The sequence below is a fragment of the Stenotrophomonas sp. YJH_SMC_131 genome, from assembly GCF_059367975.1.
In genome coordinates this window covers 1-57,671 of sequence record NZ_JCAFRJ010000002.1, presented here as the reverse complement: position 1 = coordinate 57,671, position 57,671 = coordinate 1, and the positions used below count along the sequence as shown (strand labels likewise).

The following is a 57,671-nucleotide window of genomic DNA, read 5'->3' as shown; positions in this document are numbered from 1 at the left end:
CGAGCCCACGCTCGGCTGATCTGCGAAAGGCAGCCGAGCATGGGCTCGGCTCTACAGAAGCAGGCGAAAGCCCCGCTCCGGCGGGGCTTTCGCTTTGCTGCATCTGGCGGAAAACAGCATCCGCGCCAGCCATGACCTCCCGCCCATGCGCCGGGCTGAACGACTGTTAAGCTCCAAGGCTTAGGTCCCTTCCCGGAGTTGTCCATGCGTCGCCGCGTCCTTGCCATCGCATCCTCCCTCGCCCTGTTGGCCGCCCCGGCCTTCGCGGCACCGCGCACCACCACCCTGCCCCCCGCCTCGCTGGCGACCGCCGCGCAGCTGCGCGACCAGGCGCTGGCCGATGACACCGGCTGGAAGGTGGTCGAGTCGCTCACCACCGAGATTGGTCCGCGCATCGCCGGCAGCGAAGCCGATGCCCGCGCCGTTGCCTGGGCCGAAGCCAAGTTCAAGGCCCTGGGCTTCGACAAGGTCTGGAAGGAGCCGGTGACGTTCCCGAAATGGGAGCGTCGCAGCGAACACGCCGCCGTGACCGGCAGGAACCCGCAGCCGCTGCAGATCACCGCACTTGGCGGCAGCCCGGGTGGCACCGTGGAAGCCGAGGTGGTGCGCTTCGCCGATCTGGCCGCGCTGCAGGCCGCACCGGCAGGTTCGCTGAAGGGCAAGATCGCCTTCGTCGATTACCAGATGCTGCCCTTCCGCGATGGCCGCGATTACGGCCGCGGCGGTGCGATCCGCAGCAAGGGCCCATCCGAAGCCATCCGCAAGGGCGCGGTCGGCTTCCTGATGCGCTCGGCCGGTACCGACTCGCACCGCGTGCCGCACACCGGCATCACCCGTTTCGATGACGGCCTGACCCCGGTGCCGTCGGCCGCGCTGTCGGTGCCTGATGCCGACCAGCTGGCCCGCCTGCTGGCGCGTGGCAGCACCACGGTGAAGGTGGCACTGGATTGCGGCTGGGACGGCACCGCCACCTCGTACAACGTGATCGGCGAGATCACCGGCCGCAGCCTGCCGAAGGAAGTGGTGGTGATCGGTGGTCACCTGGATTCGTGGGACCTGGGCACCGGCGCCGTGGATGACGGCGCGGGCGTGGGCATCACGATGGCCGCCGGCCACCTGATCGGCCAGCTCAAGCAGGCACCGAAGCGCACCATCCGCGTGATCGCCTTCGCCAACGAGGAACAGGGCCTCTACGGCGGCAAGGCCTATGCCGAGGCACACGCCAAGGACGTGGCCCTGCACCAGCTGGCCGCCGAGAGCGACTTCGGCGCAGGCCGCATCTATGCCTTCAATACTGGTTCACCGAATCCGGAAGGCTCACGTGAAGCGACGAAGCAGATTGCCGAAGTAATGAAGCCGCTGGGCATCGAGTACCAGGCCGACAAGGGTGGCCCGGGCCCGGACGTCGGCCCGCTGGCCGCCAAGGGCGGTGCGTGGGCGTGGCTGGCGCAGGACGGCTCGGACTACTTCCACCTGCACCACACCGCCGACGACACGCTGGACAAGATCGACCCGAAGGCACTGGCGCAGAACGTGGCCGCGTATACCGTGTTCGCCTACCTAGCGGCGGAAGCCGACGGCAGCTTCGGCAGCGAGGCCAAGGCGACCACGCCGCCGAACGAGTGATGCGCTGGCGCCGGGCCATGCCCGGCGAGTGCAGCGGGAAGAGCGGTGCGAACCGAGGTTCGCACCCACCGGGCAATGGCGTGGGTCAGAGCCCTCGCCCTGGCGAGGGATCTGACCCCGATCCTGTCAGCCTTCCCACACGCTGGCGTTGCGCACGCCCAGCAGTTTCGGGTTGAACGGCGGATCCTTGCCGGCCTGGCGATGCTGCTCGTAGTCGCGCAGTGCGGCCAGGGCAGGCCTTTGCAACAGCAGGATGGCGATGATGTTCAGCCAGCTCATCAGGCCGACGCCGATGTCGCCCAGCGACCAGGCCACTGTGGCACTGTTCACCGCCGAGTAGCCGGTCGCTGCCAGGAACAGCAACTGGAAGACGCCCATCAGCCACGCCGCCGGCCGATCGCGGCACAGATAGCTGACGTTGGTCTCGGCCATGTAGTACAGCGCGAGGATGGTGGTGAACGCAAACGGCAGGATCGCCAGCGCCACGAACGAACGGCCGAAGCCCGGCAGCGTCGATTCCACCGCGTGCTGCACGAAGCGTGGCCCGGCTTCGACACCCGGCAGATTGCCCAGCAGCAGGCGCGCCTCATCCGGAATACCGTTCACCGCCGGGTCGTAGACGTTGTACAGGCCGGTGGACAGGATCAGGAAGGCGGTCGCACTGCACACCACCATTGTGTCGATGTAGACCGAGAACGACTGCACCAGGCCCTGCTTGACCGGATGCGAGACTTCCGCGGCGGCGGCCGGATGCGCACCACTGCCCATGCCGGCCTCGTTGGACAGCACGCCACGGCGCACGCCCCACTGGATGGCGGTGCCGATCATCGCGCCGAACGCCGCATCCACGCCGAATGCACTGCGCAGCACCAGCATGATCACCTCCGGCACCCTGTCCGCGTTGAGCACCATCACCAGCGCCGCGACCAGCAGGTAGGCCACGGCCATCAGCGGCACCACCCATTCGGCCACGCGCGCAATGCGCCGCACACCGCCGATGAGGATGGCACCCAGCACCACCAGCAGAACCGCCGTGGTGGTCATCACCGGCACGTCCCAGGCTTCGTTCACCGCACTGGTGATCGCATTGGACTGCGTGCCGGCCAGCATCGCGCCCGCCAGCACCGTCACCAATGCGAACAGCACTGCATACCAACGTTGGCCGAGGCCTTTTTCGATGTAGTACGCCGGGCCGCCCCGGTACTGCCCCTTGCCGTCGCGCTCCTTGTAGATCTGTGCGAGCGTGGATTCGATGAAGGCACTGGATGCGCCGAGGAAGGCGACGATCCACATCCAGAAGATCGCGCCGGGCCCGCCGAAGGCGATGGCCATGGCGACGCCGGCGATGTTGCCCACGCCCACGCGGCTGGACAGCGAAAGGGACAACGCCTGGAACGGCGACACGCCGGCATCGGAGCGCTCATGGCGGAACATCAGGCGCAGCATGTCCGGCAATGCACGCAGCTGGATGAAGCGCGTGCGGACGCTGAAGTACAGGCCGGTGAGCAGGCACAGCACCACCAGGTAGGGGCTCCAGACGACGCCAAGGATCGCGTTGACGATGGATTCGATGTTCATCGGCGGCCCCTCAGAAGAACATGCCCAGGGCGACCTGGGGGCTGATGATGCGGCCGGTGTTGCGGCCGGCCACGCTGAACTCGACGCCGGCGATCAGGCCCAGTGACGGGCTGAAGTGGTACTCCACGGCCGGCGCCAGGGTGACGCTGCGGCTGGCCGGGCGATGCTCGTCGATGCGTTCGAAACCACCGCTGGGGTTGCGCGCGAAACCCCTCAGGCGCTGGCCGGTCTCGCGGCTGGCGGCCACTTCCATCACGCCCACCCAGCGCGGATTGAAGCTGTACTCGGCGCCGACCGACAGGCCCAGCACCGACCCCCGGGAGATGTGCCCCTGGAAGCTGTCGTCGGTGCCGTAGACGCTGGCCCCGGAGATCGCCGTCCGCGACGGCGCAGGCCCGGCGCTGAGCTGGGCACGCCAGCGCAGCGGGCGGTCGTTACCCAGCCAGACCACCTGCTGCACGCCCAATGCGGCAGTGGTGCGCTGCACACCGTCGCCCTGCGCATCGAGCGGATTGCCGGTGATGCGGTCATGGCTGCCGGTGCTGAAGCGCTGCACCAGCGCAACCGAGACGGCCGGACGCGTGCCATCGGCATTGGGCGCCTGCAACAGGTACTGCAGGCGCGCGGTGGTGTCACCGGCACGGAAACCACTGCTGCGCGCGCCGCCCTGTTCGGCACGCGATGCACTGAGATTGACCTGCCCCATCACCCGGTCGCTGAAGCCGTAGATGATCGGTACCACCGTTGCCCATGCGCCGCTGCGTTGCCCACTGCGGCGGCGATGGCCGCCATCGTCGTAATGATCGCGGCTGTCGAGCCGCACCAGATAGGGTTCGATGTACCAGTTGCCCTGCGGCAGGCCAGCCGGGTTGGGGGTGATCAGCGGCCCGGTGAAGTTGACGCCGTCCAGGCTGCGTTCGCTGGCTGCGGCACGGCCGTTGGCAAGGACGCTGGTCAGGACCAGCAATGCGATGAGGATACAGCGTGGGTGATGCATGGCAGCCTCTTCTGGACAACGTGGGATGGAGTTCCACCCTGCGTTGCCGGAAGCGGCTGACCAATAAGGAAACTTTCAAAACATCATGCGCGCTTGACGCAATTACGGACCCTGGAAGGGGTCAGAGCCCTCGCCTGCGGCGAGGGATCCGACCCGGGATACCGGATCAGCCGCGGCGGCTCGCCCACTGCGCCAGCAGTACCGCCGTGGCCGAGGCCACGTTCAGGCTCTCCACCGCGCCGCTGCCGGGAATCGAGACCTGCTGGTCGCACGCTCCCGCCAGGCTGCGGTCCATGCCCTCGCCTTCGGCGCCCATCACATACACCAGGCGGGCCGGCAGCGAGGTGCGGAACACGTCGTCACCGCCCTCCACCAGGGTCGCCGCCAGGCCGAAGCCGGCCGCACGCAGCTGCGTCATCGCCTGGGCGGTCTCCGGCAGCTGCACCAGCGGCACCGCTTCTGCACCGCCCTCGGCCACGCGCGCGGCGGCACCGGACAGCGCCAGCGTGCTGCCGGCCGGCAGCAGCAGCGCCTTGGCGCCGAAGTGTGCGGCCGAGCGCAGGATCGCACCGAGGTTGTGCGGGTTGCCCACGCCATCAAGCCACAGCGCCAGCGCCGGGCCGTCGCCGACCTGCTCCAGCCACTGCGCCAGCGGCAGCGCCGGTGCGCGCAGCACATCGGCCACCACGCCTTCGTGGTGGGTGGTGCCGGCAAGCTTGTTCAGATCGCCGTCTTCAACCACGCGATACCCCACGCGGTTGGCCACGCACCACTTCAGCAGCGGCTGCAGGCGCGGAATGCGCGCCTCCAGCAGGTACAGCTTGCGCAGCGCCTGTGGCCGCGCTTCGAACGCGGCCAGCACGGCATTCAGGCCGTACAGGCGCAGCTCGTCGCTGCCACCGCGCCCACCACCGCCCGTGGCCGGCACCTCCGGGCGCGGCAACGGCGTTGCGCGCGGCGGACGGGCGGACGGGCGGCGGTTGTTCCAGGGGTTGTTCACTTACACACTCTCCTGCTTGCGCTGGCGCCAGAAATCGGCGTTCTTGATGCCCAGGGCATCAGGGTCGAACACCGGATCCAGGCCCAGCTTCTTCTGTCGTTCGTAGTCACGCAGGGCCAGCATCGCCGGCTTCTGGATGATGAGGATGGCAATGATGTTCAGCCAGGCCATCAGGCCGACGCCGATGTCACCCAGCGCCCAGGCCAGGGTCGCATTATGGAACGCGCCGAACACCACCATGCCGATGATGCCCAGGCGCAGCACCAGCACGGTCAGCGGGCGCTTCCTGTTGTGGTTCACATAGCTGAGGTTGGTCTCGGCCATGTAGTAGTACGCCATGATGGTGGTGAAGGCGAAGAAGAAGATGGCCACCGACACGAACGCCGAACCCCAGCCCGGCAGCACCGCTTCCACGCCGGCCTGGGCGTAGCCCGCACCTTCGGGAATACCGGCCAGGCCCTGGAAGATCGGCGCGGCGCCCTCCACCGGCGAGTACACGTTGTAGGTACCACTGGCCAGGATCAGGAACGCGGTGGCGGTGCACACCATCATGGTGTCGAAGTAGATCGCGAAGGCCTGCACGTAGCCCTGCTTGGCCGGATGCGAGACTTCCGAGGCGGCCGCTGCATGCGGGCCCGAGCCCTGGCCGGCTTCGTTGGCATAGATGCCACGCTTGATGCCCCACTCCACCGCCAGGCCCATCATCGCGCCGAACGCGGCGTGGGTACCGAAGGCGCTGCTGAAGATGATGTTGAACATCTCCGGCACGCGGTCGTAGTTGATGATCATGATGACGATGGCCATCAGGATGAAACCGGCGGCCATGAACGGCACCACCACTTCGGCGAAGTTGGCGATGCGCTTGACGCCACCGAAGATCACCACGCCCAGCAGCAGCGCCACCACGATGCCGATGCCCAGCTTCAGCGCCTGCACCGATTCCATGCCGAAGGCCTGGCCATCGAGCGGACCGCACAGCGCGGTGCCACGGCAGGCGTTGATGATGCTGTCGGCAATGGCGTTGGCCTGTACGCCCGGCATCAGGAAGCCGGCGGCGATGATCGTGGCGATGGCGAAGGCCAGCGCGTACCACTTCAGGCCCATGGCCTTTTCGATGTAGTACGCCGGGCCACCGCGGTAGCGGCCTTCGGCGTCCTTGGTCTTGTAGATCTGCGCCAGGGTGCATTCCACATAAGACGTGGACGCGCCGAGGAAGCCCATCACCCACATCCAGAAGATCGCACCGGGGCCGCCGAAGGCGATGGCCGTAGCCACGCCGGCGATGTTGCCGATGCCCATGCGGCCGGCCATCGACATGGCCAGGGCCTGGAACGAGGACACGCCGGCGTCGGATTTCTCACCCTTGACGGTGAGGCGGCACATCTCGAAGAAGCCGCGGATCTGCATGAAGCGCGTGCGCAGGCTGAAGAACAGGCCGGCGCCCAGGCACACGAAGATCAGTGCCTTGCTCCAGATGATGCTGTTGATGAAGTGTACGGTTGCTTCCACGCGCGCTCTCTCCAGTCGGCGGGTTGTAAGGACGTCCCGTCGGCTGGAAGGGACCGGTCGATTCTCCCTGATCGCAGGCCGCTGCGGTAGCGCTGTTTTGTAGAGCCGAGCCCATGCTCGGCTTGGCCCCCCGAGGGCAGCCGAGCATGGGCTCGGCTCTACAGCGGCCAGCCCGCGTGTTCACGGCAGCTGGGTGCGTACCCGGGCGAAACGGCGAAGGTCGTGCAGCACGCCGCGCTTGTAGACCGCGCAGCGCTCCACGCCCTCCTCCTGGAAGCCGTTCTTCTCCAGCACCCGCGCCGAGCCGAGGTTGAAGTCGACGACCGTGGCCTGCAGCCTGAACAGGCGCAGCTCGTCCATCACCCACGGTGCGAACAGCCCGACCACACGGGTCATCACGCCGTGCCCCCAATAGGCCTGGCCCAGCCAGTAGCCCAGTTCGGCGGTGTGCCCACGCTCGGCCATGCCCTGCTGGGCAGCGACGCTGCCGCAGGCCTGGCCGTCGATCTCGATGGCCAGATTCAGGGTTCCGGGGGCCAGGACGCGGCCGGCGAGAAAGGCCTCGCCATCGGTGCGCGTGTACGGGTACGGGAAACGGTCGCGCAGGCCGCGCGACACCTCGGGATCGTTGGCGTGGCGCAGCAGCGATTCCAGATCATCCGGGCGCCAGGGGCGCAGCTGGAAGCCGTCGCCTCGAAGTGGGGTCAGAGCCCTTTCCCTTTGGGAAAGGGGTCCGACCCCGTCAGCAAGGGACCCGACCCCGTCGGCGTGCCGGTCAGGCATGGCCGCCCACCGACGGCGATTCCGCTTCCTGCTTCTCCAGCTCGCGCTTCACCGCTTCCGGCGAACGGGTGTACGGGGCAAGCCGCGCGTAGAACGCCGGCACCACGAACAGCGACAGGAAGGTCGAGAGGGTCACGCCGAAGATGATCACGATGCCGATCGTGCCACGGCTGGCCGAACCGGGACCACCGGCCACCACCAGCGGAATGGCGCCGACCACGGTGGCGATCGAGGTCATCAGGATCGGGCGCAGGCGCACCATCGCCGATTCAATGATCGCCTCGCGCACGCTGCGCCCATCGTCGCGCAGCTGGTTGGCGAATTCGACGATGAGGATGCCGTTCTTCGCGGCCAGGCCAACCAGCATCACGATGCCGATCTGGCTGAACAGGTTCACCGTACCGCCACTCACCCACAACCCGACCAGCGCGCCGAGCACGCCCAGCGGCACGGTCAGCATGATGGTGAGCGGGTGGATGAAGCTCTCGAACTGCGCGGCCAGCACCAGGTAGACCACCAGCAGGGCCATGGCGAAAGTGAGCAGCACGGCGCCACCGGCGCTCTGGTACTCGCGCGATTCACCCTTCCAGTTCACCTGCGCGTACTGCGGCAGCTCTTCCTGGGCCACGTTCTGCGCCCAGGCAATGGCCTCGCCCAGCGGATAGCCCGGCGCCAGGCCGGCACTGATGGTGATCGAGCGCAGGCGGTTGAAGCGGTTCAGGGTGCCGGCCTCGGCCACTTCGCTCAACGTGACCAGGTTGGACAGCGGCACCAGTTCGCCAGAGGTGGCGCGCACGCGGATCGCGGCCAGGTCGGCCGGGCTGGCGCGACCGTCACGTCCGGCCTGCACCAGCACGTCGTACTCCTCGCCGTTGTCGACGAAGGTGGTGACGCGGCGCGAGCCCATCATGGTTTCCAGCGCCGAACCGATCGCGGTGACCGGCACGCCGAGATCGGCCGCACGCTGGCGGTCGATGTTGACCCGCATCTGCGGCCGGGTTTCCTTGTAGTCCGAGTCGGGGCCGACCAGGCCGGGGTTGTCGGCCATGCGCAGCAGGATGCGGTCGCGCCACTGCGCGATCTCCGCGTATTCCGGCCCACCCAGCACGATCTGGAACGGCTGCCCGCCGCTGCGCACCAGGCCGCCACCGACCTGGGTACGCACACGCACGCCACGGATGGTGTCCAGTTCCTTCTGCAGTTCGTTGGCCACGTCCGGCGTGGCCTCGCTGCGCTGGCGCCACGGCTGCAGGAAGATGCTGACGCGGCCGGTGTGCATTTCCTCGCTGGCACCGAAGCCACCGGGCACGCGCGGGTTGGCACGCACGATCGGCTTGTCCGGGCCGACATGCGGGGCCAGCAGCGCCTCCACCTGCTGCACCTGCTGCACGGTGTAGTCGTAGCCGGCACCTTCCGGGCCGTCGATCATGATCTGGAACGAACCGCGGTCTTCGGCCGGCGCCAGTTCCGAGGGCAGCAGCTTGAGCAGGCCCCAGCTGGCGACCAGCGCGGCCACCATCACCAGCAGGTAGATCCAGGTGCGGTCGACATGGTGATCGAGCACCCGCCCATAGGCACCCGCGAGGCGTTCCAGGTTGCGGTTGATGAAGCCGTGCAGGCCACGTGGCGCCTGCCCGGTGTGCGGCTTGAGCAGCTTGGAGGCCATCATCGGCGTCAGTGTGAGCGCCACGAACGCGGACAACGCCACGGCGGCGGCCAGCGCCACTGCCAGCTCGCGGAACAGGCGCCCGGTGTTGCCTTCCAGGAAGCCGACCGGCAGGAACACTGCCACCAGCACGGCGGTGGTGGCGATCACCGCGAAGGCGACCTGCGCGGTGCCGCGCTTGGAGGCCACCAGCGGGGGTTCGCCCAGGTCGATGCGGCGCTGCACGTTCTCCACCACCACGATCGCATCGTCCACCACCAGGCCGATGCACAGCACCAGCGCCAGCAGGGTCAGCAGGTTGATCGAGAAATCGAACGCATACAGTGCGATGAACGCCGCGACCAGGCAGACCGGTACCGTCACCGCCGGGATCAACGCGGCGCGGAAACTGCCGAGGAACAGCCAGATCACCACCAGCACCAGGATCATCGCCTCCACCAGCGTGGCGTAGACGCGGTCCACCGCCGCTTCGATGAAGGTGGTGTTGTCGAAGGCGACGAAGATCTGCGTGCCCTTGGGCAGGGTCAGCGCCACCCGCTCGGCTTCAGCGCGCGCGGTACGCGCCACGTCCAGCGAGTTGGCGGTGGAGGTCTTGACGATGCCCAGCCCGATGCCGGGCTCGCCATTGCTGCGGTAGTACGCGCGGCGTTCGGCCGAGGCCAGCTCGATCTTCGCCACGTCGCCCATGCGCACCACGTAACCGTCGCGGCCCTTGCCCAGCGGGATGGTCGCGAAGTCTTCGGGCTTGATGTAGTTGCGCTCCACGCGCAGGGTGAAATCACGGTCGGTCGACTCGATGCGGCCGGCCGGCAGCTCCACGTTCTCGTTGCGCAGCGCGGTTTCCACGTCGCCGGTGGTCAGCCCGCGTGCGGCCAGCTGGTCCCGGTCCAGCCAGATCCGCATCGCATAGCGCTGGCGGCCGCCGATGCGGACCTGGGCCACGCCATCGAGGCTGGAAAAGCGATCGACCACGTAACGGTCGGCGTAGTCGCTCAGCTCCAGCGTGTCCATGGTCGAGGAGACCATGTTGAACCAGATGATGGGGTCGGCATCGCTTTCGACCTTGGCGATCTCCGGTGGCCGCGCCTCTTCCGGCATGCGGTCGGCCACGCGGCTGACCGCATCGCGCACGTCGTTGGCCGCCGCTTCGATATCGCGGTTGGAGGTGAACTCGATGCTGACCTGCGAGCGGCCGTTGGTGCTGCGCGCGTTGATCGTATCGATGCCTTCGATGCCGGCCAGCGCATCTTCCAGCACCTGGGTGATGCGGCTTTCAATGACCGCCGCCGAGGCGCCGGTGTAGTCCACCGAGACCGAGACGATCGGCGGGTCGATGGCCGGCAGTTCGCGCAGGGTCAGGCGGGTGAAGGACATCACGCCCAGCACCAGCAGCAACAGGCTCATCACCACGGCGAACACCGGCCGCTGGATGGAGATGTCGGACAGCTTCATCCGCCGTGGCCCTCGGCCGCGGCCGGCGCAGCGTCTTCAGCGGGCTTTGCACCACTGGCGGGCGCTGCGTCCTTGGCGGCAACCTTCAGGCCCGGACGCAGCTTGCCGGTGCCATCGACCACGATGCGCTGGCCCGCTTCCAGACCCTGCCTGATCTCGACCACGCCGGCACGGCGCGCGCCGGTCACCACGTCCACACGCTCGACGCTGTCGTCAGCCTTGATGCGGTACACGAAGGTATCGCGACCGACCTGCACCACGGCGATTTCCGGAATCACCAGCGCCGGGCGCTCGGGGCGGAACAGGCGCACGTCCAGCAGCATGCCAGGACGCAGCGCATGGTCGCCGTTGGCAAAGTCGGCGCGCACGGTCACGGCACGGGTGGCCGGGTCGATGCGCGCATCGATGGTGCTGACCACGCCCTCGAAGGTGCGGCCCGGCCAGGCCACGCTGGTGGCGCTGACCTTGTCACCGACGCCCAGCGCAGCCAGTTCCACTTCAGGCACCTGGAAATCGATGTGCATGTGCTCGATGTCATCGAGCGTGGCGATGACCGTGGTCGGGGTCACCAGCGAGCCAGGGCTGACCTGGCGGATGCCGAGCACGCCGGCGAACGGCGCGCGCACGCGGCGATCACCGATGTCTGCCTGCATCTGCATCACGCGCGCTTCGGCGGCATCGCGGATCGACTTCTGCGTATCCAGCGTGGCGCTGGACACCAGCCGCTGGGCGGCCAGCTCGCGCTGGCGCTTGTACAGCTGATCGGCTTCATGGAAGGTCGCCTGCGCCTGCACCAGCGCGGCCTCCTGGGCCTGCCCACGCAGGGTCACGATCGGCGCACCGGCCGCAATGTGCTGGCCGCTTTCGAAATGCACTTTCTCGACGATCTCACTGACCTTGGCGGTCACGCTGATCGATTCGCGCGCCTTGGCCGTGCCAAGCGCCTGCAGGGTGTCGCTCCACTGACGGGACTGCACGACCTGCGCAGTGACCGGCACCGCTTCTCCCTGCCGACGCGCGGCGGCCTCCTGTTTGCCTGCGCACCCGGCCAGCATGGCCAGGCTGAGGCCAAGGGCCAGGGTCGAAGCGATACGAGCCAACATGAACGGTCCAAATTGATCCACGGCCGCCGAGTGTAGGCAAGTGCCCCTGAAAGCGGTATGTGCCAAGCGTTTACCAGCGTGGAACCAGGGCTGCGATAGCGCCTTGAACCCATTCCGTGCAAGGCTGCCATGGGCAGTGTCGGCGTGTATCGGGGTGTATCCCGTCGTGCACCACCGGGTCAGTCATCGTAGAGTCGAAGCTGCCCGACGGAGGGCGTCGGGCGGGGACGGATCCTGGCGGGGATCCGGCCCCGTTTTTTTACATCCGGCGGATCAATACCGGTAGTTCAGCTTCATCCACACGCTGCGCCCCGGCTCGTTGATGCGCACCGGGTCGGCCGGGAAGCCGAAGTCGGCGCTGCCGGCCAGGTTCAGGTGCTCGCTGTAGGCGCGGTCGAACAGGTTGTCGACGCCTGCGCTGAGCTGCAGCTGCGAACCGAAACGGTACGCCGCGTTGAGCGCGAAGGTGGCAAAGCCCGCGCTCGGCCCAAGATCCTGTGCGACCACGTTGCCCTGGCCATCTGCGACACGGTGCTGGTGGGTCACCGCGCGCAGCAGCGCACCGGCGCTCCAGCGCTGGCCTTCCCAGTTCGCACTCAGGCGCGCTTCCAGCGGCGGCATCTGCGGCAGCGGACGCTGCTGGTCGCGGTTCTCGCCCCAGGCATAGGCCAGCGTGCCACCCAGCTTCCACTGTTCGGCCACGCTCACTTCCAGCCCCGCCTCGGAACCGGCGATGCGCGCATCGACGTTGCTGGCCTGGCTCATCCCCATCGCGCCGCTGCGGTGGTAGGTGAACAGGATGTAGTCCTGGATCTGCCCGGCGTACGCCGAGACCCAGGCCTGCACGCGCGGTCCCTTGTACTGCAGGCCAGCGTCGAGCTGGGTGGTGCGCTCGGGCTGGATGCCGGCAAACGCGTTCACCGCACCGGCCGGGCCGTGGTCGGGCGAGAACAGCTCCCAGTAGTCGGGCATGCGTTCACTGTGGCCGAGGCCGGCGTACCAGGTCAGGCCGTCGGCCAGGTCCTGCTCGTAGCGCAGGAAGCCACTGCCGAGCCATTCCTTGCGACGCTGGCCCGCAGTCGGATTGGGCATGTTGCCCATCATTCCGCGGAGCGACTGCCGCTCGTCGCGCACGCTGGCGCGATCGATGCGCAGGCCGCTGATCCAACGCTGATCGGTGCCGGCGCCGAGGGTCAACTCGGTGAACACGCCATAGCGGCGGAAGTGGGCATCGGTCTCCCACGCCACCTGGCGATAGGTGCCGCGGCCCATGCCCATGCGCCCACGATGGCGGCTGTCTTCGCCGTCCACGCCCGCCACCAGCTGCACGTCCTGCCAGCGCCACTCGGAACTGACCCGGCCGCCCTGGGTACGGCGATCCACGTTCGAGGCCATCGGCATCGGCATCATGCTGTTCGGGTTCGGCGCACGCAGCGTGTAGTTGTCCATCACGTGATCGGCCTCGTTGTAGTACACGTTGGCCTGCACCGTGTCCCACGCACCCGGCAGGTTACGCTTCTCGAAACGCGCGGCATAGCTGGTGCGTTCGAACGCGGCCCCGTCCATGCCCCGTCCCGCATAGCGTGCGATCGCATCTCCGGCACCGGCAGAAATTTCCAGCAGCGTGTCGGCATCCGGCGTCCAGCCGATCGCCACGTCACCGTTCCACTTGCGCCACTTCGATGGCACCACATCGCCGTGGCCGTCCTTGTAGTCATCGGCTTCGGAACGGTTGCCACTGGCGCGCACATAGCCGGTCGGGTTGCCCAGGGTCAGGTCGAGCACCTGGTCGTTGCGGTTGCGCGAACCGACCAGCGCACTGGCATCGGCACGCAGGCCCGGCTCTTCGAAGCGCGGTGTATCGCGCTCGAAGCGTACGGTGCCAGCCGAGGCACCTGCGCCCCAGCGCACGCTCTGCGGGCCCTTGATGATGGTCAGCCGGTCGAAGCTCTCCGGCGCGATGTAGGACAGCGGATTGTCCATGCGCGACGGGCAGGCACCGATCAGGTTGCCGTCATTGCTGAGGATGTTCAGGCGCGAACCGAACATGCCGCGCAGCACCGGGTCACCGTTGGTGCCGCCGTTGCGGATGGCGGAGAAACCGGGAACGGTCTTCAGGTAATCGGCGCCATCACTGGCGGGTACCGGCTGCCGCGGCAGGCGTGGGTCGGTCACCCAGTGCAGTGGCGAGGACGGTGCGGCAGCGGTGACCACCAGGGTGTCGAGGGTACGCGCCTCTTCGGCGGGCGCGGCATGGGCGAGCGTTGCAGCTGCGGCCAGGCCAAGGGCAACCGGCAGGCGCGCACAGGCGCCCGCGGGGCGGGAAGTCATTTTCATCGGAACAGCTCCAAGGTACGCACGCGCGCACGGCGCCCGGTCAGGCGTCGTGCGGCAGATTCGACAGGGACATCAGCGAACGATGGAGAAAGGCGGCGGCCCACGCGCGGCATGCGCCGGCCAGCACAGCGCGGGCAGCACCTGCCGCGACCAGGGGAACACCAGCCGCGGCCGCCACAACAGCGGCAACAGCAGCACCAGCACGGCCAGCCACGGCAGCAGGCGCATCGCCAGCACGCAGTATTCGCAGGCTTCGCCGTGCATGGCGTGGGGATCGGCCGGTGGGGCCGGATCCCTCTGCCCATGCAGAGGGCTCTGACCCAATCCGGCGCCATCGTGATGCATGTGCGCGTGGTCCATGCCGGCCATCGCAGCGTGGCCCACCGATGGCGCCTGCAGCGCGCGGCTGACCAGCGGCGCAAGCACCATCAGCAGCGTCGCCAGAACGGCAAGCTGGAGCAGAAGGCGCTGCGGGCGGGACAGCCGGGTCATCCCGCTAGTGTAGAGCTGGGTCCAGGGTTGCCCGTGCGACGAACCGTCGCAGGAGGGGTTTATCGGCAGGGCTGCGCCCTGCACCTGCAGAGGCCACGTCCACGGCAAGAGCCGAAGCAACAGCAAAAGCGGGTTCCTGTGGGTAGGCGGGGCGGGTCCGGTTGCGGGAGACGCCGTAAACCCATCCATGGGGGCTTGGCCGCGGCATCCATGCCGCGGACACTCCCGCAACCGGACCCACCCCGCCTTCGACAGTTTCCTGCGGTCTGTTGGAACGGCTTTGGGGTCAGATCCGTTTTCCGAAGGAAAACGGATCTGACCCCAGATGTATTTCGATATCTGACAGCTTTCATCCCCGCATGGCGTGGATCTACCGTGTCGACCAAGGTCGACACCTACCAACAGCCGCGAAGATCTGTCAGAGGTGGGGCGGTGTGGGCAGACAGGACCGTTGGCGCCATGGATGGCGCCATCGAGCCCCCAGGGATGGGTTTACGGCGTGTCCTGCCTGCCCACACCGCCCCGCCTCCCACGGAAGCCAGCTGTTGCTTCGGCTGTTGCTGTTGCTTCGGCTGTTGCTGTTGCTTCGGCTGTTGCCATTGATTCGGCAGGTGCAGGGCTGCAAGCCCTGCTCGCCCCCCTCACACCGTGATGGTCTGGGTCAGTGATTCCCAGGTCGGTGGCACCGGCCACGCGGCCCCCTGGTTGCCATCCAGCACCCGCCGCAGGTCGCGCGGATCGATCTGCGGTGCCAGCACATGCACCAGCTCCAGCGCGTAATCACGCAGCACGCGGTCGCGCGGCAGCACCGCCCAGGCGATGCATTCGCTGATCGGGTCCGGCGCCGGCCACGACCTCAGGTCTTCGTCGTTGGAACTGACCGCCATTTCGGCCAGCAGGCCCACGCCCAGGCCGGTACGCACATAGGTCTTGATCAGATCGGCATCCAGCGCGGTCAGCGCCAGATCCGGCACCAGCCCGTTGGCGGCAAACGCACGCTGCAGCGACGAATTCGGGCGGGTCGAGGATTCGTAGCTGATCAATGGTTGCCGGGCCAGCGCGGCCAGGTCCGGTGCACGCCCGGCGCGGTCCAGCGGGTGGCCCTTGGGCACCACCACCAGGCGTCGCCAGCGGAACAGTGGCACCGCGATGCCATCGGTGGGCTCCCCCCCAGCGGTGCTGATGATGGCGATATCCGCGTCACCCTGGTTCAAGCGATCCAGCGCGTCGGCTTCACCGGCCTGCTGCAGGTGCACGCTGACCTGCGGGTAAGCCTGCTTGATCGCCGCCACCGCCGGCGGCAGCACGAAGCGCGCCTGGGTGTGGGTGGTGGTCAGGATCAGCTGGCCCTGGCTCTCGCGCCGCTGGTTGGCCGCGTAGGTGCGGATGTTGTTGGCCTCGGCCAGCACGGCGCGGGCGCGGGCGATCACCTCGGTCCCGGCCGGGGTGACCGACTCCAGGCTGCGGCCCTTGCGCACGAACAACAGGAAACCCAGCTCGTCCTCCAGCTGCTTGAGCTGCTTGGACAAGCCCGGCTGGGTGGCATGCACGCGCGAGGCGGCCAGCGTGATGTTCAGCTCGGCGTCGGCGATGGCAACCAGGTAGCGCAGCTGGGTCAGCGTCATGGGCAGGCAGGCGGCGTGGGGCGGAGGTCCACTCTAGGGTCAATTGCCGTCACCAGCTTATAACCAAAGGTTGTTTAAGAAAGGTATCTGGTCATTTCCGGGCGTCATATGCCGGCGCTACGGTCAGCCGGCAGCCGCTGGCCTGAACAGCCAGCCCTCCCCCTTCGCCCGCCGAAACCCGGCGCGGCCCCGTTTCCGGAGCGCTTCCATGGCCCTGTACGACTCCATCCTCGACACCGTCGGCAACACCCCCATCGTCAAGCTGCAGCGTCTGGCACCGCCGCAGGTCAGCGTTTACGCCAAGGTCGAGTCGTTCAATCCGGGCGGCTCGGTCAAGGACCGCCTGGCTTTGGCGATCATCCTCGACGCCGAAGCGCGTGGCCTGCTCAAGCCGGGCGACACCATCGTGGAGGCCACCTCGGGCAATACCGGCGTGGCACTGGCGATGGTCGCCGCAGCGCGCGGCTACAAGTTCGTGGCGACCATGGTCGAGACCTTCTCGGTCGAGCGCCGCAAGCTGATGCGTGCCTATGGTGCCAAGGTGATCCTGACCCCGGCTGCCGAACGCGGCAGCGGCATGGTGCGCAAGGCAGCCGAACTGGCCGAACAGCACGGTTGGTTCCTGGCCAGCCAGTTCGCCAACCCGGCCAACCCGGCCTATCACCGCAACACCACCGCCGCGGAAATCCTGCGCGACTTCGCCGGCAAGCGGCTGGACTATTTCGTCAGCGGCTGGGGCACCGGCGGCACGCTCACTGGTGTGGGCGAAGTGCTGAAGGTCGCGCGCCCGCAGACCCGCATCATCGCCACCGAGCCGGCCGGCGCCGCCCTGCTCAAGGGCGATGACTGGAAGCCGCACAAGATCCAGGGTTGGACCCCGGACTTCGTGCCGGACGTGCTCAACCGCGATGTGGTGGACGAACTGGTCTCGGTCGAAGATGACCGCGCGATCGCCACCGCGCGCCGCCTGGCCGCCGAGGAAGGCATCTTCGTCGGCATCTCTGCCGGTGCCACCGTGGCCAGCGCGCTGGACGTGGCTGCCCGCGCCGAACCCGGCTCGGTGATCCTGGCGATGCTGCCGGACACTGGTGAACGCTATTTCTCCACACCGCTGTTCGCCGATGTCAACGAAGGCTCCGACGACGACTGGCTGGCCGGCCTGCCGTAAACCGCCCGGGGTCGGATCCCTTTGCCGCAGGGAAAGGGCTCTGACCCCACCCGCGTGGATCAGCGACAGGGGTCAGAGCCTTTCCCATGCGGGAAAGGATCTGACCCCGTTCTGCTTCAGCCTGCGTGAAGGCGTCGCCCGCCATCGTGCGTGAAGGCCGTCGGATCGCAGCGCGTGAGACGGTCATGACGCAGTATCGATGCCCTGTCCCCTACCGTGGGAACAGCCGGCGCAGATGCTGCGCGGATCACCTCACAGGCAGGAGACGGACGCATGAAGATCGAGGTTTGGCAGGGTGACATCACGACCCTGGCGGTGGATGCGATCGTCAACGCGGCCAACGAAACACTGCTCGGTGGCGGCGGTGTCGACGGCGCGATCCATCGCGCGGCCGGCCCCGCATTGCTGGCCGAGTGCGCGCAGTTGCCGGAGCTGCGCCCGGGCGTGCGTTGCCCGACGGGCGAAGTGCGCGCCACCAGCGCCCATGCGCTGCCGGCGCGCCATGTACTGCACACGGTGGGCCCGGTCTGGCATGACGGCCAGCGCGACGAACCGGCGCTGCTTGCCAACTGCTACTGGAAGTCGCTGCAGCTGGCCGAGTCGCTGGGCGTGCAGTCGATCGCGTTCCCGGCGATCAGCTGCGGCGTCTATGGCTATCCGCTGTACCAGGCGGCGCAGATCGCAGTGACCGAAACACTGGCGTGGCAGCGCAGCCATGCGCAACCGATGCGCATCGTGCTGGTGGCGTTCAATACCGCTACGGCCAAGGCCTACCAGCAGGCGTTGAGCGCCGCCGGGCAAAGCGCGGACAGCGAACCGCGCGGGTCGATGCTGCCGCCCCTGGGCGATGCGGGTTTTGCCGCCGCGCACTGAATCCCGGTGCGCGACGTAAAGAAAAAGGCCGGGCAGTGCCCGGCCTTTTCCGTTGCACCGTCGTGCTCAGCCACGCATGGCGTGGGGCACGCTCAACGGCTGGCAGCTTCCACCGCGGCGGCGTCATCGGCCACGGCGGCTGCGTCGGCTGCGGCACGTGCCGCCGAGGCCGCAGCCCCATCGGCGCTGGCGCCATCCACCTGCACGCGCACTTCCACCATGCCCGCGCCATTGTTCAGGCTGGACACGTCGACCGTGTAATGACCGGCCGGCAGGGTCTCTTCCAAGCGCGAATTGGTGCCGTTGCCACCATCGTCGTCGGTCAGCTCGACATCGCCGCCGACCACGCGCAGCACGGTATCAACCTGGCTGGATATCGCATCCAGGCGCACATCGGCCGGGCGGTCCAGCGACAGCAGGAAGCGGCGACGGCCATCGTTGTCGAGCATCGTGTACACGCTGCCCGACTTCGGCAGTGCCGTGCCATCGCGCTCGACCAGATTGCCGGGCAGCTCGATGCGGTTGGCCGACAGGGTGAACATGCCGCTGACGCCGTCGCCGAGGCCGCGCGCGGTCAGGGTGTACTTGCCCGGCTTCAGTGACAGGGTCAGGCGCGAGTTGGTGCTGTCGCCGCCATCGTCATTCTCTGCATCCACGCCCTGGCCCGACAGCTTCAGCACCGGATCGAAGACATCCGACACCAGGCGGATCTCGTACAGGCCGGCCTTGTCCACCTGCAGGGTGTAGTCCTGGGAACCACCGGCCAGCATGTCGACGATCTCGCCGCTGCCCGCCAGCGGCTTGCCGTCGTACGGCACCAACTTCTCGGCGCGCAGGCGGTAAGGACCGTAGTCGGTCGAGCCGTTGGCGTTGACCGCCACCTGGTAGGTGCCGCCACCGTTGGCACGGAAGGCCACCGAGACGTCGCCTTCGCGCTCGTAGCCGGTGTTGCTGCTGGCCACCAGGCTGCCGTTGTTGAACACGGCGATCGAGCCGCTCAGCGAACCGGTCAGCTTCAGCCCGACCAGCTGCTTGTCTTCCAGCTTGATCTGGTAGAGCTGGTGGTGGCTGCCGTCGTTGTAGTTGATGCCGCTGCGCGAGGTGATCTCGCCGGATACCGGCTTGTCGAAATCGAGTGACGCGGCCTTGCCCGCGTCCGCGCCGCCGCCGATGCGGTTGCAACCGCTGGCGACCAGGACCGTGGCAACGGCCAGTGTGATTGCTGCCAAACGCATGTTGTTTCTCCTTGGCCTTCCATGTGGTTCCCGCATACCGGCCAGGCACGCGGGGGCGGAAAAGATACCCGCAAAAGCAAACGCCGGCGTGATGCCGGCGCTGCCTTGTTCATCCGGCGATGGGACGGATCAACCGTTCCACTTGCCCAGCGCGGCCAGGCCGTTGTCCTTGGCGCGCTCGTACACCGTCTTCTGGGCAGCAGCGTAGTTGCCCTTCATGTCCTTGGCCCACAGCTTCAGCGCGGCCTGCTGCATGGCGCGGCCGTAGGAGAAGCTCAGCGGCCACGGCAGGTTGCCCAGCTGGTTCATCGCGTTCAGGTGCTCGGTGGACTGCTCGTCGCTCTGGCCACCGGACAGGAACACCACGCCCGGCAGGATCGCCGGCACGGTGCTCTTCAGGCACATCACGGTCGACTCGGCCACTTCCTCGACATCGGCCTGCTCTTCACAGTCCTTGCCGGAGATGACCATCGAGGCCTTCAGGATGGTGCCTTCCAGCAGCACGTTCTGCTGGTACAGCGCGTCGAACAGCGAGCGCAGGGTGGCTTCGGTGACTTCGTAGCAGGTTTCGATGTCGTGGTCGCCGTCCATGATCACTTCCGGCTCGACCATCGGCACCAGGCCGCATTCCTGGCACAGCGCTGCATAGCGGGCCAGCGCATGGGCGTTGGACTCGATGCAGGTGCCCGACGGGATGCTCTCGCCGATGTTGATGACCGCACGCCACTTGGCGAAGCGCGCGCCCAGCTTGTAATACTCCTGCAGGCGCTCGCGCAGGCCGTCGAGGCCTTCGGTCACCAGCTCGCCCGGGCAGCCGGCCAGCGGGTGCGCACCCTTGTCCACCTTGATGCCCGGAATCATGCCGTGGTCGGCCATGTACTTGGCGAACGGCACGCCGTCCTTGGTCGACTGGCGGATGGTCTCGTCGTACAGGATGGCGCCGGAAATGTGCTCGTTGAGCTTCGGCGTGGTCAGCAGCAGCTCGCGGTAGGCGCGACGGTTCTCCTCGGTGTTCTCGATACCGACGCCGGCGAAACGCTTGGCGATGGTAGCGGTGGATTCGTCGATCGCGATGATGCCCTTGCCCGGGGCGACCATGGCCTGGGCGGTTTCAGCCAGCTGTTCGATGCTCATGTATTTCCTGTGGCGGGTGCGGGAAAAACGTAAGTATAGCCCTGCTGCCCGTTGCCTCGCCGTGGAGGACAGGATGGAAACGCTTCCACGTCTACGCAGGACAAAGGATGTCCTGCGGCATGGGGTCAGAGCCCCTTCAGGGATCTGACCCCTGGTCAGTACGGGGTCAGATCCCTTCAGGGCTCTGACCCCAGATCGGCAGCGCCGACCCGACCGTCAGGGCTTACAGATCGCCCAGGCCGATGGCGCGGCCATCCTCGCCCACTTCCAGCAGGCGCAGGGTGTTGGTGGCACCATGGGTTTCCATGTGCTCGCCGCTGGTGAACACAACGCGGTCACCGGCCTGCAGCAGTTCCGATTCGACCAGCAGGCGGATGCTGCCGCGCGCCGCTTCGCGCGGGGTCAGGCCGCGGCTGTCGAAGTTGATCGGGAACACATCGCGCATCAGCGCCATCTGGCGACGCGCGCCGTCGTGGCGGGTGACCGCGAACACCGGCGCCTTGGCGCGGAAACGCGACAGGTAACGCGCGGTGCCGCCGGATTCGGTCATGGCCACGATCGCGCGCACGCCCACATGCTGCGACAGGAACATGGTGGCCATGGCAATTGCCTGGTCGGCACGTTCCAGGTTGCGCGGCGAGGCGTTGAAATCGGTCTCGGTCTGGAACTGGCGCTCGGCACCCAGGCAGATGCGTGCCATCGCTTCCACCGCCTTGACCGGGTAGGCACCGGCGGCGGTTTCCGCCGACAGCATCACCGCGTCGGTACCGTCGATGACCGAGTTGGCCACGTCCAGCACTTCGGCGCGGGTCGGGATCGGGCTTTCCACCATCGACTGCAGCATCTGCGTGGCGGTGATCACCACCTTGTTCTGCGCCAGCGAGGCCTTGATGATCTTCTTCTGCAGGCCCGGCAGCTCGGCATCGCCGATTTCCACGCCAAGGTCGCCACGGGCAACCATCACCACGTCGCTGGCCTCGACGATTTCTTCCAGGTTCTCGATCGCCTCGGTGCGCTCGATCTTCGACACCAGGGCGGCATCACAGCCGTGCGAGCGGGCGATGTCGCGCGCGTCGTTCATGTCCTGCGCGTTGCGGCAGAACGACACGGCGATGAAGTCCACGCCGATCTTGGCAACGATGCCGATCAGTTCCTTGTCGCGCTCGGTCAGGGCACCCAGCGACAGGCCGCCGCCCTGCTTGTTCAGGCCCTTGCGGTCGGACAACACACCATCGTTGAGCACGGTGTTGACGATGCGCTCGCCCTGCACTTCCACCACCTGCAGCTGCATCAGGCCGTCGTCGAGCAGCAGCACATCACCCGGGCCCACGTCCTGCGGCAGGCCGAGGTAGCTCACGCCCACCTGGCTGGCGTTGCCCGGGCCGGCGTTCTCGCTGGCGATCAGGTCGAAGCGGTCACCCGCCTTCAGCTGCACCTTACCTTCGGCGAAGCGCTCGATGCGGATCTTCGGGCCCGGCAGGTCGGCCAGGATGCCCACTTCCACGCCCACGCGGGCCGACGCGGCGCGCACTTCGGCAGCACGCTTGGCCTGGCCGGACGGATCGCCATGGCTGAAGTTCAGGCGCACCACATTGACGCCGGCGCGGAAAAGATCCTCCAGCACGCCCGGCGGATCAGTGGCCGGACCGAGGGTGGCAAGGATCTTGGTGCGACGCTGACGCTCGAACATGGTGGATGGGCCTCTCCCGTTAAAGAACGGAAATTAGCACATCCTTCACGCCGCATGTATACGGTTACAGCCTTGTGCTGCCTGACTCCGCAGGTCATGCAACGGACATTGTCCGGACATACGCTGGCGCAGGGCATTCCGTAGAGCCGAGCCCATGCCCGGCTGGCCACTCGCCGGAGCAGCCGGGCATCGGCTCGGCGCTACAGGAAGCTAGGCCAGCAGCGTTTCCAGCTGCGCCGGTTCGCGTGCCAGCTGGCCAGCGCCGGCCGCGGTGAGTTCCGCCTCACCGCCAAAGCCCCACAGCACACCCACGCTGCGCAGGCCGTGGTGACGCGCGCCTTCGATGTCCATGCGGCGGTCGCCGATCATCCAGCACTGTGCGGGCTGCACCTGCAGCCGGCGCAGAGCTTCCCCGACCAGCTCCGGCTTGTGGCTGCGCGAGCCATCCAGGGTCGAACCGATGATCTCCTCGAACAGCCCGCCAAACGGCAGGTGCGCAAGGATGCGGCGCGCATGCGGCTCGTTCTTGGCGGTGACCACCGCCAGGCGGTGGCCACGGCCATGCAGCGTGCGCAGCGTGTCTTCCATCTGCGGGTACACCGTGTGTTCGCGCCAGCCTTCGACGTCGAAGCGCTCACGGTAGTAGCCCACCGCCTGTTCCACCCGTGCCGGTTCGACGAACAGCGGCGCGAAGGTGGTGCGCAGCGACGGACCGATCCAGCCCAGCAGCGTCTCCTGCGGCGGCACCGGATGGTTCATCTTCTGCAGCGCATAGGCGATGCAGGCGGTGATGCCCACCTGCGAATCGATCAGCGTGCCGTCGAGGTCGAAGAACAGGACATCCTTGCTACGGTCGGCACTCATGCGCCGCGCGCGTCGAGCGCGGCGACGGCCGGCAGGGTCTTGCCTTCCAGGAACTCCAGGAACGCACCACCGCCAGTGGAGATATAGCTGACCTGTCCGGCGATATCGAACTTGTCGACCGCCGCCAGGGTGTCGCCACCGCCCGCGATGGAGAATGCCGGCGAGCTGGCGATGGCGCGGGCCAGCGCTTCGGTGCCCTTGCTGAAGGCTTCGAACTCGAACACGCCGACCGGGCCGTTCCAGACCACGGTGCCGGCCTTTCCGATCAGCTGCGCGTACTGCGCAGCGGTCTGCGGGCCAATATCCAGGATCAGGTCGTCCTCGGCGACGGCGTCGACCGCCTTCACTTCGGCAACAGCGTCCGGCATGAACTGCTTGGCGGTGACCACGTCGACCGGCAGCGGGATGTCGGCGCCACGCGCCTTGGCATCGGCCACGATCTTCTTCGCGGTGTCCAGCAGGTCCGGCTCATACAGCGACTTGCCGACCTTGTAGCCGGCGGCAGCGATGAAGGTGTTGGCGATGCCACCACCAACGATCAGCTGGTCGACCTTGCCGACCAGGTTGGCCAGCAGTTCCAGCTTGGTGCTGACCTTGCTGCCGGCAACGATGGCCAGCAGCGGCTTGGCCGGTGCGTCCAGCGCCTGCGCCAGCGCGTCCAGCTCGGCCATCAGCAGCGGGCCACCGGCCGCGACCGGGGCGAAGCGGATGACGCCATGGGTCGAGGCCTGCGCGCGGTGTGCGGTACCAAAGGCATCCATCACGAACACGTCGCACAGGGCGGCGTACTTCTTCGACAGGGCCTCGTCGTCCTTGCCCTCGCCGACGTTCATGCGGCAGTTTTCCAGCAGCACCAGCTGGCCCGGCTGCACGTCGACGCCGTCGACCCAGTCACGCACCAGCGGAACCTCGCGGCCGAGCAGCTCGGACAGGCGCTGGGCGACCGGCGCCAGCGAGTCGGCCTCGCTCCACACGCCTTCCTTCGGGCGCCCCAGGTGCGAGGTGACCATCACTGCCGCGCCCTGCTCCAGCGCGCGCTTGAGCGTCGGCAGCGAAGCGGTGATGCGCTGTTCGGAAGTGATGCGGCCATTCTCGATCGGCACGTTCAGATCCTGGCGGATCAGCACGCGCTTGCCGGAGAGGTCGAGGTCGGTCATGCGGACGATGGACATGGGCAACTCTTTGGCTCAGGGACGGGATGCCGGGCTACGGCAGGCGGCCATTGTATCGGGTGGCGATGCCTGCGGCAGGCAGAGGCGTACGGCAACAGCGAACTGCAACAGCCAAAGCGCTGGCGCTTCTTGGTGCTGAGGGTGAGCCGGGGTGCTGTGGGGTGGCAGGGGACGCCGTAAACCCGTCCATGGGGGCTTGGTCGCCGCATCCATGCGGCTCACACCCCTGCCACCCCACACCATCCCGGCCTTGACAGGTTCATGAGGCGGAGCGGATGGCAAAGGCAGGAGCAAGAGCGGTTTCTGATGTCGGAGAAACTAATGTAGAGCCGAGCCCATGCTCGGCTGGGTCTACCGCGAGCAGCAGCCGAGCGTGGGCTCGGCTCTACAAAGAGCGCCCAGCCAAGCAGCTTTTGCTCTTCTTTTTTTCTTTCCGTGGGTGGACGCACACGGAAACTGTCAGAGGCCGGGCGGGTGGGCTGGGCAGGGGTATCCGCGCCATGGATGGCGCGGCTAAGCCTCCAGGGACGGATTCACGGCGTCCCCTGCCCAGCCCACCCGCTCGGCCCATCCCCGGGATCGCGCTTTGCAGCCACCCACGAGGGGCTGCGCCGTTCGCCGGAACCTAAGCCGAAGGCGTCGGCTTCTGCCGAAGCAGGCTGAGCGCCAAGCCACCCACCACCAGCACGCCCAGACCCAGCAGCGCCCACAACAGCCACGACTTCCAGTCATGCTGCGGTTTCAGCGCCGCGTCACCCGCCAGCGGTTCCGGGCTGCCTTCCAGTCGCGCCAGCGTCGGCTGCCACGACGGATCGTTGCGCTGCCGAAGTTCCTCGATCAACACCCCGATCGGCGCGTCCGTGCGGCGCGCGGTCGCGCTGCCCACCGCCAGTGCGTAGGGCGCCGCACCCTGGCTCAGGAACACCAGCACTTCCGGTTGGTAGCCCAGGCGCAGCGTCGGCGCAGTGGCAGATTCCGCCGGATTCGCCACCAGCTTCCAGTAGCGGTCGCGGTGCACGCCGCCCAGCGGCTGCGCCGCCGACTGCTGGCGCTGGCCCTGCGTGCCCTGTTGCACCTGGTAGGCGATCCACGGCGCGCTGCGGCGCTGCCACTCGGCACTCTCGTCATCACGACTGAACAGCGTCCATTGCACCAGGCTGTTGTCGGTGCTGGCCACATCGGCGCGCGCCACCGGGAACCGGCCATCCATCTCGAAGGTGTATTCGCCCTTGCCCTTCGACGTCGGCTCCAGCGACAGCCATTCCCACGGCAGCGTGGCCGGCGCTGGCGGCAGTTCCGCCAACACGCCGCGCAGGGTCGGCAGCCGCGAGTCGCCCTGCGCCAGGATGCGCAGGTAGCGTGCAGTGCCGTCCACCTGCAGGCGGCGCTGCAGCAGGCGCTTGCCGGCGCGCTGCAGATCCACCAGCGGCACGTCGCGACCCATCGATCGCCAGTGCTGCAGGTCATCACTGGCATCCAGCTGAACCTGCGCCTGCAGCGGCTGGCCGCTGTCGGCCCAGTCCAGCACCAGCGCCGCCAGCGGCTGCTGGTCGAGCATGCTGGCGTCGATCAGCCAGCCGCCCTGCCCGTTCGCCGTCGCCCCGCCACTCACCCGTGCTTCGACCCGGCGCACGCGCCCATCGGTATCACGCTCGGTCAGCAGCTGCAGATCGTTGCGCTGGGCATCGGCCAGCGGCGGCAGCACGAACCACGGCAGTTCACGCTGCACCGGCGGTTGCGCCAGCGGCTGGTCCGGCGCCAGCAGTGCCGACGGCAGCAGCTGGCTGGCTGCATTGAACACCTGCAGGTCGCTGAGGTCGGGGCTCACGGCACGGCGGTAGATCGCCGGCTCCAGCACGATGCGGTAGGCACCGGACTGCGCGCTGGACAATGTGAGCGGCCATTGCTCGGCATACTGCGTGCGGTAATCAGCCGCCTGCACCACGACGGCGGCCAGCATGCCGAACATCGCCGGCAGCAGCGCCCTGCTCCACTTCCTCATTGCTTTTCCTCCACGGTCGGCGCCACGCTCGGCGGAGCCGGTGCCAGATAACCCACGACCGTGCACAGCAGGCCGTAGGCGATGAACGATGCGATGCCCAGCAGGTTGCCCAGGTGCTGGCGATCGACAATGACCAGCTTGGCCAGTACCACGCCCATCAGCACGGCACCGACCATCCACAGCACACGCTGGCCACGACGCGAACCCCACACCCAGGCAATCACGCCCAGCACGCTCCACAACACGGTCAGGCTGGTCTGGGCCAGGCTGAAGCGCATCATCGACGCGTTCCATGCCAGCCCACCCCACTGGTGCACGCCATGCAGCACCAGGCTGGTCAGTGCGACGAAGGCCGCCAGTGCCAGCAGCGGCATGCGGATGTTCAGCAATGCCTGCGGTGCCTGCGGTTGCTGATCGCCGTACAGCCAGCGCGCCAGCAGCAGCAGGCTCAACCATTGGCCGATCTCGGCCGGATTCAGCACCGGCAGCCACAACAGCGGTGCAGCGTCGCCCGGCAGCAGCTGGCCCAACAGCCAGCCGATCGACAGCAGGCCGAACAGCACGCACTGCAGCGGGACGCGCACGCTGTCGAAGGCCTGTCCCAATGGCCAGCGCAGCGCATTCCAGCGCCACAGCGACAGTGCCGCCATCAGCAGCCATGGCAAGGTCACCAGCAGGGTCGTCCAGCCCTGCGCCAGATCGGCTTCGCCACCGCCCCACAGGGCCAGCAGCGAAAGCAGCGACGGCCACAGCAGCCACCACAGGAACTGCGCGATGCGGGCCACGGTATCGCCGCCCTGGCGCAGGCACAGCAGGGTCCGCACGCCCAGCACCGCGAACACCGCCCAGGCCAGCGCGCCATAACCTGCGAACGGCTGGTGGTGTGCATCGCTCTGCACCAGGGCCAGCGGGAAGCCCAGCGCGAGCATGGCCAGTGCGGTCACGCCCAGTGCACGCGCCGGCTGGCGACGCTGCACTTCGGCCACCAGCCAGGCAGTGACCGCGGCCAGCACCAGCAACGCGTCCACTTCGGTGCGGTACGGGAAGAAGCGCGTGATCTCATGGATCAGGCCGCCCAGCCACCACAGCAGGCCCCACAGGTAGTACACCAGTGCGACCTCATGACGTGACCTGCGCTGGTAGCTCCACGCCGACGCGAAGCCGGCCAGGGCCAGCAACAGCGCGCCGATGGCGGTCGGGTTGATCAGGAAGCGCAGGTCTTCGTGCCAGTGGTCGCCACCGGCAACGAAGGCGAATGCGGCGCCGATCTGCAGCAACGCGCCGGATACCTGCGGCAGCCAGCGCTTCTGGCGCAGCCCCAACCAGGCCAGGCCTGCACCTTCCAGCGCAAACACGGCACCGGTGGCACGCGCCGACAAGGCCAGCGGCACCGCCAGCGTGGCGAAGCCCACCGCAAGCACGGCATGCGACTGCGCCAGCATGGTGTACGACGCACGTGCGATCAGCGCCCGTGCCAGTACCGCGTAGATCGCGGCCAGGCCCAGCGCGCATAGTGCCAGCGTCATCGGTTGTTCGTGCAGCATGCCTGCCTGCAACGAGAATGCGACCAGCGGCGCGCCGAACACCAGGCTGCCATCGATCAGATCGCGCCGGCCGGCCGGCTGGCGGCGCGCGTACAGCAGCGGGATCAGCAGGTAGAACACGAAGAACAACAGCAGGAACGGCTCAGTGCTGCTGAACTTGTCCGGTACGTACTGCAGCACGCCCCAGAAGGTGCCGATGCCGAAAGTGAAGGCGAAGCCCAGCAGGTTCAGCGCGCGCCAAGGGCGGAACCAGGCGATGGCGAAAATGCCCGCGTTGAGCACCGCGTAATAGCTGAACAGCCCCACGTGATTGCCGCTGCCGGTGGACAGCCACAGCGGTGCCATGAAGCCGGCCAGGATCCCCAGCACGGCCAGCGTGCGCGAGTTCTGCACCACCGCCAGCACGCACAGCCCGGCCACCAGGGCAATGGAGCTGGCGAAGGCGAAGCCCGGCGGAATCAGGTCGAAGCGCTTGAAGGCCGCGAAGATGGTCAGCAGCAGCACGCCGATGGCACCGCCCTGCAAGGCCAGCGCAAACAGGCGCCGGCGCTCGCGCTGGTGCCAGCCGAAGGCCAGCAGGCCCAGCGCGCCCACGGTGATGCCGGCCAAGCGCAGCTCGATCGGCAACACCAGCCAGCCCTGGTCGCTGACGTACTTCAGCAGCGCCGCGACACCGGCCAGCAGCACCAGCATGCCGATCTTGACCGGCACGTTGCCTTCGGTGAACCAGCGCTTGACCGCACTGATGCCGCGCTCGATGACGTTGGGCAGTGCCGGCTCGGAAGGCAGCGGCGGCTGCACCGGCACCGGTGGCACCGGCGGTGGCGCAGCAGGTCGGGGAACAGGCGCCTCGGTCGGCGCTGCTTCGCGCACCGGTGGCTGCGGGGGGTGCGGCGCAGCAGCGGCGACCGGCCGCAGGAACGGTGGATCGGCACTGGCCGTGGGCGTGGCCGCAGCCCGTTCGGGCGTGGGCGCGCTGGCGGCCGGCCTGGCGGTGGCAGGCGCGGCGGCCATCGCGCTTTCCAGCGCCGCGACGCGGCGGCGCAGGCCGGAGATCATCACCAGCGCCACCACCAGCAGCAGGGGGATGGCCAACAGGACCAATACGACCAGTGCGATCAGTGCTTCCATTGCGTGCTTCCATTGCGTTCCCGCGCCACAGCGGCAGCGGTCGACCGCCCCATGCTACGACAGGGTGGGCCCCTTAAACGACGAACCCCGGCCAGGCCGGGGTTCGTCTGCGATCTACGCCGGCCTTACTTGGCGGCGATGACCTTGGCCATTTCCAGGCACTTGTTCGAGTAGCCCCACTCGTTGTCGTACCAGGTCACCAGCTTGACGAAGGTGCCGTCCAGGGCGATGCCGGCATCGGCGTCGAACACCGAGGTGCAGGTTTCGCCGCGGAAATCGGTGGCCACCACCTTGTCTTCGGTGTAGCCCAGGATGCCCTTCAGCGGGCCTTCGCTCTGTGCCTTCACTTCGGCGCAGATCTCGGCGTAGGTGGCTTCCTTTTCCAGCTCGACGGTCAGATCGACCACCGACACGTCCGAGGTCGGCACGCGGAAGCTCATGCCGGTCAGCTTCTTGTTCAGTTCCGGAATGACCACGCCGACGGCCTTGGCCGCACCGGTGGACGAGGGAATGATGTTTTCCAGGATGCCACGGCCGCCGCGCCAGTCCTTGTTGGACGGGCCATCGACGGTCTTCTGGGTGGCGGTGGCCGCATGCACGGTGGTCATCAGGCCGCGCTTGATGCCCCACTTGTCATTGATAACCTTGGCCAGCGGGGCCAGGCAGTTGGTGGTGCACGAAGCGTTGGAGATGATCGCCTGGCCGGCGTAGGTCTTGTCGTTCACGCCGTACACGAACATCGGCGTGTCGTCCTTCGACGGGGCCGACATGATGACCTTCTTGGCGCCGGCATCGATGTGCTTCTGCGCGGTTTCCTTGGTCAGGAACAGGCCGGTGGCTTCCAGCACCACATCAGCGCCGACTTCATCCCACTTCAGGTTGGCCGGGTCGCGTTCCTGGGTCAGGCGGATCTTCTTGCCGTTGACCAGCAGGTCATTGCCCTGCACCGCCACGTCGGCCTTGAAGCGGCCGTGCACGGAGTCGTACTTGAGCATGTACGCCAGGTAGTCCGGCTCCAGCAGATCGTTGATGGCCACGATTTCGATGTCGTCGCCGAAGTTCAGCACCGCCGAGCGCAGGACGTTACGCCCGATGCGACCGAAACCGTTGATACCAACCTTGATTGCCATTTCTCAAGCTCCTGCGGCCGCGACAGGTGCGGCGGGATGGATAGGGCCCACAAGTCTAGCAAACCGCCGCTGGCCACCGTGGGCCAGCCGGGACCGCCGGCCGGCCCACGGACAGGATTTGATCCGGATCAAAGCGTTAGCGCGGCGTGAGGCCGAGACTGTCGCCATCCACCCAGCAACGAGAACACCCCCATGCGCAAGACCTCCCCCCTGATCGTGGCCAGCCTGGCCGCCGCCCTGTCGCTCGCCGCCGCCCCGGCCATGGCCCAGTCCAAGGGCGACTGGACCGTCTCGGCCGGCGTGCACCAGGTGGCGCCGAAGTCGAACAACGGCTGGCTGGCCGGCGGCACCCTGAAGGTCGACGTCGACAATGACGTCAAGCCGACCATCACCGGCGAGTACTTCATCGCCGACAACCTGGGCATCGAAGTGCTGGCCGCGCTGCCGTTCAAGCACGACATCAACATCAACGGCCTGGGCCGCGTCGGCAGCACCAAGCAGCTGCCGCCGGTGGTCACCCTGCAGTACCACTTCAATAGCAAGGGCAAGGTGTCGCCGTTCGTCGGCGCCGGCCTGAACTACACCACCTTCTTCAGCGAAGACACTACGGGTGCGCTGGCCGGCAGCAAGCTGAAGCTGCAGGATTCGTGGGGCCTGGCCGCACACGCCGGCGTGGACTTTGCGATCGGCGAGAAGGGCGCCCTGCGCGTGGACATGCGCTGGATCGACATCGACAGCAAGGTGAAGTTGAACGGCGAGAAGATCGGCACGGTCAACATCGATCCGCTGGTCTACGGCGCTTCGTACGTCTTCAAGTTCTAAAGCGGTGTATTGGGCGCGGGGGCTTCGCCCCCGCTCCCCCGCTACACGCAGAACCCTCGCAGCATGTTGCCCCGGTAATTGCCGGGGCTTTTTTGTGCCTGGGACTGAAGCGGTTCCGGAGCTGGGGCAAGGCAGGGAGCGGAGCCGGGACACGCCGTAAACCCATCCCTGGGGGCTCGATGGCGCCATCCATGGCGCCAACGGTCCCGGCTCCGCTCCCCGCCTTGCCCCTTCCCATCACCGCGTGCGTACCAGCTCAAGCAAAGGCAAGAGCAGAACCCGTGCATCCGAGGCGCAGTGATTGCCTGTAATTGCAGGAGGCCGATTTTGATCCTGCATTTGTTTTTGATGTTGCATTTGACGTTTGCATCCGCCTCCGCGGCCATGTTTGGAGGGGAGCGCAGAGGGAGGGGCGGCGGGACCGTTGGCGGCATGAATGGCGCCATCGAGCCTCCAAGGACGGATTTACGGCGTGTCCCGCCGCCCCTCCCTCTACGCTTCCACTTCGGAACAGGAACGCGCCGCTCTTCAATCCACCTACCCCGCTAGAATGGGCGCATGAAAGCCCTGCACTCCCTGTTCCTCGCCGCCGCCCTGGCGCCGGCCCTGCTGTCCGTCTCCGCCCCTGCCCATGCCTGGGGCGCGCAAGGCCACCGCCTTGTCGCCGAAGTCGCCGACGCCCGCCTCACCCCCGCCGCCCGCGCCGAAGTGGACCGCCTGCTGGCCACCGAACCGGACGCCACCCTGGCCAGCATCGCGCCCTGGGCCGACCAGCTGCGCGCCAAGGACCCGGGCCTGGGCCGTCGCTCGGCCGGCTGGCACTACGTCAACATTGCCGAAGACGACTGCCACTACGAAGCACCGAAGCACTGCAGGAACGGCAACTGCATCGTCGAAGCCCTCAAGGCGCAGAGCGCCATTCTGGGCGACCGCAGCCTGACTGACGGCGAGCGCCTGCAGGCGCTGAAGTTCGTCGTGCACCTGGTCGGCGACATCCACCAGCCGATGCACGCCGGCTACGCCCACGACAAGGGCGGCAATGATTTCCAGCTGCAGTTCGGCAACCGCGGTACCAACCTGCACTCGCTGTGGGACAGCGGCATGCTCAACACCCGCAAGCTGGACGATGCCGGCTACCTGCCGGTGCTGCAGAGCCAGCGCGCACCGAAGCTGGCGCGCCAGTCCAACCCGCAGCGCGACCCGCAGGTCTGGGCCGAGGCCAGCTGCCGCATCTCCATGCAAGCTGGCGTTTATCCGGCCTCGCGTAAAATCGGTGACGAGTACACCGAGCGCTACCGGCCGCTGGCCGAAGCGCAGCTGCGGCTGGCCGGTGAAAACCTGGCGCAGTTGCTGAACCGCGTGCTCGGCACGCGCTGAGGAGAGCTCCAATGCCGGTCCAGGTGCAGTCGTTCTTCCACCGTGACAGCAACACCTTCAGCTACCTGGTCAGCGACCCGGCCAGCGGCGAGGCGGCGCTGATCGATCCGGTCCTGGACTATGACCCGGACACCGACGCCAGCAGCGAATCACCGCTGCGCGCGGCATTGCAGGCCATCGAACAACAGGGCCTGCAGCTGCGCTGGCTGCTGGAGACGCATGCCCACGCCGACCATGTGTCGGCCGGGCGCCGACTCAAGCAGCACTTTCCGCAGGCCACGCTGGCCATCGGTGAAGGCATCCGCGCGGTGCAGGCGACGTTTGCGCCACGCTATGGCCTGCAGCTTCCGGGCGCCGATGAAATCTTCGACCACCTGTTCAGTGATGGCGAGACCTTCACTTTGGGCGAACTGCGCTGCCAGGTGATCGCCGTGCCCGGCCACACCAGCGACAGCATCGCCTACCTGATCGACGATGCGCTGTTCACTGGCGACTCGCTGTTCATGCCCGACGGCGGCACTGCCCGTTGCGACTTCCCTGGCGGTGATGCCGCACAGCTGTACCGCTCGATCCAGCGCCTGCTGGCCCTGCCGGATGCCACCCGCGTGTTCGTCTGCCACGACTACGGCCCGGGCGGCCGCGACTTCGCCAACGAAACCACCATCGGTGAACAGCGCGCGCACAACATCCACGTGCACGACGGCGTGGCCGAGGCGGAGTTCGTCAGCGTGCGCCAGGCCCGCGATGCGACGTTGGAAGAACCGAAGCTGATGCAGCCTGCGGTAAAGGCCAATATCCAGGGCGGGGCCTGACGTACGCCCGGCAGAGCCCGGCGCCATCGGTGTCCATCACGGACCGCCAGTGTTCATTTTCCCTGCATCCGCACCACGTGCTGGCCCTTCACGATCTCGAACGTGAAGGCGTACTGCAGGGTGACCGCTACCGGCTCGACGCGCTCGGCGCCCCGGCAGTCACCGCGGTCGGCAGGCACCTTGCCCGCCGCGAAGTGGCAGACCGCTGCGGACGAGTACTTCCACATCGCTACGGCTTCCTGGGCAGCCTGCAGCAGGGGCGCATTCTCGCCCGCAGCACCTGCCGCGCACTCCGGACGATCGGTCAATGGCAGGCTTCGCTCCACGGCGCCATTGGCATCAACCACCACCTGCAGGCAGATCGTGGTCGGCGCCAGTTCCGCGCGCGGGTCACGATCGCCAACCTCCGGGTCTGGTGCCGCGTACAGCTGGGGCATCCGGTAGCCTTCGGTCGCACCCAGCGAATACACCTGCAGCTGTCCACCGCCGCTGCCCGCCTGCGGCTGCAGGCGCTGGTGGCCGACATTTTCGCTGCGGGTATCCACCGTGGTCAGGCGGTCCTGGCTCGCACACCCCACCAGCAGCGCTGCCGCCATGATCAGCGCAGCGGACTTCATTGGGTGTCCTCGGTGTTGTCCATGGCGAACGTGATCGGAATCTTCACCGCCGCTGCAACCGGCTTACCGTTCTTCATCGCCGGCCGATAGGTCCAGCTGCGTGCCGCAGCGATCGACACCGCATCGAACACGCCCGGATTGGTGGCACTGAGCACGCGGACATCGCTGGGACGCCCCTGCGCATCCACCTCCACGCGCAGGTTCACCACGCCTACCTGGCGCTGCTCGAACGCGGATTTTGGATAGGACGGCGGTGGCATCCTGTCGATCTGGATCGGACGGTCCAGCCCAGCCTTGGCCGCACCTTCTTCCGCCGTTGCGTACGGCTCGACACCGATCCTCGGGCTCCCGGCCGCGCCGCCCTGGCTGGCCCATGCCACCGCGCCCATGCCCACACACAACCCGACCACCAGCACCTGCCCGGACACCCACGGCAATGCCTTCCGCTTGGACTGCTTCAACATGGCGATACGCTCCTTCAACACGGGTTGGCTGCGCCAATGGCAGACCGCGGGCGCAACCGGGTGGACCAGCTGCGCCTTCAGCAGCGTGCTGGCGTAGAGGCCGCGCAGCGCCGGCTGCGGGGCCATGGTGCGGGCATCGCAGGCCAGTTCCTGGTCGCGCAGGAAGCGGCCCGCAGCCCACGGCAGAAGCGGGTGGAACCAGAACACCGCGCGCACCAGCAGCAGCGCACCGTTGGCCCAGTGATCGCCATGACGGTGATGGCTGCGCTCGTGCTGCAGGATCAAGCTCTGTTCCTGTGCGGTGAACTGCAGGTCGAAGTCGGGACCAACCACGATGCGTGGGCGCCACAGGCCAACCAGCGCGGGCAAGCCGGGATCGCCGCTGGCCTGCCAGCTGCCATCGGTGCGCGGCGTCAGTGGCCCCATGCTCCGTTCGAAACGATGTTGTGCGTGCAGGTCGCGCAACAGGCGGATGCCCGCACCCAATGCCCACAGCGCGAACAACAGCCCGGCCCATGGCAACGAGGGCCCGCTCAGGGCATCGAGGGCACCGGGCATCACTTTCAGCGGCAGCGTGGGTACCTGCTGCAACACCGCAACCTGTGGCAATGGCAGCGTCAGGGCCACCAGCAGCAGCGGCAGCAGCCACCAGCTGCGGTAGGCCAGCCCAGCGCCCCCCAACCGCACCAGCAGCGGTCGCAGCACCGCCAGCAGGACCACACCCACGGCCAGCCACAAGCTGGCCCGCCACAGTCCGTCGAGCAGCTCAGTCATGGTCCAGCTCCTGGATCAGCTTCTTCAGTTCGGCGATGTCCTGCGCGCTCAGCTGGCCGCGTTCGCTGAAGTGCGCGACCAGCGGCGCCACGCGCCCTTCGAAGACACGGCCGATGAAGTCCTGGCTCTGCGCCTCCACCCACGCCTGTCGCTGCAGCAGCGGCCGGTACAGGTAACGCCGTCCATCGCGCTCGGCAGTGATCGCGCCCTTGGTCAGCAGGCGGTTGAGCAGGGTCTTGATGGTCGGCTCGGCCCAGTCGCGATGGGCCAGCGCGGCCACCACGTCATCGGCACTACGCGGTGCCTGCTGCCACAGCACCTCCATCACGACGGCTTCGGCTTCGCTGATCGGGGTCATGGTTTACATCCGTAATCGACAGATTGATTACGCGCGTAATCGAACTGCCTGTCAAGCCCCTCGACTCCGGGTTCATCCCGGCTGCGCCAGCATCGGTTCCTCCCGCCCCTGGCCCCGGATGAAAGCACTGCCGAAGAAGGATTTCCCGGTCGAGCAGGCCCGCCGCTTCCTCGAACCCGGCCCGATCGTGCTGGTCAGCACGGCATGGCGCGGCCAGCGCAACCTGATGACGATGGGCTGGCACATGGTCATGGGCTTCTCGCCTTCACTGGTCGCCACCTACCTGTGGGACGCAAACCACAGCCACGCGTTGGCGCGCGGCAGCGGCGAGTGCGTGATCAACGTGCCCGGGGTGGAGCTGCTCGATACCGTGGTGGACATCGGCAACTGCAGCGGCCGCGAGGTCGACAAGTTCGCCCGTTTCGGGCTCGACGCACTGCCCGCGCGTGAGGTCGGCGCGCCACTGGTCGGCCAATGCCATTCGTGCTTCGAATGCCGCCTGTACGACGACAGCCAGGTGGCAGCGAGCAATCTGTTCATCTGGGAAATCGTGCACGCCCATGTTGCGCCCCGGCCGAAGCTGCCGCGCACGGTGCATTACCGTGGCGATGGGCAGTTCATGGTGGCCGGCGCGGAAGTCTCGCGTCGACGGCGGTTCAAGCCCGACATGCTGTAATGCCCGCACTCCCCCGACGCAGGACCGCCGCGCATGACCGAACACCTCACCGACCTGGACGCCGCCGTCGACTGGTTGTTTGCGCGCGTGGACGGGCCGCTGCGGATCGGGGCACCGCTGGCACTGGGCAAGCCGCATCGGCTGCTCAATGCCCTCTACGCGCGCGTCGAGCACGATCCGTCGCGGCCGCTGCAGCTGTATACCGCGCTGTCGCTGAATCCGCCGAAGGCGCGGGGCACCGGCCTGGAAGCCCGCTTCCTGGCACCGTTCGCGCTGCGCCATTTCGGCGACGACTTCCCGCGCCTGGCCTATGCCGATGCGATCGCACGCGACGCGTTGCCGGCACATGTGCAGGTGGAAGAGTTCTACATGCAGTCCGGCGCCCTGCTCGGGTCGCGCCAGGCGCAATCCAGCTATACCAGCCTGAACTACACCCACGCCGCCGATGCGGTGGCGCAGCGCGCGCCACAGGTGATCGTGCAGAAAGTGGCGATGCGCCCGAACGACCGCCGGCTTTCCCTGTCGTGCAACAACGACATCACCCAGGACACGCTGGACGCGATGACCGCGCGTGGCCTGCCGCGTCCGCTGCTGATCGCCGAGATCGATCCCCAGTTGCCCTACCTGGGCGGCTCGGCCACGGTCGATGTCTCGTTCTTCGATCTGGTGATCACCCCACCGCGGCCGTACCCGGCGCTGTTCGGGCTGCCGCGGCAGCCGGTCGGCGATGCCGACTACGCCATCGGCCTGTACGCAAGCACGCTGGTGCGCGATGGCGGCACGCTGCAGATCGGCATCGGTACGCTGGCCGACGCGCTCAGCCATGCGCTGGTGCTGCGCCATACCGACAACGCGCGCTACCGCCGCGTGCTGCACGCGCTGGATCCGCAGCTGGCCAGCCACCCGCTGGTGCAGGAGATCGGCGGCGTGGACCCGTTCGAAGTGGGCCTGTACGGCTGCAGCGAGATGCTCAACGAGGGCTTCCGCAGGCTGGTGCAGACCGGGGTGATCAAGCGCAAGGTACACGATGACCTGGCGCTGATGCAGCGCATCGAGAACGGCAGCACGCTGTCGATCGACCACGCCACACTGGCGGCCGAAGGTGAGTACCTGCACGGCGCGTTCTACCTGGGCTCGCCGGAATTCTACGAGTGGCTGCGCACGCTGCCGGAGGACGAGTGCCGTGCGATCGGCATGCGCCGCATCAGCGAGATCAACCAGCTGTACGGCGGCAACGAAACGCTGGAACGCCTGCAGCGCCGCCATGCGCGCTTCTTCAACTCCTGCATGATGGCCACCGCGCTGGGCGCGGCGGTGTCCGACGCGCTGGACGATGGACGCGTGGTATCCGGTGTGGGCGGCCAGTACAACTTCGTGGCGATGGCACATGCCCTGCCGGAAGCCCGCAGCGTGCTGATGTTCCGCGCCGCGCGCGATGACAAGGGCCGACGCGAATCCAACGTGCGCTGGAACTACGGGCACACCACCATTCCGCGCCACCTGCGCGACATCTACCTCAACGAATACGGCATTGCCGACCTGCGCGGACTGACCGACGAGGACTGCGTGCATGCGATGACCGCAATCACCGAGGCCCCGTTCCAGGGCGGCCTGCTGCAGCAGGCGCACGCCTCGCGCAAACTGCTGGCGGTCGCGCAACCGGATCCGCAGCGGCAGCAGCGCAATACGCCGCAGGCGCTGACGGCGGCGCTGGCCCCATTCCGCGCCGATGGCAGCCTGCCGGACTATCCGCTGGGCAGTGACTTCAACGAGATCGAGCAGGTGCTGGTGAAAGCGCTGGGCTGGCTGAAGGCCAACACGCAGACCCGCGGCGACAAGCTGCGTACCGTCTGGGCAGCACTACGGCAACCGGCCGGCGACGGCGATGCGGTGTACCTGCAGCGCATGGGCCTGCAGGCACCGAAGGATTTCGCCGAACGCCTGGACGCGCGCCTGCTGCGCCTGGCACTGGCACGCACCGCCTGAGAAAAGGGGACGGAGGGGATTAAGTCGTTTGTGCACAAACGACTTAATCCCCTCCGTCCCCTTTTTCCTGCGGCAAAGAAAAGGCCGGCTTGCGCCGGCCTTTCCTCATTACGTCGCGATGCTGCTTACAGCGCCTTGGCGGCTTCCACCACGTGCGCGGTGGTGATGCCGAAGTGCTTGTACAGCTGGTCGGCCGGGGCGGAGGCACCGAAGGTGTCGATACCGATCACGGCACCGTCCAGGCCGACGAACTGGCGCCAGAAACCGGTGACGCCGGCTTCCACGGCCACGCGCTTGCGCACGGCGTTCGGCAGCACCGATTCACGGTAGGCCGCATCCTGGCGCAGGAACACGTCGGTGGACGGCATCGAGACCACGCGGGTCTTGAGACCAGCCGCATCCAGCTGGGCCTTGGCTTCGGTGGCCAGCGAGACTTCCGAACCGGTGGCGATCAGGATCACATCCGGGGTACCGGCGGCATCGGCCAGCACGTAACCGCCGCGCTCGATCTGCGCGATCTGCTCGGCGCTGCGCGGCTGGTGCGGCAGGTTCTGGCGGCTGAACACCAGGCAGCTCGGGCCGTCCTGGCGGGTGATCGCGGCCTTCCAGCTCACCGCCGACTCGACCGCATCGCACGGACGCCACACGTCGTTGTTCGGGATGTAGCGCAGCGAGGCCAGGTGCTCCACCGGCTGGTGGGTCGGGCCGTCTTCGCCCAGGCCGATCGAGTCGTGGGTGTAGACGTGGATGGCGTGCGCCGGGATCAGCGCGCTCATGCGCACGCCGTTGCGGGCGTAGTCGCTGAACACCAGGAAGGTGGCGTCGAACGGAATGAAGCCACCGTGCAGGGCCAGGCCGTTGGCAATGGCGGTCATGCCGAACTCGCGCACGCCGTAATACACGTAGTTGGCGTTGGCGTCGTCGCTGGCAACCGATTTGCTGCCCTTCCACAGGGTCAGGTTGGAGTGCGCCAGGTCGGCCGAACCGCCGACGATTTCCGGCAGCAGCGGGGCATAGGCTTCGATGGCCAGCTGCGACGCCTTGCGCGAGGCGATCGTCGGGCCTTCCGCGGCCACCTGGGCGATGTACGCATCGGCCTTGGCAACGAAGTCGGCCGGCAGTTCGCCATGCGAGCGGCGGGTCAGTTCGGCTGCTTCAGCCGGGTACTGGCTGGCGTACTTGTCGAACAGCTGTTCCCACTCGGCCTGACGCAGGGTGCCGGCGCCATTGGCGCGCCAGCCGTCGTAGATCGCCTGCGGGATCTCGAACGGACCGTATTCCCAGCCCAGCTGCTTGCGGGTGGCTTCCAGCTCGTCCTTGCCCAGCGGTGCGCCGTGGCTGGATTCCTTGCCCGCCTTGTTCGGCGAACCAAACCCGATGGTGGTGCGGCAGCAGATCAGGGTCGGCTTGTCGCTCTGCGACAGCGCGGCCTCGATGCCGGCCTTGATGCTGTCCGGGTCATGGCCATCGACGTCGCGGACCACGTTCCAGCCATAGGCCTCGAAACGCTCCGGGGTGTTGTCGGTGAACCAGCCCTCGACGTTGCCGTCGATGGAGATGTGGTTGTTGTCCCAGAAGCAGACCAGCTTGTGCAGGCCCCAGGTGCCGGCCAGCGAAGCGGCTTCATGCGACACGCCTTCCATCAGGCAGCCATCGCCCATGAACACCCAGGTGCGGTGGTCGACCACTTCCAGCTCCGGACGGTTGAAGCGCTGTGCCAGCAGCTTCTCGGCCAGGGCGAAGCCCACGGCATTGGCGAAACCCTGGCCCAGCGGGCCGGTGGTGGTCTCCACGCCCGGGGTCTCGTGGCGTTCCGGGTGACCGGCGGTGTGGCTGCCCAGCTGGCGGAACAGCTTCAGCTGCTCGATCGGCAGGTCGTAGCCGCTCAGGTGCAGCAGCGCGTACTGCAGCATCGAACCGTGGCCGTTGGACAGCACGAAACGGTCGCGGTTGAACCAGTGCGGGTTGCTCGGGTTATGGCGGAGGTAGTCGTTCCAGAGGACTTCGGCGATGTCGGCCATGCCCATGGGCATGCCGGGGTGGCCGGACTTTGCGGTTTCAACCGCATCGGCGGCAAGGAAGCGGATGGCGTTGGCCAACTGGCGACGGGTAGGCTGCGTCATGGTTCTGTCGGAATCGGGAGGCGGCCGCGGACGTGCGGGCGGCCTATTGTCCCATAGTCGCCGGGCGGGGGGTCAGTTCACCTTGCCCGGTCGTGCCGGCCGCTGGCCGGCACGTCATGATCTCCGCCGGATTCCGCATGTGAAAGGGGTCGGAGCCCTTTCCCTGCGGAAAGGAATCCGACCCCGATCAGGTCGCCAGCAGTGGCGTTGGACTCAGTCCTGCTGCGGACCCAGGGCCGGGCCATCGTGCGACTCGCCCTTGGCCACCAGCGTGGTCAGGGCCAGGTCGCCGGTCACGTTCAGCGCGGTACGGCACATGTCCAGGAAGTGATTCACGCCCAGGATCAGGCCGATGCCCAGCGGATTCACACCGACCATCGCGCAGATCATCGCCACCACCGGCAGCGATCCCGACGGCACGCCGGCGGTACCGATGCCACCGAGGATGCAGACCGCCATCACCATGATCTGCTGGCCGATGCTCAGGTCAACGCCGAAGAACTGGGCCAGGAAGATCACCGTCACGCCCTCGAACAGCGCGGTGCCGTTCTGGTTGGCGGTGGCACCCACGGTCAGCACGAAGCGCGACACGCGCTGCGGCAGGCCCATCTGGTCGGCCACGCGCAGCGCGGTCGGCAGGGTGGCATTGCTGGAGGCGGTGGAGAACGCCATCACCGTTGCTTCCTGGGTATCGCGGAAGAACGACAGCGGCGAGCGGCCGGACAGCCACACCGCGGTACCGTAGGTCACGATCATGTGCAGGCCCAGCGCCAGCACCACCACGCCCACATAGGCACCCAGGCGGATGATCAGCTCGAAGCCGAACAGCGCGGCCAGGTTGAACATGAAGCAGGCCACCGCATAAGGGGCCAGGCGGATGACCAGGTTGATCAGGGTCATCGAGATTTCGAACACGCCTTCGATGGCGCGGCGCAGCGGGGCAACCTTTTCATTGTCGGTCAGCACCATGCCGATGCCGAACATCAGCGCGAAGAACATCAGCGACAGGATCGCGCCGTTGTCCGACGCGGCCTGCAGCACGTTGCTCGGCACGATCGACAGCAGCATGTCCATGCCCTTCGGCGTGCCGTGGATGCCAGCGACGATTTCCTTGCTGCGCTCGGCGTTCTCCGAGAGCATCAGTGCCGCAGTCTGCGGATCGACGCCCGCGCCCGGCTTGAGCAGGTTGACCAGCACCAGGCCGATGCCCACCGCGATGCCGGACAGCAGCACGGTGTAGGCCAGGGTCTTCCAGCCGATGCGGCCGAGGGCGCGGATGTCGCCCATCTCCGACACGCCCATGATCAGCGCCGAGAAGATCAGCGGCACGATCAGCATGAAGATCAGGTTGAGGAACAGGCCCGACGCCGGGGTGGTGACGTAGTCCATTACCCACTTGGCACCAGCCTGCAGACCATCGACGCTGCCGCCCAGGGCGTGCACGATCAGTCCCAGGACCAGGCCGATCGCAAAGCCGATGCCCATCTTCCAATGCAGGGGCAACTTCTTCTTGTCGGCAGCAGCTGCTGTCATACGCGGGTTTCCTCGAAAAATGAATGCACTCTAACAAAGCGCGCAAGCGGCGCCGGTTCAGGTTCGCCGCGGCGGATACAGCGGCGCCAGGTCAGTGTCGGCGGTGCCCGCAGCCGCCGACCAGTGCGGTCCGTCACGGAAGACCTCGCGCAGGCGCGTGCGCAGCGGCGCCAGATCCCCCTGCCCGCCCCACCGCGCCTGCTGCAGGTCCTGTAGCACTTGACGCTGGGCTGCATCCCCAAGCCGCGCGATGACCTGCTCGATGCGTTCCACACCAGCCATCGCACACAGCTGTGCTTCCACCTGGTCGAAGCCCTCGCCATCCAGCGCGCGGCGCAGTTCTGCCAGGCCGGCACGCCCGCCCGCCGCAGTCGGCACAGAGGGCTTGCCCGCTACAGGCGCCACTGCGCGCGGGCGCCGACCTCGCTGCCAGCCCCACAGGAGAGTCAGCAGCCACAGCAACGCCAGGCCGATGGCCGCCGCCATCCACGGCCACGGACGCTCGGACAGGCCGCTGGCACGCGGATCGGTCGCGGCGATGCGGCTGTCCTGGCCATCGGCGCCCGGCAGCGCGGCATCGGTGTCGATCGGCGGCAATGGCGCCGGTGAGGCAGTGCCGGTGCCGGCCGCGACGGCCAGCGTCAGGTCCGGCAGCTTCGCCTCCTGCGCCTTGCCGTTACGCACATCCCACCAGGGCAGGCGCGGCCCCGGCACCACCAGCGAACCCGGCTGGCGCGGCACGATCGAATAGCGGCGGGTGATCTTCAGGCGCGGCGTGCTGCCGTTGAAGGTCTCTTCGTACTGTGCCGGTTCGGCGAACACCTGCGCATTGGTGCCGACATCCGGCACCGGCAGGTCGGTGAACTGCGCGCGCGTCGCGCCTTCGGCAACCGCTTCGACCACCACGTTGGCGGCCTCACCGGTGCGGGCACTGGTCGGCGCACTGGTGTAGCGCAGCTGCAGGCTCTGCAGTGGCAGCCACGGCTGCGGGGCCTGCGCCGGCTGTGCCTGCACCTGCAGCGTGCGGTCTGCGCCGGTGGCATTCATGCGGCCATCGCCACCGCCGAAGAAGTCGTCGAAGAAGCCACCCGCACTGCGCCCACTGAAACGGGCACCGGCCAGGCGCAACGCGCCACTGCGCTCGGGGATCAGCAGGAAACGCCGTTCGACCACGTTGTAGCGGCGCCCGTTGACCTGGCGTACATCGGTGCGGTCGTCGCCCACACGCTGCAACGACGCGCCCGCCGGGGTATCCAGCACCAGCTCGCCGGAGGCCAGCTGCGAGGCGAAGTACAGCCGCACCACCACGCCCACGCTCTGCTGCACATACGGCGTATCGTCATCGACAACGGTTTCGATGAAGGCCATCGCATTGCTGTCGGGCCCCGCCACGGCGGCCGCATCGACCTGCAGCGTCAGCGGTGCGGTGCGCACACTGCCCACCTGCAGGCCCGGTACCACCAGCGCACCACTACGTCGTGGTGTCAGCGCCACGCCATACAGGTTGCGCTGCTGCATGCTGCCATTGCTCCATTCCACCTGGCGGCTGCTGGTCTGCCCGCTCAGGTCGAAGTCGGTGCGCAATGGCGTGAAGTCAGGGGCGCCCTGGTCGCTCTCGACATTGAGCGTGACCGTGTCGCCCATCGCGATGCGGTCGCGGTCCAGCCACGCGCGCGGCTGCGCCCAGGCCAGCAGCGGCAGCCACAACAGCAGCGCCGCCAGTACCTGTCGAGGCCAGTGCCCGTGCATGTTGATCGACCGCGTCATCGCCCTTCCCTCTTCCTGCGTTCGTTTTCCAGCTGGAACTTGGCCCGCAGCAATGCGCCCGGATCATCCGGCACACGCCGCATCCATGCCTCCACCGCCTGTTGCTCCTCGCGCTGGCGCGGCGTGCGGCCCTCACCACCCGGCACTGGCTTGCCCCCCTTGCCGGCCTCACCCTCGCGTGCCTGCTGCATCGCCTGCTGCATGCGCTGGCGCTGCTGTTCATCGGCCTGCGCCTGCGCCTTGGCATCTTCCACCTGCGGTGGTGCCTGCTGGCCATCGCGGCCACGTTCGCCAGGCTGAGGCTCCGACTGCGCGTTGTTGTCACCCGCCTTGGGCTGGCCCTGCTGGCCCGACGGCGGCTGGCCCTGGCCGGGTTGCTGCTGGCCCTGCTTCGGCTGTCCCTGTGGGTTCTGTTGGCCCTGCGGGCCCTGCGGTTGTTTCTGCTGCCCGTTCTGCGGTGGCTTCTGTTGATCCTGGCCTTGGCCGCCCCCGGATGGCCTGCGCTTGCGTGCGGCATCGACCACGGCGCGGTTGGCCACTGCATCGGCCATGCCCGGATGCAGCGCCAGTGCGCGGTCGTAGGCGGCGATCGCTTCGTCGTAGTTGCCTTCGCGTGCAAGCGTGTTGGCCAGGTTGTACCAACCGGCATCGCTGTCGATGCCTTCGAACTGTCTGCGTGCAGTGGCGAAGTCGCCCTTGCGGTAGGCCTGAACCCCCTCGGCCAGGCGTTGATGCTGCAGCTGGTCGCTGCGCTTCCACAGCGTGCCCTGCGCCGGCTGCGAGACAGGCGTCGCAGGGGCCTGCGCCTGCGCGTCATTCATCCATGGCAGCAGACCCACCGCGAGCACCGCGGCCAGCACCGCGCGACGGCGGAAGGCCAGCAATGCCAGCAGCATCACCGGCGGCAGCAACCAGAAGCCTTCGTCACGCCACTGCTTGCCTTCGCCCGGCCGCTGCGCCGCCGTGCCGTCGCGCGCGTCGAGTACACCGAGCGCACGCAGATCGCCGTCATCGGCAGAGATGCGCGCATAGCGGCCGCCACCGGCAGTGGCGACTGCACGCAGGCTGCCCTCATCCAGCGCGGCCTGGCGGATCTGCCCATTGCCATCGCGGTACGCCGCACCGGCAGGCGTGCCCAGGCCCAGCACCGACACCTGCAGGCCCAGGCTGCGTGCCTGCGCCGCCGCCAGTGCAGCTTCGCTGTCCGCCTGATCGCTGACCAGCAGGATCTGCCCCTGCAACGCGCCGATCTGCCGCATCAAGCGTGTCGCCCAGTCGATGCCGCGGTCGGCACGCTGGCCATCACGCGGCATCACGTCCGGCGACAGCGCATCCAGATACAACGCAACATTGCTGCCGTCGTCGGTCAGCGGCGCCACGGTGTAGGCATCATCGGCATACACCACCAGCCCCACCTGCCCGCCCTGGCGCGCGCGCAGCAGCTCGCCCACTTTCGCCCGCGCCTGCAGCAGGCGCGACGGCGGAAGATCGGTTGCCGTGATCCGGCTGGACAGGTCCAGCACCACCAGCAGCGGTGCGCTGGCCTGGAACATCGGTTGTGCCTGCTGGCGCCAGCTCGGCCCGGCCATGGCCAGCGATGCCAGTGTCCAGCCCAGCAGCAGCGCCCATGGCAGGCGCACTCGCCGCTTCGCGCCCGCGGCCAGCAGATGTGGCAACAGGTGTGCGTCCACCGCCTGCCGCCACGCATCACTGCGTCGCTGCCGGTACACCGCGAGCGCGAGGATCAGGGGCAACGCCAGCAGCGCCCACAACCACTCCGGTCGCAGGAAGTGCAATGCGCTCCAATCGGGGAGATTCGAAGCAAACGCGATCATCGGCGACGCTCCGGCCACAGCCAGGCCAGCACGCCCAGCAGCAACGCCAGCCCCAACGGCCAGGCATAGCGTTCTTCGCGCGGACGCAGGCTCGGCCCCTTCGCGGCGACCGGCTCCAGGCGATCGAGCTCGGCGTAGATCCCGGCCAGCTGCGCGGTGTCACGCGCGCGGAAGAACTGGCCACCGGTCATGCTGGCGATCTTCTTCAGGGTGGCCTCATCGACCGGATCCTGGTCGGTGGAAATCGGGATACCAAACAGGCGCATGCTGCCATCGCCGCCGAATGCAACCGTGTGGATGCGCACGCCTTCGGCGCGCGCGACTTCCGCGGCGCGCAGCGGCTCCAGCACACCGGCGTTGCTGACACCATCGGTCAACAGGATCAGCACGCGCTGTCCCTCCGGCTGGCTGCGCAGGCGCTTCACCGCCAGGCCGATGGCATCACCGATGGCGGTCTCGCGCCCGGCCAGGCCGACCACGCTGTCGCGCAGCTGATCGCGCACGCTGGCCAGGTCTGCGGTAAGCGGCGTAAGCGTGTAGGCGCGATCACCGAAAATCAGCAGGCCGACGCGGTCGCCGGCACGACGATCCAGGAAGTCGGCCAGCACGGCCTTGGCCGCGGTGAGGCGATCAACCGCCTGGGCTCCCAGCACCATGTCACCCTCGCCCATGCTGCCGGACACGTCCATCGCCAGCATCATCTGCCGGCCCTGCTGCGGCGGCGTGATGGCTTCGCCCAGCTGCTGCGGCCGTGCCAGCGCGATGCACAGCGCGCACCAGCCCAGCCATAGCAGCAGCGTGCGCAGCCACGACACGTCGACGCGGCCCCCACCGGACAGCGCTTCGAGCTCGGCGGCGGCGTAGGGCACACGCAGCGCGGCGCCCGGTTCTGCACGGCGCTTCCACCAGCGCATCAGCAACGGCAACGGTAGCGCGAGCAATGCCAGTGGCCATGCCAGCTGCAGGTCCGGCCATGGCCAATAGGTCGTCCAGAGGTTCATCGGCGGCGCTCCAGCAGCATCGCCAGATAGCGCTCGCGGGCCCAGCTGCGCACGGCCGCCACGTCGTTGCTGTCGACGCGTGGGCGATACGCGCCTTCGGCCAGCAGGCTGCGGCGCGCATCGGGCAACGTGCCCTGCGGGTCTACACGCTGCCACCAGGCATCATCGCGCAGCGATTCACTGCCCGGCTTTGCACGGCGTGCGGCACGGCGCAGCAATCCGGCAATGGCCGCCAGTTCGGCCGCAGCGTCGGTGGTGGCTGCCAGCTCGCTATCGAACAGCTGCAACCAACGCTGGCGGCGACGGCGACGCCGCCACATCAGCACGGCGATCACCAACAGCACCAGCACAACCGCCGCGCCGACCATCAGGTAACCGGGGGCAGGCGGCCACCATGAAGGTGCCGGTGGCAACTGCACATCGCGCAGCGGCAGCGCGGCGCTCACGCCGGCACCTCGGTCGGTGACGGCGCCAGCCACGCGTCGCTGGGCGCATCCGTGGACAGCACCTGCACATCGACACGGCGTGCGCCGAGCTGGCGCCGCAGTTCCTGCAGCGGTTCGACGAAGTGTGCCTGCCAATGCGCCTGCACTTCACTGCGGCGCAGGTCGAGGCCGATGCGCTGCTGTGCGGTCTGGAACTGCAGCGCCGCCGAGGGGGGATGCAGTTCCAGTGGATCAACCAGCAGCACCAGGCTGAGATCGTGATGCTGGGCCAGCGCGCTCCAGCGCGCGGGCGGAATGCGGATGGCCTGCTGCGGATCGGCCAGCACCAGCATGCGTGCCCCCGGGCGCAGCACGCGACCGGCATGATCCAGCGCGCGCGCCAAGCCCAGATCGTCGGCCGGCGGCTGTGCATACCAGCGGGTCAGCGCGTCGAGCACGCGCAGCACGCCGCGTGGCCCACCCGCGGGGGCAATCGGCGCTTCGCGATCGCTGCCGCGCAGCGCACCCACGCGGTCGCCGCGGCGCTGCGCCGACCACGCGGCAACCGCACCGGCACGGGCGGCCTGTACCGATTTGAAGCGCACGCGCGTGCCGAAGTACAGCGCCGGCGACGTATCGGCCACGATCAGGCTGACCCGCTCGCGCTCGGCCTGGAACAATTTGGTATGGGCGCGGCCGGTGCGCGCAGTCACGCGCCAATCGATGTGGCGCGCGTCGTCGCCAGCTACATATTCGCGCGACTCGGCGTATTCCATGCCGCGGCCGCGCAGTTGGGACGGTGCCTGGCCCGCGTTGCCGGTGCGGCCACGGCGCGGCGGCGGCGGACGCTGTGCCAGCCGCCGTAGCGCGACCAGTTCGGCCAGCTGCGGGCGCAGCCCGTCACCTTCGAGCGCGGACGGTGCCTGTTCCAGGGATGGATCGGTCATGCGCAGGCTCAGGGTGCCGGCACCCGGGCCAGCAGCTCCTGCACCAGGCGCTCGCCGTCCCAGCCCTCGGCGGTGGCTTCATAGCTGGGCAGCACGCGATGGCGCAGCACGTCGGCGGCGACTGCACGCACGTCGTCGGGCGTGACGAAGTCACGGCCGGCCAGCCACGCCCGCGCACGGGCACAGCGCTCCAGTGCGATGGAACCGCGCGGGCTTGCCCCCCAGGCGATGCGGCGGCCGAGGCCGGCGTCGTAGCGCGCGGGATCGCGCGAGGCCAGCACCAGTTCGATCAGGTAGCGCTCCAGTGCCGGTGCCATGTGCAGGTCCAGCACTTCGCGGCGGGCGTCGAACACGTCCTGCATCGGCATCTTGTCCGGCGCCGGCGCAGCCTCGCCCAATGCACCACGGGCACGCTCACGGGCCAGCCGCAGGATTTCCGATTCGGCGGCCTGGTCCGGGTAACCGATGCGCACATGCATCAGGAAACGGTCCAGCTGCGCTTCCGGCAGCGGGAAGGTGCCCTCCTGCTCGATCGGGTTCTGCGTGGCCATCACCAGGAACAGCGGCGGCAGCGCATAGGTATGGCGGCCAACCGTGACCTGGCGCTCGCCCATGGCCTCCAGCAGCGCCGACTGCACTTTGGCCGGTGCCCGGTTGATCTCGTCGGCCAGCAGGATCGGGTGGAAGATCGGGCCGGGCACGAACTCGAAGCGGCCCTCCTGCGGGCGCCAGATCTCGGTGCCGGTGAGGTCGGCCGGCAGCAGGTCGGGGGTGAACTGCACGCGGGCAAAGTCTGCTTCCAGGCGCGAGGCCAGTGCACGGATCGCCGTGGTCTTGGCCAGGCCCGGCGCGCCCTCCACCAGCAGATGGCCGTCGGCCAACAATGCAATCAGCAGGCGTTCGACCAGTGCCGCCTGGCCGACGATCTCGGCCGACAGCGCGTCGCGCAGCTGGGTGAACGCCGCATGCAGGCGGGAGGTGGCCGGCGCGGGCGGCGGCGAGACGGTTTCGGGCATCGGCGGTGGCAGGTTCATGGGGGCCTTTGACCGGCGCAGGACGGCACGGGTTCCCGACATCATCGCAGGGTGCCCTGCGATTGGCATCAAGAACCGCTGAACAGCCGTCCACACCGGGTATGGATCTGCTTCGTGCATGCCGCCAGCCCAAACGAAAAAGGGCCGCACGGGGCGGCCCTTCTTCGTTTCGCGGGAGGCGCGGGCTCAGTTCTGCTTGGCCACGCGCAGCACCTTCGGGGTGACGAACACCAGCAGTTCGGCCTTGTCCTTGTTGCGACCGCGCTTCTTGAACAGGTTGCCCAGGAACGGCACGTCGCCCAGGAACGGCACCTTGCTGATGCTGTTGCGATCGGTGAACTCGTAGACGCCACCGATCACCACGGTCTGCCCATCCTCGACCAGCACCGCGGTGTTGACTTCGCGACGGTTGATCGACGGCACGGTGCCGTAGCCCTCCAGCTGGATCAGCTGGTCGACTTCGTCCTTCTTCACCTGCATGTTGAGGAACACGCGGTTGTCGTTGGTGATGGTCGGGGTGACCTTCAGCTCCAGCACCACTTCCTTGAACTGGACGTTCGGGGTCGCCACGCCGCCAGCGGTACCACCGCTGATGGTGACGTAGCCGATTTCCTTGCCCTGCTTGATCATCGCTTCGCGCTGGTTGGTGGTGACCACGCGCGGGTTGGAGATCACCTCGCCTCGCGATTCCTGCTGCATGGCAGACAGCTCCACGTCCAGCAGGTAACCGGCATTGAGGATCGACAGCGCCAGCGAACCCGGGTTGCTGGCGGCGGCCACCGGCAGGTTCCAGTTCAGGCCGCGGGTGATCGCCGAGCCGGACTTCACCGGCGGCGGGCCGACCCGGCCACCGGCTTCCCAGTCACGCTCGGCCTTGGCATTGGCCAGGTCGGTTGCGACCTGCGACTTGCGGGTCTCGGCATTGGCATCCAGGCTGCCACTGAAGTACACGTTGTCACGGCTGCCGCTGACACCGAACTTCGCACCCAGTTCGCGGGCGAAGGTATCGGTGGCGATGACGATGCGGCTTTCGATCAGCACCTGGTCGACCGGGCGGTCGATCACGTTGATCAGCTCGCGCATGCGCGCGATCTTCTTCGGGATGTCGCTGATCATCAGCGTGTTGGTGCGTTCGTCGGCCACGATGCGGCCGCGCGAGGACAGGAAGCCACTGTCTTCCTGCGAGGAGCTGCCCGAACCACCACCACTGCCACCACCACCGCTGCCGCCGATGCCCTTGGCCTCGGTCAGCGCTTTGAAGATCTGCGTGGCGCTGTGGTAGTTGATCTGGATGTAGTCGGTCTGCAGGTCTTCGCGGTTCTCGATGGCGATGCGCGCGTCTTCCTTTTCCTGCTCGAACTTGGCCAGTTCGGCCTGCGGCGCCACCCAGATCACGCTGCCGTCGCGACGCTTGTCCAGGCCCTTGGCGCGCAGGACGATGTCCAGCGCCTGGTCCCACGGCACATTGACCAGGCGCAGGGTCACGTTGCCCTGCACCGAGTCGGACGCCACCACGTTCAGGTTGGACTCCTCGGCGATCAACTGCAGCACGGTGCGCACCGGCACGTCCTGGAAGTTGAAGGTCACCGGCTTGCCGGTGAAGCCGCGCTGGCCGACGGCCTTGGCCGCCTGGGTGACGCTGCCGGCGGTGACCGCACCCACGGCGGCTTGGGCCTGGCGCGGGCTGATCTCGACCACGTATTCGTTGCCGCTCTGGTAGGCCAGCGACTCCACCGCGCCACCGGTGCTCAGCACCAGTTGGGTGCCGGCGCCCGACGGCTTGGCGTCGATGCGCTGTACCGGCGTGGCGAAGTCGGTGACGTTCATCGGCTTCTGCAGGTTGGCCGGCAGCCGGGCATTGCCGACGTCGACCACCACGCTGTTGCCCTGCGTGCGCAGGTCAGGGATCGCGCCCTGCCCGTCGAACTGCACGATCAGGCGCCCGGCGCCGTCATCGCCACGCTTGAAATCGATCTTGGCCACCGACAGGCCCGCCGGCGCGGCGGCCGGTGCCACGGTGGCGCCCACCGTCTTTTCCGCCGGTGCGGCAGCCAGCGCCGGAGCGCAGGCCAGCATCAGCGCGACTCCCAGCGCGCTGACACGGTTCAAGGTAGAGCGCCGGATGGGACGCAGCCCCTTGGCTTGGTGAAAGGTCATCGTGCTATCCCCAGTAAACGATCATTGATCTTCAAGCGAGAGCGTTGCCGGCCGTTCCAGCCAGCCACCCGCGCCATCCGGCACCAGTTCGATCAGCTCCACGCGGTCTTCGAAGACCGCCGTGACCCGCCCGTCGCTCTGCCCCAGGTAACCGCCCGGGCGAACCCGGTAGGTGACCTTGTCCGGCCCCATCACCAGCGCCACGGTACCTGCGCCGGTACCGATGGTGCCGACCATGTCCAGCGCATCCAGCGGGAAGCCTTCCAACGGCTCCTTGCGCCGGTTCGGGTCCGGTCGCAATCCGCCGTTCCCCTGCTGCGGATTGGTCCAGGCATCGGTGAACGGATCGCGCATGCCCTGCGCGGAGTATTCAAAGGTCTCGAACTGCTGCATCACCGGCAGCGGCTCCAGCGGTTGCGCCGGTCGCGCGCGCTCGCCTTCCACCCACTTCTCAAGGTTCGGTGCGTCGCCGGGCGTGCTGGTCACGCCACGGCCGCAACCAGCCAGCAGCAGCACAGCCAGCACCATCGCACCACGTACGGTCTGCGCGCGCATCACTTCTTGCCCTCCTTGCCAGCGTCGGACGCCTGCTGCGCCTGCACCTCGGTCTCGTCCAGGTAGCGGTAGGTCTTGACCGTACCGGACAGTTCCAGTGCACCGCTGCGGACGTTGCCGCCGGTCTTTTCCTTGGGCTTGAGGTTGATGTCATGCATGGTCAGGATCACCACCCGCGGCAGCGAGGCCACGCCACTGACGAACGCGCCGAACTGGTGGTAACTGCCCACCATGCGCAGCTTGATCGGCTTCTCGGCGTAGAACTCCTTGATCTGCTCCTGCTCCGGCTCGAACAGCTCGTTGGTCAGGCCGCTGGACAGCGCGGTCTGCGAGATGTCGATGATCAGGTCGGGCATTTCGGTCTTGCTCGGCAGCTGCCGCAGCATCTGCTGCAGCACCTGCTCCATCTGCGCCAGCTGCTGCTTCAGCGGCCCCAGGTTCACCGCGCGTTCCTGCTGCTTGGTGAACTCGGTGCGCAGCTCGACTTCCTTCGATTCCAGGCCGGCCAGTTCTTCGCGCTTGCCGCTGATCAGCAGCATCCACGCCACGAACATGATGACCAGCGCCAGCAACGAGCAGAAGACGATCTTGGCCTTCTGCGGCCAGTTGCCGATGTCGTTGAAATCCAGGTTCTTGATGTCGATCTTCTGGCTCATGCGCGGTCCCCCTGCAGCAGCGCATTGAAGGCCTGCGGCGGCTGCGCCAGGCGGCTGCCCTCAGGCTTCGGGGCAGGTGCCGGGGCCGGCGCGGCGGCCGGAGCGGCCGGTTGGTTCGGCTTGGCCGGCGTGGCCGGTGCAGTGGCCGGTGCGGCGGGAGCTGCTGCCGGCTGGCCCGCCGCCGGCGCCGCAGGCGTTGCGGCATCCGGACCTGCGGCCAACGGAGCCACCGGTGCCGGCGCAGCCGTCGCCACCGAGCCATCGGCGTTCAGGCCCGGCGTCGCCGACACCTCTTCGCTCTGTGCCGGCAGTTTCACCTTGACCACGAACACGTAGGGCAGCGCCTTGATGTCGGCCAGCGGGCCGGCCTTGCCGTCCTTGTCCTTCTCCGGGTCACGCGCTTCGATGATCGACAGCTCCGGGTTGGTCATCCAGCCGGAGGTCTCCAGGTTGCGCATGTAGGCCGAAACGCGGGCGTTGGACTGGGTGCGGCCTTCCAGCGTCAGTACATCCCCTTCCTGCTTCAGCGCGGTCAGCACCACGCCGTCGGGGATGGTGCGCACCAGCGCGTCGAACAGGTGGACCATCTGCGAGCGCTTGGCCTGCAGCTCCTCGATCACCTTCTTGCGCGCCAGCAGGCGTTCCTTCTGCGCGTCGAGGCGGTCGATCTCCTTGTTCTGTTCCTTGACCTTCTCGATCTCGGCTTCCAGATAGGCATTGCGGTCCATCTGACCGCTCACCTGACGGTCGTAGTAGAACCAGATCATCAGCGACAGCAGCAGGCCACCGACGGCGGCCATGCCCAGCATTGCGTAGAACTCGCGCTGGCGTTGCTTGCGCCGCTCGGCGCGCCAGGGCAATAGATTGATGCGTGCCATCAGTCAAAGCTCCTCAGCGCCAGACCGGTCGCGATCATCAGCGCGGGGGCATCCTGGGCCAACGCATGCGCGTTCACCTTCGGCCCCAGGGTCATCTGCGCCAGCGGGTTGGCGACCACGGTCGGCACGCCCAGCTGTTCCTCGACCATCTCCGGCAGGCCACCGAGCACGGCGCAGCCGCCGGCCAGCACGATGTGATCGACGCGGTTGAATTCGCTGCCTGCGTAGAAAAACTGCAGCAGGCGGCTGATCTGCTGGACCGTGGCTTCCTTGAACGGCTCCAGCACTTCCATCTCGTAGCTTTCCGGCAGGCCGCCCTGGCGCTTGGCCAGCCCGGCTTCCTCGTAGCTCAGCCCGTAGCGGCGCATGATCTCATCGGTCAGCTGCTTGCCACCGAACACCTGCTCGCGGCTGTAGAGGCTGCGGCCGCCGCGCAGGACATTGAGGGTGGTCATGGTGGCGCCGATATCGACCAGCGCGACCACGCCGTCGATGGATACCGGCAGCTCGCTGGCGACCAGGGCGTAGGCGTTCTCGACCGCGAAGGCCTCCACGTCCATCACCTTGGCCTGCAGGCCACCGAGTTCCAGCGCGGACTGGCGCAGCTCGACATTCTCCGAACGCGACGCGGCCAGCAGCACCTGGACCATCTCCGGGTTGTTCGGGATCGACCCGATCACCTCGAAGTCCAGGTTCACTTCCTCGATCGGATACGGAATGTAGTTGACCGCTTCCAGCTCGATCTGGGCTTCCATGTCGTTTTCGTCGAGATCGGCCGGCATCGGGATCACCTTGGTGATCACTGCCGACCCCGCGACGGCGGCAGCGGCCAATTTGGCCTTGCTGCCTGAACGGTTCATCGCCCGACGGATGGCCTCACCCACGGCCTCCACTTCAACGATGTTTTTCTCCACCACCGCATTGGGCGGCAGAGGTTCCACAGCGTAATGTTCCACGCGGAAACGATTGCCGCTGCGGGACAGCTGCAAAAGCTTTACCGCAGTCGAACTGATGTCGACGCCTACGAGCGGCGACTGACTTTTTGGGATGAGCCCCACGGTTTCTCCCCTGCCGACGGGCACTTGGACGCAAGACCTGCGCCCAAGCATTAATAACGTATTCTTAGCAAATGGCAACGGCCCTGCTGTGAATTCCTTCACGGATTCACCATGCAGCCCCTGACTGTTCCCCTTGCGCTCCCCGGTGCCGACCCCAGCCGGCACCTTGCGTAATCTATACTCTGCGACCACGAAATTCGCAATCGGAATCTGAACCCGATGACTCGACTCCGCCGCTGGCTGCGCTGGATCTTCTTGATTGTCCTGGTCCTGGCGCTGATCGGCGCGGCCGCCGTGGGCGGTCTGTACTACGCCGTTTCCTCCAAGCTTCCCGACGTGCAGACCCTGCGCGACGTGGAAATGCAGGAGCCGATGTACGTCTATGCTGCCGATGGCAAGCTGATGGCGGTGTTCGGCGAGACCCGGCGGACCCCGATCACCATGAAGGACGTGCCGGAGAAGCTGAAGCAGGCCTTCCTGGCGACCGAGGACGCCCGCTTCTACGAGCACGGCGGCGTGGACTACATGGGCATCGGCCGGGCGGTCTGGCTGCTGGCCACCACCAGCGACAAGCGCGTGCCGGGTGGCTCCACCATCACCCAGCAGGTGGCCCGCCAGTTCTTCCTCAGCTCCGAGTACAGCTACACCCGCAAGCTGGCCGAGATCCTGCTGGCGCGCAAGATCGAGTCCGAGCTGAGCAAGGACGAGATCTTCGAGCTGTACCTGAACAAGAGTTTCTTCGGCAACCGCGCCTACGGCGTGGCCGCTGCCGCCGAGTTCTATTACGGCAAGAAACTGAACGAGCTGGACCTGGATGAGATGGCCTCGCTGGCCGGCATCCCCAAGTTCCCCTCGTCGGGCAACCCGATCTCCAACCCGGAGCGTGCCCGCCAGCGCCGCGACAACTACGTGCTGCAGCGCATGGCCGACCTGAAATTCGTCAGCCAGGCCGAGGCCGACGCGGCCAAGGCCGTGCCGATGCACGCCACCGCGCATGAGCCGCCGGTGCAGGTCGATGCTCCGTACGTGGCCGAGCTGGTACGCCAGGAGATGATCGCCCGCTTCGGCGGCGACGTGGTCAACAAGGGCTATCACGTCACCACCACCATCGACTCCACCCTGCAGACCGCCGCGAACCAGTCGGTGCGCGACGGCCTGCTGCTGTACGACCACCGCCACGGCTGGCACGGCGTGGAGAAACAGGTGCAGGTGGGTGCCGGCGAAGACGCCGCCGCCCTGGCCGAGCACCTACGCGGCATGTACGGCCAGGCCGGCCTGCTGCCGGCGATCGTCGCCAGCACCGGCGCCGACGGCAGCGCCACCGTGGTGCTGGCCAACCGCAGCGAGATCGTGCTGCCGGCCGGCGCCGCCAAGTGGACCAACAAGACCCCGGGCAAGCTGGTGCAGCGCGGCGACATCGTGCGCGTGCGCGCCGGGGCCAAGGAGGGCGAGTGGCTGCTGGACCAGATCCCCCGCGGCCAGTCCGCGCTGGTCTCGCTGGATGCCCACAGCGGCGCGCTGAAGGCGCTGGTGGGTGGCTTCAGCTTCTCCGGCAACAAGTTCAACCGCGCCACCCAGGCCCGCCGCCAGCCGGGTTCGAGCTTCAAGCCGTTCGTCTACGCAGCTGCCTTCGACAAGGGCTACAACCCGGCCTCGATCGTGCTCGACGCCCCGGTCGTGTTCCGCGATCGCCGCGGCAAGACCTGGGCCCCGCAGAACGACGGCGGCGGCTTCCGCGGCCCGATGCGTCTGCGCGAAGCGCTGGTGCAGTCACGCAACCTGGTGTCGGTGCGCCTGCTCGATGGCATGGGCGTGGACTACGCACGCAAGTACATCAGCGAGTTTGGCTTTGCCGAATCGGAGCTGCCGCCGAACCTGTCGATGTCGCTGGGCACCGCCTCGCTGACCCCGCTGTCGGTGGCGCGCGGCTACGCCGTGTTCGCCAACGGCGGCTCGCGCGTGGACACCTGGCTGATCGACCAGGTCAATGACCGCGACGGCAACCTGGTGTTCAAGGAAAACCCGGCGCTGGCCTGCCGCGACTGCGCCGGCAGCAGTGACCAGCCGGTCAACCAGGTGGTGGACGGCTTCAACTTCGGCGCTCCGGCCCCGAAGGTGGACCCGGCCGCCGCCAAGGCCGAAGCCAAGGTCGAAACCCCGGCGGCACCGGCCAACCCGGATGCCCGCACTGCCCCGCGCGCGATCGACGCCCGCACCGCCTACCAGCTGGTATCGATGATGCGCGACGTGGTCCAGCGCGGTACCGGCGTTCAGGCCAAGGTGCTCGGCCGCGAGGACGTGGGCGGCAAGACCGGCTCCACCAACGACCACCGCGACGCCTGGTTCTCCGGCTTCGGTGGCCCGTACGTGACCACCGTGTGGGTGGGCCGCGACGACTTCCGTTCGCTGGGTTACCGCGAATACGGTGGCAAGGCCGCCCTGCCGATCTGGATCGACTACATGCGCACCGCGCTGAAGGACACCCCGATCGCGCAGAACGACCCGCCCAGCGGCATGGTCCAGGCCACCCTCAACGGCGCGACCGAGTGGGTGAAGGTGGAAGACATGGACCGCCTGACCGACTACGACCTGAACCTCAATACGCCGCAGGCCGACGCCGCCGCGTTCGATATCTTCTGAGGAAGGTTCTGGTGGGTGCCAACGGTGAGTTGGCACCCATGCGGCTGTAGAGCCGAGCCCATGCTCGGCTCCGGGCGCCTGCGGTAGAGCAGCCGAGCATGGGCTCGGCTCTACAGGATCAACGGCACCCACTTGCTCGCCTCCATGAAATACCCACGCGGATGTCACATCCGTGCGCTAGTCTGTAGCCAGGTCGCAACAGGAGTCATCGCATGCATCGCGCCCGTCAGCATGCTGCCAGCCAGACCCGCGAGCGGCGCCATCGCCTCGCCCACGAAGCCGCCCGCCTGATGGCCGAAGGCGGCATCCGCGACTACCACCAGGCCAAATTGAAGGCTGCCAGCCGGCTCGGCATCCACGACGATGCCTCCCTGCCCCGCAACACCGAGATCGAAGACGCCCTGCGCGAGTACCAGCGGCTGTTCTCCGGCCCCCAGCACGGCAACGAACTGCAGCGCCGCCGCGAAGCCGCGATGCGCGCGCTGGAGTTCCTGCACGGCTTCGCACCGCGCCTGGCCGGCCCGGTGCTGGAGGGCACCGCCGATGCCAACAGCCCCGTACAGCTGCACCTGCACAGCGACGACCCGGAAGCCGTGCACCGCTTCCTGGACGAGCACGGCATTCCCGCCGAGTCGCGGACGCGCCGACTGCGGATGGACCGCGAACGGAGCCTGGACGTGCCGGTGTGGGTGTTCAGCGCCGAAGAGCTGACCTTCGACCTGGCCGTGCTGCCGTATGACGCCCTGCGCCAGGCGCCCTTGTCGCCGGTGGATGAGAAGCCGATGCGACGCGCGTCTGTCGCACAGTTGCGGCAGCTGCTGGCCGAGGCGGAGATCACCGCGTATATCGGGGGGTGACGGTTGCGCCGGCCTTGGGGTGCGGACCGTTGGTCCGCACGATGCATCAGGCATCCGAACACCTGGTCCAAGAGCAGCCGAGCATGGCTCGGCTCTACAGAAGGCGCGCTGCCTGCTTCCTTCTTCTGGTGGGTGCGGACCGTTGGTCCGCACTGTGCATCAGGCATCCGGACACCTGGCCCAAGAGCAGCCGAGCATGGCTCGGCTC

At 67.6% G+C, this 57,671-nt stretch carries 44 protein-coding genes; 10 read left to right on the top strand and 34 right to left on the bottom strand.

Annotated elements, in window-relative coordinates; all coding sequences use genetic code 11:
* Positions 1–204 precede the first annotated feature (204 nt).
* Positions 205–1,626 (top strand): M28 family peptidase, encoded by a 1,422-nt coding sequence (locus AC5P56_RS04125; protein ID WP_032957185.1) that lies wholly within the window; start codon positions 205–207, stop codon positions 1,624–1,626.
* Between the two features lie 126 nt (positions 1,627–1,752).
* Here the strand turns inward: AC5P56_RS04125 and AC5P56_RS04120 are convergent, their stop codons facing one another.
* The 10 genes from AC5P56_RS04120 to AC5P56_RS04075 form a co-directional block, all read right to left on the bottom strand.
* A complete protein-coding gene (locus tag AC5P56_RS04120; RefSeq protein ID WP_241887062.1) occupies positions 1,753–3,204 on the bottom strand; it encodes an alanine/glycine:cation symporter family protein in 1,452 nt (483 codons plus the stop codon).
* Positions 3,205–3,214: 10 nt separating this feature from the next.
* A complete protein-coding gene (locus AC5P56_RS04115) occupies positions 3,215–4,201 on the bottom strand; it encodes a hypothetical protein (RefSeq protein WP_241887063.1) in 987 nt (328 codons plus the stop codon).
* A gap of 166 nt (positions 4,202–4,367) precedes the next feature.
* Positions 4,368–5,201 carry a TrmH family RNA methyltransferase gene (locus tag AC5P56_RS04110; protein ID WP_046432259.1) on the bottom strand — a complete coding sequence of 278 codons (834 nt, stop codon included), beginning with the start codon at positions 5,199–5,201 and terminating at the stop codon, positions 4,368–4,370.
* Entirely contained in the window at positions 5,202–6,710 is a 1,509-nt protein-coding gene (locus AC5P56_RS04105; RefSeq protein WP_134809222.1) for an alanine/glycine:cation symporter family protein, read from the bottom strand.
* 180 nt (positions 6,711–6,890) lie between these two features.
* Positions 6,891–7,493 (bottom strand): GNAT family N-acetyltransferase, encoded by a 603-nt coding sequence (locus AC5P56_RS04100; RefSeq protein ID WP_126411301.1) that lies wholly within the window; start codon positions 7,491–7,493, stop codon positions 6,891–6,893.
* Positions 7,486–10,611, bottom strand: a complete 3,126-nt coding sequence (locus AC5P56_RS04095; RefSeq protein WP_032957173.1) for an efflux RND transporter permease subunit — start codon at positions 10,609–10,611, stop codon at positions 7,486–7,488. The genes AC5P56_RS04100 and AC5P56_RS04095 overlap by 8 nt, the downstream gene beginning before the upstream one ends.
* Positions 10,608–11,714: an efflux RND transporter periplasmic adaptor subunit gene (locus AC5P56_RS04090; RefSeq protein WP_134809224.1), complete on the bottom strand. Its 1,107-nt coding sequence runs from the start codon at positions 11,712–11,714 to the stop codon at positions 10,608–10,610. Before AC5P56_RS04090 ends, AC5P56_RS04095 begins: the two co-directional genes overlap by 4 nt.
* Positions 11,715–11,987: 273 nt before the next feature.
* Positions 11,988–14,051, bottom strand: coding sequence for a TonB-dependent copper receptor (locus tag AC5P56_RS04085; protein WP_495231471.1), 2,064 nt, complete (start codon positions 14,049–14,051; stop codon positions 11,988–11,990).
* A gap of 72 nt (positions 14,052–14,123) precedes the next feature.
* Entirely contained in the window at positions 14,124–14,543 is a 420-nt protein-coding gene (locus AC5P56_RS04080) for a DUF2946 family protein (protein WP_049404920.1), read from the bottom strand.
* A gap of 641 nt (positions 14,544–15,184) precedes the next feature.
* On the bottom strand, positions 15,185–16,168 hold the full coding sequence (locus tag AC5P56_RS04075; protein WP_495231470.1) for a LysR family transcriptional regulator: 984 nt from the start codon (positions 16,166–16,168) through the stop codon (positions 15,185–15,187).
* Between the two features lie 208 nt (positions 16,169–16,376).
* On the opposite strand from AC5P56_RS04075, the gene cysK reads away from it, so the two are divergent.
* Positions 16,377–17,336 carry a cysteine synthase A gene (gene cysK, locus AC5P56_RS04070; RefSeq protein ID WP_046432270.1) on the top strand — a complete coding sequence of 320 codons (960 nt, stop codon included), beginning with the start codon at positions 16,377–16,379 and terminating at the stop codon, positions 17,334–17,336.
* 273 nt (positions 17,337–17,609) lie between these two features.
* Positions 17,610–18,209 (top strand): O-acetyl-ADP-ribose deacetylase, encoded by a 600-nt coding sequence (locus AC5P56_RS04065; RefSeq protein WP_014648231.1) that lies wholly within the window; start codon positions 17,610–17,612, stop codon positions 18,207–18,209.
* 92 nt (positions 18,210–18,301) lie between these two features.
* Here the strand turns inward: AC5P56_RS04065 and AC5P56_RS04060 are convergent, their stop codons facing one another.
* From AC5P56_RS04060 to gap, 8 genes are all read right to left on the bottom strand, one after another.
* Positions 18,302–19,444, bottom strand: a complete 1,143-nt coding sequence (locus AC5P56_RS04060) for a hypothetical protein (RefSeq protein ID WP_014648232.1) — start codon at positions 19,442–19,444, stop codon at positions 18,302–18,304.
* 129 nt (positions 19,445–19,573) lie between these two features.
* Positions 19,574–20,578 carry a class I fructose-bisphosphate aldolase gene (locus tag AC5P56_RS04055; RefSeq protein WP_014648233.1) on the bottom strand — a complete coding sequence of 335 codons (1,005 nt, stop codon included), beginning with the start codon at positions 20,576–20,578 and terminating at the stop codon, positions 19,574–19,576.
* Between the two features lie 223 nt (positions 20,579–20,801).
* Positions 20,802–22,268 carry a pyruvate kinase gene (gene pyk / locus AC5P56_RS04050; RefSeq protein WP_032959168.1) on the bottom strand — a complete coding sequence of 489 codons (1,467 nt, stop codon included), beginning with the start codon at positions 22,266–22,268 and terminating at the stop codon, positions 20,802–20,804.
* Positions 22,269–22,478: 210 nt separating this feature from the next.
* Complete coding sequence (locus AC5P56_RS04045; RefSeq protein WP_241887066.1) at positions 22,479–23,132, bottom strand: HAD hydrolase-like protein; 654 nt, start codon at positions 23,130–23,132, stop codon at positions 22,479–22,481.
* Positions 23,129–24,304, bottom strand: coding sequence for a phosphoglycerate kinase (locus AC5P56_RS04040; RefSeq protein WP_014648236.1), 1,176 nt, complete (start codon positions 24,302–24,304; stop codon positions 23,129–23,131). The genes AC5P56_RS04045 and AC5P56_RS04040 overlap by 4 nt, the downstream gene beginning before the upstream one ends.
* Before the next feature lie 625 nt (positions 24,305–24,929).
* Entirely contained in the window at positions 24,930–26,306 is a 1,377-nt protein-coding gene (locus AC5P56_RS04035; RefSeq protein ID WP_032962132.1) for a DUF3999 domain-containing protein, read from the bottom strand.
* Positions 26,303–28,981, bottom strand: a complete 2,679-nt coding sequence (locus AC5P56_RS04030; protein WP_241887067.1) for a DUF2339 domain-containing protein — start codon at positions 28,979–28,981, stop codon at positions 26,303–26,305. The genes AC5P56_RS04035 and AC5P56_RS04030 overlap by 4 nt, the downstream gene beginning before the upstream one ends.
* Before the next feature lie 125 nt (positions 28,982–29,106).
* Positions 29,107–30,111, bottom strand: coding sequence for a type I glyceraldehyde-3-phosphate dehydrogenase (gap, locus tag AC5P56_RS04025; protein ID WP_005414333.1), 1,005 nt, complete (start codon positions 30,109–30,111; stop codon positions 29,107–29,109).
* Between the two features lie 192 nt (positions 30,112–30,303).
* On the opposite strand from gap, the gene AC5P56_RS04020 reads away from it, so the two are divergent.
* The 3 genes from AC5P56_RS04020 (at position 30,304) to AC5P56_RS04010 (ending at position 33,122) form a co-directional block, all read left to right on the top strand.
* Positions 30,304–30,933, top strand: coding sequence for an OmpW/AlkL family protein (locus AC5P56_RS04020; protein WP_014648239.1), 630 nt, complete (start codon positions 30,304–30,306; stop codon positions 30,931–30,933).
* A gap of 558 nt (positions 30,934–31,491) precedes the next feature.
* Entirely contained in the window at positions 31,492–32,310 is an 819-nt protein-coding gene (locus AC5P56_RS04015; RefSeq protein WP_049440438.1) for a S1/P1 nuclease, read from the top strand.
* Between the two features lie 11 nt (positions 32,311–32,321).
* Entirely contained in the window at positions 32,322–33,122 is an 801-nt protein-coding gene (locus AC5P56_RS04010; RefSeq protein ID WP_197575474.1) for an MBL fold metallo-hydrolase, read from the top strand.
* A gap of 53 nt (positions 33,123–33,175) precedes the next feature.
* On the opposite strand, the gene AC5P56_RS04005 is transcribed toward AC5P56_RS04010, so the two are convergent.
* Genes AC5P56_RS04005 through AC5P56_RS03995 form a run of 3 tightly spaced genes read right to left on the bottom strand, consistent with a single transcriptional unit; the run spans position 33,176 to position 35,335 of the window.
* Positions 33,176–33,739 (bottom strand): hypothetical protein, encoded by a 564-nt coding sequence (locus tag AC5P56_RS04005; protein WP_032962142.1) that lies wholly within the window; start codon positions 33,737–33,739, stop codon positions 33,176–33,178.
* Positions 33,736–34,977 (bottom strand): M56 family metallopeptidase, encoded by a 1,242-nt coding sequence (locus AC5P56_RS04000; protein WP_227864367.1) that lies wholly within the window; start codon positions 34,975–34,977, stop codon positions 33,736–33,738. Before AC5P56_RS04000 ends, AC5P56_RS04005 begins: the two co-directional genes overlap by 4 nt.
* Positions 34,970–35,335, bottom strand: coding sequence for a BlaI/MecI/CopY family transcriptional regulator (locus AC5P56_RS03995; protein WP_014648244.1), 366 nt, complete (start codon positions 35,333–35,335; stop codon positions 34,970–34,972). Before AC5P56_RS03995 ends, AC5P56_RS04000 begins: the two co-directional genes overlap by 8 nt.
* 118 nt (positions 35,336–35,453) lie before the next feature.
* Between AC5P56_RS03995 and AC5P56_RS03990 the strand changes: the two genes are divergently transcribed.
* Entirely contained in the window at positions 35,454–36,011 is a 558-nt protein-coding gene (locus AC5P56_RS03990; RefSeq protein ID WP_014648245.1) for a flavin reductase family protein, read from the top strand.
* A gap of 33 nt (positions 36,012–36,044) precedes the next feature.
* On the top strand, positions 36,045–37,997 hold the full coding sequence (locus AC5P56_RS03985) for an acetyl-CoA hydrolase/transferase C-terminal domain-containing protein (RefSeq protein WP_495231469.1): 1,953 nt from the start codon (positions 36,045–36,047) through the stop codon (positions 37,995–37,997).
* Between the two features lie 125 nt (positions 37,998–38,122).
* On the opposite strand, the gene tkt is transcribed toward AC5P56_RS03985, so the two are convergent.
* From tkt to AC5P56_RS03920, 13 genes are all read right to left on the bottom strand, one after another.
* Positions 38,123–40,120: a transketolase gene (tkt, locus tag AC5P56_RS03980; protein WP_014648248.1), complete on the bottom strand. Its 1,998-nt coding sequence runs from the start codon at positions 40,118–40,120 to the stop codon at positions 38,123–38,125.
* A 213-nt stretch (positions 40,121–40,333) separates the two neighbouring features.
* Complete coding sequence (locus tag AC5P56_RS03975) at positions 40,334–41,653, bottom strand: dicarboxylate/amino acid:cation symporter (protein ID WP_014648249.1); 1,320 nt, start codon at positions 41,651–41,653, stop codon at positions 40,334–40,336.
* Between the two features lie 57 nt (positions 41,654–41,710).
* Complete coding sequence (locus tag AC5P56_RS03970) at positions 41,711–43,420, bottom strand: BatD family protein (protein WP_142235233.1); 1,710 nt, start codon at positions 43,418–43,420, stop codon at positions 41,711–41,713.
* On the bottom strand, positions 43,417–45,255 hold the full coding sequence (locus AC5P56_RS03965) for a VWA domain-containing protein (protein WP_049440451.1): 1,839 nt from the start codon (positions 45,253–45,255) through the stop codon (positions 43,417–43,419). Before AC5P56_RS03965 ends, AC5P56_RS03970 begins: the two co-directional genes overlap by 4 nt.
* A complete protein-coding gene (locus AC5P56_RS03960) occupies positions 45,252–46,256 on the bottom strand; it encodes a vWA domain-containing protein (protein ID WP_014648252.1) in 1,005 nt (334 codons plus the stop codon). The genes AC5P56_RS03965 and AC5P56_RS03960 overlap by 4 nt, the downstream gene beginning before the upstream one ends.
* Positions 46,253–46,702 carry a DUF4381 family protein gene (locus tag AC5P56_RS03955; protein ID WP_032962172.1) on the bottom strand — a complete coding sequence of 150 codons (450 nt, stop codon included), beginning with the start codon at positions 46,700–46,702 and terminating at the stop codon, positions 46,253–46,255. Before AC5P56_RS03955 ends, AC5P56_RS03960 begins: the two co-directional genes overlap by 4 nt.
* Positions 46,699–47,628: a DUF58 domain-containing protein gene (locus AC5P56_RS03950; RefSeq protein ID WP_032962159.1), complete on the bottom strand. Its 930-nt coding sequence runs from the start codon at positions 47,626–47,628 to the stop codon at positions 46,699–46,701. Before AC5P56_RS03950 ends, AC5P56_RS03955 begins: the two co-directional genes overlap by 4 nt.
* Before the next feature lie 8 nt (positions 47,629–47,636).
* The gene (locus AC5P56_RS03945) at positions 47,637–48,662 is read right to left on the bottom strand and encodes an AAA family ATPase (RefSeq protein ID WP_014648255.1); all 1,026 of its coding nucleotides are present in this window, start codon (positions 48,660–48,662) and stop codon (positions 47,637–47,639) included.
* A 186-nt stretch (positions 48,663–48,848) separates the two neighbouring features.
* Positions 48,849–50,819, bottom strand: a complete 1,971-nt coding sequence (locus AC5P56_RS03940; protein ID WP_241887072.1) for a type IV pilus secretin PilQ family protein — start codon at positions 50,817–50,819, stop codon at positions 48,849–48,851.
* 21 nt (positions 50,820–50,840) lie between these two features.
* Entirely contained in the window at positions 50,841–51,374 is a 534-nt protein-coding gene (locus tag AC5P56_RS03935) for a pilus assembly protein PilP (RefSeq protein ID WP_005418914.1), read from the bottom strand.
* Positions 51,374–52,030 carry a type IV pilus inner membrane component PilO gene (locus AC5P56_RS03930; protein ID WP_014648258.1) on the bottom strand — a complete coding sequence of 219 codons (657 nt, stop codon included), beginning with the start codon at positions 52,028–52,030 and terminating at the stop codon, positions 51,374–51,376. Before AC5P56_RS03930 ends, AC5P56_RS03935 begins: the two co-directional genes overlap by 1 nt.
* A complete protein-coding gene (locus tag AC5P56_RS03925) occupies positions 52,027–52,908 on the bottom strand; it encodes a PilN domain-containing protein (protein ID WP_014648259.1) in 882 nt (293 codons plus the stop codon). The genes AC5P56_RS03930 and AC5P56_RS03925 overlap by 4 nt, the downstream gene beginning before the upstream one ends.
* Positions 52,908–53,966 carry a pilus assembly protein PilM gene (locus AC5P56_RS03920; RefSeq protein WP_014038321.1) on the bottom strand — a complete coding sequence of 353 codons (1,059 nt, stop codon included), beginning with the start codon at positions 53,964–53,966 and terminating at the stop codon, positions 52,908–52,910. The genes AC5P56_RS03925 and AC5P56_RS03920 overlap by 1 nt, the downstream gene beginning before the upstream one ends.
* 219 nt (positions 53,967–54,185) lie before the next feature.
* On the opposite strand from AC5P56_RS03920, the gene AC5P56_RS03915 reads away from it, so the two are divergent.
* Both AC5P56_RS03915 and AC5P56_RS03910 read left to right on the top strand, forming a co-directional pair.
* Positions 54,186–56,606, top strand: coding sequence for a penicillin-binding protein 1A (locus AC5P56_RS03915; protein ID WP_046432301.1), 2,421 nt, complete (start codon positions 54,186–54,188; stop codon positions 56,604–56,606).
* Positions 56,607–56,818: 212 nt separating this feature from the next.
* Complete coding sequence (locus AC5P56_RS03910; protein WP_043034094.1) at positions 56,819–57,463, top strand: hypothetical protein; 645 nt, start codon at positions 56,819–56,821, stop codon at positions 57,461–57,463.
* Positions 57,464–57,671: the final 208 nt, after the last annotated feature.

What these genes read in the sequence shown, in the direction of transcription:
- AC5P56_RS04125 (WP_032957185.1), top strand. Translation starts at nt 205, where the DNA reads ATGCGTCGCCGCGTCCTTGCCATCGCATCCTCCCTCGCCCTGTTGGCC.
- AC5P56_RS04120 (WP_241887062.1), bottom strand. Translation starts at nt 3,204, where the DNA reads ATGAACATCGAATCCATCGTCAACGCGATCCTTGGCGTCGTCTGGAGC.
- AC5P56_RS04115 (WP_241887063.1), bottom strand. Translation starts at nt 4,201, where the DNA reads ATGCATCACCCACGCTGTATCCTCATCGCATTGCTGGTCCTGACCAGC.
- AC5P56_RS04100 (WP_126411301.1), bottom strand. Translation starts at nt 7,493, where the DNA reads ATGCCTGACCGGCACGCCGACGGGGTCGGGTCCCTTGCTGACGGGGTC.
- AC5P56_RS04095 (WP_032957173.1), bottom strand. Translation starts at nt 10,611, where the DNA reads ATGAAGCTGTCCGACATCTCCATCCAGCGGCCGGTGTTCGCCGTGGTG.
- AC5P56_RS04090 (WP_134809224.1), bottom strand. Translation starts at nt 11,714, where the DNA reads ATGTTGGCTCGTATCGCTTCGACCCTGGCCCTTGGCCTCAGCCTGGCC.
- AC5P56_RS04085 (WP_495231471.1), bottom strand. Translation starts at nt 14,051, where the DNA reads ATGAAAATGACTTCCCGCCCCGCGGGCGCCTGTGCGCGCCTGCCGGTT.
- AC5P56_RS04080 (WP_049404920.1), bottom strand. Translation starts at nt 14,543, where the DNA reads ATGACCCGGCTGTCCCGCCCGCAGCGCCTTCTGCTCCAGCTTGCCGTT.
- AC5P56_RS04075 (WP_495231470.1), bottom strand. Translation starts at nt 16,168, where the DNA reads ATGACGCTGACCCAGCTGCGCTACCTGGTTGCCATCGCCGACGCCGAG.
- cysK (WP_046432270.1), top strand. Translation starts at nt 16,377, where the DNA reads ATGGCCCTGTACGACTCCATCCTCGACACCGTCGGCAACACCCCCATC.
- AC5P56_RS04065 (WP_014648231.1), top strand. Translation starts at nt 17,610, where the DNA reads ATGAAGATCGAGGTTTGGCAGGGTGACATCACGACCCTGGCGGTGGAT.
- AC5P56_RS04060 (WP_014648232.1), bottom strand. Translation starts at nt 19,444, where the DNA reads ATGCGTTTGGCAGCAATCACACTGGCCGTTGCCACGGTCCTGGTCGCC.
- AC5P56_RS04055 (WP_014648233.1), bottom strand. Translation starts at nt 20,578, where the DNA reads ATGAGCATCGAACAGCTGGCTGAAACCGCCCAGGCCATGGTCGCCCCG.
- pyk (WP_032959168.1), bottom strand. Translation starts at nt 22,268, where the DNA reads ATGTTCGAGCGTCAGCGTCGCACCAAGATCCTTGCCACCCTCGGTCCG.
- AC5P56_RS04045 (WP_241887066.1), bottom strand. Translation starts at nt 23,132, where the DNA reads ATGAGTGCCGACCGTAGCAAGGATGTCCTGTTCTTCGACCTCGACGGC.
- AC5P56_RS04040 (WP_014648236.1), bottom strand. Translation starts at nt 24,304, where the DNA reads ATGTCCATCGTCCGCATGACCGACCTCGACCTCTCCGGCAAGCGCGTG.
- AC5P56_RS04035 (WP_032962132.1), bottom strand. Translation starts at nt 26,306, where the DNA reads ATGAGGAAGTGGAGCAGGGCGCTGCTGCCGGCGATGTTCGGCATGCTG.
- AC5P56_RS04030 (WP_241887067.1), bottom strand. Translation starts at nt 28,981, where the DNA reads ATGGAAGCACTGATCGCACTGGTCGTATTGGTCCTGTTGGCCATCCCC.
- gap (WP_005414333.1), bottom strand. Translation starts at nt 30,111, where the DNA reads ATGGCAATCAAGGTTGGTATCAACGGTTTCGGTCGCATCGGGCGTAAC.
- AC5P56_RS04020 (WP_014648239.1), top strand. Translation starts at nt 30,304, where the DNA reads ATGCGCAAGACCTCCCCCCTGATCGTGGCCAGCCTGGCCGCCGCCCTG.
- AC5P56_RS04015 (WP_049440438.1), top strand. Translation starts at nt 31,492, where the DNA reads ATGAAAGCCCTGCACTCCCTGTTCCTCGCCGCCGCCCTGGCGCCGGCC.
- AC5P56_RS04010 (WP_197575474.1), top strand. Translation starts at nt 32,322, where the DNA reads ATGCCGGTCCAGGTGCAGTCGTTCTTCCACCGTGACAGCAACACCTTC.
- AC5P56_RS04005 (WP_032962142.1), bottom strand. Translation starts at nt 33,739, where the DNA reads ATGAAGTCCGCTGCGCTGATCATGGCGGCAGCGCTGCTGGTGGGGTGT.
- AC5P56_RS04000 (WP_227864367.1), bottom strand. Translation starts at nt 34,977, where the DNA reads ATGACTGAGCTGCTCGACGGACTGTGGCGGGCCAGCTTGTGGCTGGCC.
- AC5P56_RS03995 (WP_014648244.1), bottom strand. Translation starts at nt 35,335, where the DNA reads ATGACCCCGATCAGCGAAGCCGAAGCCGTCGTGATGGAGGTGCTGTGG.
- AC5P56_RS03990 (WP_014648245.1), top strand. Translation starts at nt 35,454, where the DNA reads ATGAAAGCACTGCCGAAGAAGGATTTCCCGGTCGAGCAGGCCCGCCGC.
- AC5P56_RS03985 (WP_495231469.1), top strand. Translation starts at nt 36,045, where the DNA reads ATGACCGAACACCTCACCGACCTGGACGCCGCCGTCGACTGGTTGTTT.
- tkt (WP_014648248.1), bottom strand. Translation starts at nt 40,120, where the DNA reads ATGACGCAGCCTACCCGTCGCCAGTTGGCCAACGCCATCCGCTTCCTT.
- AC5P56_RS03975 (WP_014648249.1), bottom strand. Translation starts at nt 41,653, where the DNA reads ATGACAGCAGCTGCTGCCGACAAGAAGAAGTTGCCCCTGCATTGGAAG.
- AC5P56_RS03970 (WP_142235233.1), bottom strand. Translation starts at nt 43,420, where the DNA reads ATGACGCGGTCGATCAACATGCACGGGCACTGGCCTCGACAGGTACTG.
- AC5P56_RS03965 (WP_049440451.1), bottom strand. Translation starts at nt 45,255, where the DNA reads ATGATCGCGTTTGCTTCGAATCTCCCCGATTGGAGCGCATTGCACTTC.
- AC5P56_RS03960 (WP_014648252.1), bottom strand. Translation starts at nt 46,256, where the DNA reads ATGAACCTCTGGACGACCTATTGGCCATGGCCGGACCTGCAGCTGGCA.
- AC5P56_RS03950 (WP_032962159.1), bottom strand. Translation starts at nt 47,628, where the DNA reads ATGACCGATCCATCCCTGGAACAGGCACCGTCCGCGCTCGAAGGTGAC.
- AC5P56_RS03945 (WP_014648255.1), bottom strand. Translation starts at nt 48,662, where the DNA reads ATGAACCTGCCACCGCCGATGCCCGAAACCGTCTCGCCGCCGCCCGCG.
- AC5P56_RS03940 (WP_241887072.1), bottom strand. Translation starts at nt 50,819, where the DNA reads ATGACCTTTCACCAAGCCAAGGGGCTGCGTCCCATCCGGCGCTCTACC.
- AC5P56_RS03935 (WP_005418914.1), bottom strand. Translation starts at nt 51,374, where the DNA reads ATGCGCGCGCAGACCGTACGTGGTGCGATGGTGCTGGCTGTGCTGCTG.
- AC5P56_RS03930 (WP_014648258.1), bottom strand. Translation starts at nt 52,030, where the DNA reads ATGAGCCAGAAGATCGACATCAAGAACCTGGATTTCAACGACATCGGC.
- AC5P56_RS03925 (WP_014648259.1), bottom strand. Translation starts at nt 52,908, where the DNA reads ATGGCACGCATCAATCTATTGCCCTGGCGCGCCGAGCGGCGCAAGCAA.
- AC5P56_RS03915 (WP_046432301.1), top strand. Translation starts at nt 54,186, where the DNA reads ATGACTCGACTCCGCCGCTGGCTGCGCTGGATCTTCTTGATTGTCCTG.
- AC5P56_RS03910 (WP_043034094.1), top strand. Translation starts at nt 56,819, where the DNA reads ATGCATCGCGCCCGTCAGCATGCTGCCAGCCAGACCCGCGAGCGGCGC.